Genomic DNA, 57,671 nt, shown 5'->3' with positions numbered 1-57,671 from the left:
TGGCCAGCGAAAACAAGGCGCTGTCCCATCCGCACTCGGTGGACAGCCTGCCGACGTCGGCCAACCAGGAAGACCACGTCTCGATGGCCCCGGCGGCCGGCAAGCGTCTGTGGGAAATGGCCGAGAACACCCGCGGGATTCTTGCGGTGGAGTGGCTGGCGGCGGCGCAGGGCCTGGACTTGCGTAACGGTCTGAAAACCTCGGCGAAGCTGGAACAGGCCCGGGCGATTTTGCGTAAAGAAGTGCCGTTCTATGAGAAGGATCGGTTCTTTGCGCCGGACATCAATGCCGCGACTGAGTTGTTGGCATCGCGTTGCTTGAGCGAGCTGGTTCCTGCCAGGCTTTTGCCGAGCCTGTGATGGCCTTTTCCCGAGCAAGCCCGCTCCCACAGGGAAACGCATTCCAAATGTGGGAGCGGGCGTGCTCGCGAATCGATTTTGAACAAGACGAGGACTTGGGATGAAAACCCTCTGGCAACACTGCCACGTCGCAACCATGGCGCAAGGCGTCTACTCGATCATCGAGGATGCGGCCATCGTGACGTCCGGTGCGCACATCGAGTGGATCGGCCCGCGCAATCAATTGCCATCCGGCGAATACCCGGCGGTCAATGACTTGCAAGGCGCGTGGGTCACCCCCGGCCTGATCGACTGCCACACCCACACGGTGTTCGGCGGCAACCGCAGCGGCGAGTTCGAAAAGCGCCTGCAAGGCGTTAGCTACGCCGAGATCGCCGCGGCCGGCGGTGGCATCGCCAGCACCGTACGTGCGACGCGCGAAGCGAGCGAAGACGAATTGTTCGCCAGTGCCGCCAAACGCTTGAAAAGCCTGATGCGTGACGGCGTGACCACGGTCGAGATGAAATCTGGCTACGGCCTCGATCTGGCCAATGAGCGCAAGATCCTGCGGGTGATTCGGCGTCTGGCTGCCGAACTGCCGATCAGCGTGCGCAGCACCTGTCTGGCCGCACATGCGCTACCGCCGGAATACAAGGATCGCGCTGACGATTACATCGATCTGGTCTGCACCCAGATGCTGCCAGCGTTGGTCGCCGAAGGTTTGGTTGATGCCGTGGATGCGTTTTGCGAATACCTGGCGTTTTCGCCGGAACAGGTGGAACGCGTGTTCATCGCCGCCCACAAACTGGGTCTGCCGGTGAAGCTGCACGCCGAGCAATTGTCGTCGTTGCACGGCTCCAGTCTGGCGGCGCGCTACCACGCGTTGTCGGCCGATCACCTGGAGTTCATGGACGAAGCCGACGCCATCGCCATGGCCGAATCCGACACGGTCGCGGTGCTGTTGCCGGGCGCGTTCTACTTCCTGCGTGAGACCCAACTGCCGCCGATGGAAGCCTTGCGCAAGCACAAAGTGAAGATCGCCATCGCCAGCGACCTCAACCCCGGCACTTCGCCGGCGCTGTCGTTGCGCCTGATGCTCAACATGGCGTGCACCTGTTTTCGCATGACCCCGGAAGAAGCCTTGGCCGGCGCGACGATTCATGCGGCGCAAGCGCTGGGCATGGCTGACACCCACGGTTCGCTGGAAGTCGGCAAGGTTGCGGATTTCGTCGCCTGGCACATTGATCGTCCGGCGGACCTGGCCTATTGGCTCGGTGGTGATCTGGACAAACGCGTCGTGCGTCACGGCGTCGAATCAAGTCTGTAGGAGAACGGATGTGGATAAGGTTCTGAGTTTCAAACAAGGTCGTGTGCCGCTGCTGATCAGCATGCCTCACGCGGGGCTGCGTCTGACGCCTGCGGTCGAGGCTGGCCTGATCCCTGATGCGAAAAGCCTGCCGGACACCGACTGGCATATTCCTCAGTTGTACGATTTTGCCGAAGAACTGGGCGCCAGCACTTTGGCAGCCGAATATTCGCGTTTCGTCATCGACCTGAACCGGCCGTCTGACGACACGCCGCTGTACGCCGGCGCCACCACCGGGCTGTACCCGGCGACGCTGTTCGATGGCATCCCGTTGTTCAAGGAAGGCCAGGCGCCTTCCAAAGAAGAACGCGCGACGTACCTTGAGCAAATCTGGACGCCGTACCACCGCACCCTGCAGGAAGAACTGGCGCGGTTGAAGGCCGAATTCGGTTACGCGTTGCTGTTCGACGCGCACTCGATCCGCTCGATCATCGCGCACCTGTTCGACGGCAAACTGCCAGACTTCAACCTCGGTACCTTCAATGGCGCCAGTTGTGATCGGCAACTGGCCACGCAACTGGAAGCGATCTGCGCTCGCCACGGCGAGTACAGCCACGTCCTGAACGGACGCTTCAAGGGCGGCCACATCACCCGCCATTACGGCAACCCGGCCGAGAACATCCACGCCGTGCAACTGGAACTGTGTCAGTGCACCTACATGGAGGAGTTCGAACCGTTCCGCTATCGCGCCGACCTGGCCGAGCCGACGCAAGTGGTGCTCAAGGAATTGCTGCAGGGCTATCTGGCCTGGGCAAAGTCTCACTACACCGCATAACCCACTGTGGGAGCGGGCTTGCTCGCGAAGGCGTCACATCAGTCAACATATGGGTTGAATGACACACCGCTTTCGCGCGCAAGCCCGCTCCCACTCGGTTTATCGGCAGCAGAAAAATCGCGGTAGTGCACAGGCATGCTCATTGACGTAAATCGGGTTTATGATGCCCAACGGCAGAATAATAGAAGTCCCCCCCAGGGATGACCTCGACCCCTTACGGAGCGCGCAATGCAGACTTTGTTCCCGCAGATCAAACCTCACGCCCGGCACGATCTGGCTGTCGACGACACGCATACGCTGTACGTCGACGAGAGCGGTTCACCGCAAGGCTTGCCGGTCGTGTTCATCCACGGCGGCCCTGGCGCCGGTTGCGATGCTCAGAGCCGACGCTATTTCGATCCGAACCTGTACCGCATCGTCACTTTCGACCAGCGCGGTTGCGGACGCTCCACCCCGCACGCCAGCCTGGAAAACAACACCACTTGGGATTTGGTCGCCGACCTTGAGCGCATCCGCCAGCACCTGGGCATCGAAAAATGGGTGCTGTTCGGTGGCTCGTGGGGGTCGACCCTGGCGCTGGCCTATGCACAAACTCACCCGGAGCGTGTGCATGGCTTGATCCTGCGCGGGATCTTTCTCTGCCGCCCGCAGGAAATCGAGTGGTTCTATCAGGCTGGCGCCAGCCGTCTGTTCCCCGATTACTGGCAGGACTACATCGCGCCGATCCCGCTGGACGAACGCGACGACCTGCTCAGCGCTTTCCACAAGCGCCTGACCGGCAACGACCAGATCGCCCAGATGCACGCCGCCAAAGCCTGGTCGACCTGGGAAGGGCGCACCGCGACCCTGCGGCCGAACCCGCTGGTGGTCGATCGGTTCTCCGAGCCGCAGCGCGCGCTGTCGATTGCGCGGATCGAATGCCACTACTTCACCAACAATGCCTTCCTTGAACCGAACCAACTGATTCGCGACATGGGCAAGATCGCTCACTTGCCGGGCGTGATCATTCACGGTCGTTACGATGTGATCTGCCCACTGGATAACGCCTGGGAATTGCATCAGGCGTGGCCGAACAGCGAGTTGCAGGTGATTCGCGACGCCGGTCATGCGGCGTCCGAACCGGGTATCACCGACGCGCTGGTGCGCGCCGCGGGCAACATGGCCCAGCGCCTGCTCGACCTGCCGCCCGAAGAAGCATGAAGGGCCTGTTACAGCGAGTGCGTGGCGCTCGCGTAGAGGTGGCGGGCGAAATAGTGGGTGCGGTCGATCAGGGGTTGCTGGTCCTGGTGGCGATCGAGCCCGACGACACGCGTGTCAGCGCCGACAAACTTCTGCATAAGCTGCTTAACTATCGGGTATTCAGCGACGCCGAGGGCAAGATGAATTTGTCCTTGGCGGACGTGGGAGGCGGGTTGCTGCTGGTCTCTCAGTTCACCCTGGCCGCCGACACCAAAAGCGGGTTGCGGCCGAGCTTTTCAACGGCGGCGCCACCGGCTCTGGGTGAGGAATTGTTCGACTATCTATTAAGCAAAGCGAAACAGGTGCATGGCACTGTGGCATCAGGTAGATTCGGCGCCGATATGCAGGTGCATTTGGTCAACGATGGCCCGGTTACCTTTTTGTTACAGACCTGAAAACACCGGAAACACCTTCTTTAGGAAATTTCGACTGTTTTTAGGGTGTTTTCGCGATAAATACTTTGCTAGCCCTGATGCGTTGTCACGCGGGCTACTAGATAATCGCGCGCTATGGGGATCAGCGTTCGTTGGTCCATTTTTGACTTAGGTAGAGACTTGTCTGGATCCGATTGGGGAATCATTTTGCCCCAGCGGAGTCGGAACAATGCTCGCCAACCTGGCATATAGATAGCTGGCCGTTGGTTTTTTGATCTGTTTTCGGCGAGGGTTGCTCGTGATTGTTAGTCCCTGTAATGCAGCAAAATTGTCTGCCAAACGCGTTCGAAGTGCTTTGGTAGCGGGCTCCGCGCTCCTGTGCCTGCTCAGCGCCAGTCAGCTTTGGGCGTTCAATCTTGACGATGTATCGGCCAAGGCTAAAGAGCTGGCCGGACAGAAGTTCGAAGCCCCTCGCAGCAACCTGCCGAACGAATTCCGCGACATGAAATTCGCGGACTATCAGAAAATCCGCTTCCTCACCGAAAAGGCTGAGTGGGCTGATCAGAAGACCCCGTTCAAACTGTCCTTCTATCACCAGGGTATGCACTTCGATACACCGGTGAAAATCAACGAAATCACGGCTAACACCGTCGAAGAGATCAAATACGATCCTTCGCGTTTCGATTTCGGCGATCTGAAATTCGATCCCAAGGCCACCGATAAACTCGGTTATGCCGGTTTCCGTGTGCTGTACCCGATCAACAAGGCCGACAAGCAAGACGAAATCATGACCATGCTGGGCGCGAGCTACTTCCGCGTCGTCGGCAAGGGGCACACCTATGGGCTGTCGGCGCGTGGCCTGGCCATCGACACCGCATTGCCGTCGGGCGAAGAGTTTCCGCGTTTTCGCGAGTTCTGGATTGAACAGCCCAAGCCGGCTGACAAGCATCTGGTGATCTACGCCCTGCTGGATTCGCCGCGTGCCACCGGCGCCTATCGTCTGATCCTGCGTCCGGGCAGCGACACCATTGTCGACGTCAAGGCGCAGATGTTCCTGCGTGACAAGGTCGGCAAACTGGGCATCGCCCCGTTGACCAGCATGTTCCTGTTCGGCGCCAACCAGCCGTCCAAAGTCCTCAACTACCGTCGAGAACTGCACGACTCCAGCGGTCTGTCGATCCATGCCGGCAATGGCGAGTGGATCTGGCGTCCGCTGAACAACCCTAAACACCTGGCCGTGAGCAACTTCAGCGTCGACAACCTGCGCGGTTTTGGTCTGCTGCAACGTGGCCGTGACTTCAGCCACTACGAAGACCTCGACGACCGCTACGACAAGCGCCCAAGCGCCTGGATCGAGCCGAAGGGCGACTGGGGCAAGGGCACCGTTGATCTGGTAGAGATTCCGACCGCCGACGAAACCAACGACAACATCGTTGCGTTCTGGAGCCCGGAAAAAATGCCGGAGCCGGGCCAGCCACTGGACTTCGCCTACCGCATGCACTGGACCATGGATGAAGCCGCGATTCACGCACCGGACAGCGCCTGGGTTGCGCAGACGCTGCGTTCGACCGGTGACGTCAAGCAGTCGAATCTGATCCGTCAACCCGATGGCAGCGTTGCCTACCTGGTCGACTTCGAAGGTCCATCGCTGGCGGCGCTGGCCCCGGATGCCGACGTTCGCAGCCAGGTCAGCGTCGGTGACAACGCCGAATTGGTTGAAAACAGCGTGCGCTACAACCCTGAAACCAAGGGCTGGCGCTTGACCCTGCGGATGAAAATCAAGGACGCGAGCAAGTCGACCGAAATGCGTGCCGCACTGGTTCAGCCATTGGTAACCGCTGATCTGGCCAAGTCGGCCGTGCCGACGTCCAACTCCTCCGTTGCCAAAGCCGACAAGGTGGCCGCCAAGCAACAAGCGAAAGCCGACAAGGAAGCCAAGGCAGCCGAGGCCAAACAGGCAGATGCCAAGCCAGACGCAGAGGCCAAGGACAAGGCCAATAAAGACGCCAAGCAGCCAGCCGCTGCGGACGCGGCCCCAGCCACACCGGAATCGGCACCGACTGAAGAAGTCCTGACCGAGACCTGGAGCTATCAGTTGCCTGCCGATGAGTAACTCTCAAGTACAGCCAGAGACTCTGTCCGAGTATCTGGCGCATCTGCCGATGACCGACGAGCAGCGCGCGGAACTCGCGGGTTGCCAGTCGTTCAGCGAGTTGCATGAACGCCTGTCATCCTCGACGTTCGACGCGCCGACCGAAGCCGCCCAGGCTTCGGTGGGCAAGCGCCTGACCTTGAGCACGGCCGAAGCGCTGGAAGATGCGCAAATGCTGGTGCTCGACGCCAGCGGCCGGATCAGCCTCAAGGCCACGCCGCCGATTCGTCGCACCAAAGTCGTGCCGGAGCCTTGGCGTACCAATGTTCTGGTGCGTGGCTGGCGCCGCCTGACCGGCCGCACCAACCCGCCGCAACCGCCCAAAGACGAAAACGTACTGCCGGCCGCGCGCTGGCGTACCGTCGGTTCGATCCGCCGCTACATTCTGTTGCTGCTGATGCTCGGCCAGACCATCGTTGCCGGCTGGTACATGAAAGGCATCATGCCGTACCAGGGCTGGTCTTTCGTCGACCTGGACGAAGTCCTGCACCAGCCGCTGCTGCAAACGGCCACGCAAGTGCTGCCGTATGCGCTGCAAACCAGCATCCTGATTCTGTTCGGGATTCTGTTCTGCTGGGTGTCTGCCGGTTTCTGGACCGCACTGATGGGCTTTCTCGAATTGCTCACCGGTCACGATAAATACCGCATCTCCGGCAAAAGCGCCGGCAACGAGGCGATTCCAAAAGATGCGCGCACCGCACTGGTGATGCCGATCTGCAACGAAGACGTGCCTCGGGTGTTTGCCGGTCTGCGTGCGACGTTCGAATCGGTGGCCGCCACCGGTGACCTGGATCGTTTCGACTTCTTCGTGCTCAGCGACAGTAACGACACCGACATCTGCGTGGCCGAGCAACAAGCCTGGCTGGACGTCTGCCGCGAAGCCAAAGGCTTCGGCAAGATTTTCTATCGCCGCCGACGCCGCCGTGTGAAACGCAAGAGCGGCAACCTCGACGACTTCTGCCGTCGCTGGGGCGGTGACTACAAGTACATGGTCGTGCTCGACGCCGACTCGGTCATGAGCGGCGAGTGCCTGACCAGTCTGGTGCGCTTGATGGAAGCCACGCCGGACGCCGGGATTATCCAGACCGCGCCGCGTGCGTCGGGCATGGACACTTTGTATGCGCGCATGCAGCAGTTCGCGACCCGCGTGTATGGCCCGTTGTTCACTGCCGGTCTGCACTTCTGGCAGTTGGGTGAATCCCATTACTGGGGTCACAACGCGATCATCCGCATGAAGCCGTTCATCGACCACTGCGCCCTGGCGCCGTTGCCGGGCAAAGGCGCGTTTTCCGGGGCGATCCTGTCTCACGACTTCGTGGAAGCGGCGCTGATGCGGCGTGCCGGCTGGGGCGTGTGGATTGCCTACGACCTGCCGGGCAGCTACGAAGAGTTGCCGCCCAACCTGCTCGATGAACTCAAGCGTGACCGTCGCTGGTGCCACGGCAACCTGATGAACTTCCGACTGTTCCTGGTCAAAGGCATGCACCCGGTGCACCGTGCGGTGTTCCTGACGGGCGTGATGTCGTACCTGTCGGCGCCGTTGTGGTTCTTCTTCCTGGTGCTGTCCACCGCGCTGCTGGCGGTGAACACGCTGATGGAGCCGCAATACTTCCTCGAACCGCGCCAGCTCTATCCGCTGTGGCCACAATGGCACCCGGAAAAGGCAATCGCGCTGTTCTCGACCACGATCGTGCTGCTGTTCCTGCCGAAGTTGTTGAGCATCATCCTGATCTGGGCCAAGGGCGCGAAAGAGTTCGGCGGCAAGTTCAAAGTGACGCTGTCGATGCTGCTGGAGATGCTGTTCTCCATGCTGCTGGCGCCGGTGCGGATGATTTTCCACACCCGTTTCGTACTGGCTGCGTTCCTGGGGTGGGCCGCCACCTGGAACTCGCCACAGCGTGACGACGACTCCACGCCATGGAGCGAGGCGGTCAAGCGCCACGGGCCGCAAACGCTGCTGGGCTTCTGCTGGGCGCTGTTGGTGATCTGGCTGAACCCAAGCTTCCTGTGGTGGCTGGTGCCTATCGTCGGTTCGCTGATGCTGTCGATCCCGGTGTCGGTGATTTCCAGCCGTGTGGGTCTGGGCTTGAAGTCCCGTGACGAGAGCCTGTTCCTCATCCCTGAGGAATACAATCCGCCACAGGCGCTGTTGGCCACCGATCAGTACACCCACGAAAATCGCTGGCACGCACTGAACGACGGCTTTGTCCGCGCCGTGGTCGACCCGCAGCAGAACGCTTTGGCGTGCTCGCTGGCGACGGCCCGTCACGGCCAGGCGGAGCCGATCGAGTGGCTGCGTCAGGAGCGTGTGCGTCACGCACTGAAGGTTGGCCCGGCAGCGCTGAGCAACCATGATCGCCTGCAACTGTTGAGCGATCCGGTCGCTTTGGCGCGGCTGCACGAGCAGGTCTGGGCCGAAGGTCACGCCGAGTGGCTCAACGCCTGGCGCGCATCGGTGAAAGCCGACCCACACGCGCCGCTGCTACCGCTGCGACCGGTCAGCCCGCAGGCTCAACCGGCCTGATGAAAAAAACCCGCGAAAGCGGGTTTTATGGCGCTGAGAAGTCCCGCGCCTTGGGATGAAGCTGGCTGCCAGCGATAACATCACCTCGGGCCAGAGCGAACCGAGGCAGATCCGTTAGCTCAAACCTTGAATCGACCCACCAGCATTTGCAAATGCGTCCCCAGTCGCGCCAGTTCAACGCTGGACGCTGCTGTCTCTTCACTCGCCGCCGAGGTCTGATCCGACACATCGCGCACGTTCAGCACGCTACGGTTGATCTCTTCGGCCACGGCGCTCTGCTGCTCGGCTGCTGCCGCGATCTGCTGGTTCATCGCCTGAATCGCCGAGACGGTGCGGGTGATGCTTTCCAGCGAACCGCCAGCACGACGAGTCAACTCAACGCTGCTGTCAGTCAGGCTGCGGCTGTTGTCCATGATCGTCGCCACTTGCTGGGTGCCGTTTTGCAGGCCGACGATCAGTTCTTCGATCTCTTCGGTGGACTTCTGCGTGCGCTGGGCAAGGCTGCGCACTTCGTCAGCAACCACCGCGAAGCCACGGCCGGCCTCGCCCGCACGCGCCGCTTCAATTGCCGCGTTGAGCGCCAGCAGGTTGGTTTGCTGGGCCACGGACTTGATCACGTCGAGCACGCTGCCAATCTTGTCGCTTTCGCGTTTGAGGTCGCCCATGGCTTCGGTGGAGTGGCCCACCTCAACGGCCAGACGCTCGATCTGGGTGATCGCCTCACCCACCACTTTGTCGCCTTCGCGGGCCTGCTGGTCGGCGGCAACGGCGGCTTCGGAAGCCTCTTCGGCGTTGCGCGCGACTTCCTGCACGGTGGCGGCCATTTCGTTCATGGCGGTGGCGACCTGGTCGGTCTCGATCTTCTGATTGTTGACCCCGGCGCTGGTCTGCTCGGTCACGGCCGACAGTTCTTCGGCAGCGCTGGCGATCTGGGTGACGCCTTCGCTGATGCCACCGATCAACTCGCGCAGGCCTTGGGTCATGCTCTGCATCGAGCGTTGCAATTGGCCCAGTTCATCGCGCCGCAGCGAGACCAGGTTGTGGGTCAGATCGCCGGCCGCCACGCGTTCAGCAACCTGCAGGGTCTGGTTCAACGGAATGATGATCTGCCGGGTGATCGCCCAGGCCGCCAGCAGGCCGAAAGCTACCGCCAGCAGGGTGGCGATGATCAGCATGTTCTTGGCGTGTGCGGCATCGGTGTCGCGCACGATGGTCTGGGATTCGGTGAGTTTTTTGCTCACATCGAGGAGGATGTCGCCCTGAGCCGACATGATTGCCTTGGCCTTGGCGGTGTTGATCTGGGAGTCGCGGAACTGGGCGACCGCTGCGCGATAGGCCTTGATTGAGTCAGTGGCCTGCTGCAGGTTGGCGATGTGCTGTTCCGGCAGCTTCGATGGCAGGCTCTCGAGATTCTTCAGCGCATTGTCGATGGCGTCCAGCGCCGGCTGCTCAGCATCGGCCTTGCCGCTGTAGGTGTAGCCGCGCACCTGATAGCGCGCCTGCTGCAGCAGTTTGCTCAGTTCGATCACGCTGTTGAATTGGGCGACGCTGTCGCCCTGCAGCATGGATTTTTCAACTTCCGAAATCTTCGCCACGGCGTTGTCGGCATTGGCGCCAAGCTTGCTGCGGGCGTCTTCGCGCTGAACGGTGGCCTGGGTCATGTCGGCAAAGGCGCGTTTGTATTCGGCGACGGCGGCCAGTTGCTGATCGACCATTGCCGCATCGGAGGGTTGCTCGATCAGGGTGTGAGCGGTTTGCAGGCCGCTGTCGAGTTTGCCAAGCAGTTCGTTGACGGTGCCGGGACCTTGTTCGCCACGACGGGCTTCATAGTCCAGGCGCGCCAGGCGCAGATCCTTGGTCAGCTCGTTCAGGCCGGAGATGAAACCAAGCTTGTCGCCACGGCTGATGATGCCGCTCATGCCGGTCCAGCCGGTGAAGGTGATCAACAGCGTCAGCACCAGCACCAGGCCGAAACCGATTCCCAGCTTGCGTTTGACGCTGACGTTTCCAAGACTCTCGGCTAACCAACGGTACATGCGACGACTCCCTCAGACCACTCATTGGACTTATGGGAACTGTATCGGCTGGGTGATGGCAATCTGTAACGCCATTTGTCCGCCACAGGGGATGTGGCGAATTTAGAACAGGCGGGCGAGCAGGGCGGTCACGGCGGTTTCAACCCGCAAAATGCGCTCACCCAGTTGCACCGGTTGCAATCCGGATTTGGCCAGCAGATCGATTTCGTAGGGGATCCAGCCACCTTCGGGGCCGATCGCCAGGGTCACCGGTTCGTTGAGCGCGCGTGGGCACGGCGGGTAGTTGCCGGGATGGCCGACCAGGCCGAGAGTGCCGTCGGTGATGGCTGGCAGACGGTCTTCGACAAATGGTTTGAAGCGTTTCTCGATGATGATGTGCGGCAGGACGGTATCCCGGGCCTGTTCGAGGCCGAGGATCAATTGTTCGCGGATCGCTTGCGGTTCAAGAAACGGCGTCTGCCAGAAGCTCTTTTCGACGCGGTAGCTGTTGACCAGAATCACCTTCGACACGCCCATGGTCGCCACGGTCTGGAACACCCGACGGAGCATCTTCGGGCGGGGCAGGGCCAGCACCAATGTCAGTGGCAGCTTGGCCGGTGGCGGTTGGTCGAGGGTGACGCGCAGTTCAGCTTCACCCGCTTCCAGGCGCAGCAACTCGGCCGAACCCATCAACCCGTCTACACGCCCGACCCGCAGGCTGTCACCGACTTCCGAGCGGTGAACGTCCTGCATATGGGTCAGGCGACGATCACGCAGCACCACACGGTCGGGCGCAATGAAATCGGCCTCTTCGAGCAGCAGCAGGTTCATGCCTGGGTCGCTGGCGGCGGGTCGTTGTGATCGTCGGCTGCTTCTTCCGGGCGTTCGCGCTTGCTGACCAGGCTGCCGAACAGAATGCCGATTTCAAACAGCATCCACATCGGCACGGCCAGCAGGGTCTGGGAGAAAATGTCCGGCGGGGTGAGGATCATGCCGACCACGAAGCAGCCGATGATCACGTACGGGCGGATCTTCTTCAGGTATTTGACGTCGACCACGCCGATCCACACCAGCAGCACCACGGCCACCGGGATTTCGAATGCCACGCCGAAGGCGAAGAACAGCGTCATGACGAAATCGAGATAGCTGGCGATGTCGGTCATCATTTCCACGCCGGCCGGGGTGGCGGCGGCGAAGAATTTGAAAATCAGCGGGAACACGAAGTAATAGGCGAAGGCCATGCCGGTGTAGAACAGCAGGATGCTGGAAACCAGCAGCGGCACGGCAATGCGCTTCTCATGCTTGTACAGGCCCGGCGCGATGAAGCCCCAGATCTGATGCAGAATCACCGGAATCGCGAGGAACAGCGAAACCATCATCGTCAGCTTCAGCGGCGTCAGGAACGGCGACGACACGTCGGTGGCGATCATCGTCGCGCCCACCGGCAGGTACTGGCGCAGCGGCGTCGAGACGAAGGTGTAGATCTGCTGGGTGAACGCGAACAACCCGGCGAAGATGATGAAAATCGCCGCCACGCAACGCAGCAGACGGGTGCGCAACTCGGTGAGGTGCGAAACCAGCGGCATGTGCTGGTCGTTTTCGGGGAGATCGCTCATGGGGCTCGCGGCGGCAGTGTAGGGTCGTGAGGCGCTGGTGTGGTCGGCGCGGCGGTTGGGGCTACGTGTTCAACCGAAGTATTTGCAGCAGCGGGCACTGGTTCTTTCGGCGCTGCAACAGGTGCAGGTGCAGGTGCAGCGGGCGCGGCTGGCGCATGAATCGTCTGCTCGCCGACATGCTCAACCGGGGTCGGCTCCTGCTGAACCGGATTGAAAATCTTCCGCGCCTCCTGCTCCAGCGACAGAATGTGCTCGTTGTGCAGTTGCCGACGAATCTCGTCGGCACCGATTTCACGTTCAACTTCCTGTTTGATCGCGTTGAAGCTGCGCTTCAGTCGCCCGACCCACAGGCCGGCGGTGCGTGCAGCGCCCGGCAGTCGCTCGGGGCCCAGCACCAGCAGGGCGACGAGGCCGACGAGCAGCAGTTCAGTGAAGCTGATACCAAACATTAGTCAGTGCTCACACGTCTTTGCGGATCGGCTCTTCAACTTTCTGCGCCTGCACATCGATGGTGTGCGGCGGATTGGCCTGAGCGGTGGCTTGCGGCTGCACCGGTGGCACCGGCTGCGCAGGCGTCACGGTTGGATCGGCGGCTGGCTTCTCGTCGTCGTTCATGGCTTTGCGAAAGCCCTTGATCGACTCACCCACGTCGGTGCCCAGGTTTTTCAGTTTCTTGGTGCCGAACACCAGCACCACGACTACCAGAATGACGATCCAGTGTTTCCAGTCAAAAATGCCCATGTTGCAGTTCCTCTCTCAAAGTTGTTCAGGCGGACGGACGCGAGGCTTTCTCGACGTGTCCGGACAGACCGAAGCGACGATCCAGTTCATCGAGCACAGCCTGCGGATGCTGCCCCAGTTGGGCGAGCATGACCATGCTGTGGAACCACAGGTCGGCGGTCTCGTAAATCACGTCGCTGCAATCACCGCTGATGGCGGCGTCCTTGGCGGCAATAATGGTTTCGACCGACTCTTCGCCGACTTTCTCCAGAATCTTGTTCAGACCCTTGTGATACAGACTAGCCACATACGAGCTGTCGGCAGCGGCGCCTTTGCGCTCTTCGAGCACTTCGGCCAGACGGGTCAGGGTGTCACTCATGTTTGTGTCCTGCGCAATAGATGGCGTGCGGGTCTTTGAGTACCGGGTCGACTGTTTTCCAGTCGCCGTTTTCGAAGACACGGTAAAAGCAGCTTTGACGGCCGGTATGGCAAGCGATGTCGCCGATCTGTTCAACCATCAGGATGATCACGTCGGCGTCACAGTCCAGACGCATTTCATGCAGGGTCTGTACGTGGCCGGACTCTTCGCCCTTGCGCCACAGCTTGCCACGGGAACGTGACCAGTAGATGGCACGGTTTTCCGCCGCTGTCAGTTCCAGCGCTTCGCGGTTCATCCAGGCCATCATCAGCACGCGTCCGGTCTTGTGATCCTGGGCAATCGCCGGCACCAGGCCATCAGCGTCCCACTTGATCTCGTCCAGCCAGTTTTTCATCTTCGACTCCGACAGCGAACCCGCACTTCTAATAGTCGGGTTCAGGCGTTGAAACAGTGTGCCAGCCGATCATGGAACTGGCTATCGGCGAACGACCAGATACAAGCCGACAGCCACCATGATCCCGGCAGGCCAATGCCCCAGTTCGTTCAGCGGGCCACCGGCGGCGAGGACCGTACCGCCCGCCAGATGGGCACTGCCAAGCAGGCGCAGGAACCAGTCGTCCTTGCGTTTGTGCCACGGTGGCGGTGGGTCGTTGGCATGGGGCTGGGACATGCGCTCGAGCAGGTCGCGGGCCATATTGGCCAGGTGCGGCAACTGTTCGAACTGGCTCTGCACGTTGCCGATCAAGGTTTTCGGGCTGACGCGCTCGCGCATCCAGCGTTCTAGGAACGGCTGCGCGGTGTTCCACAGATCCAGATCCGGGTACAGCTGACGGCCGAGGCCTTCGATGTTCAATAACGTCTTTTGCAGCAGCACCAACTGCGGCTGCACTTCCATGTTGAAGCGCCGCGCGGTCTGGAACAGGCGCATCAGCACCTGACCAAATGAAATATCTTTTAATGGTTTTTCGAAGATCGGTTCGCACACGGTACGGATCGCCGCTTCGAATTCGTTGAGCTTGGTTTCTGCCGGCACCCAACCCGAATCAATGTGCAGTTGCGCCACGCGGCGGTAGTCACGCTTGAAGAAGGCGAACAGGTTGCGCGCCAGGTAATCCTGATCCTCGGGGGTCAGGCTGCCGACGATGCCGCAGTCGATAGCAATGTACTGCGGACTCCACGGGTTGACCGTGCTGACGAAGATGTTGCCCGGGTGCATGTCGGCGTGGAAGAAACTGTCGCGGAATACCTGGGTGAAGAAAATCTCCACGCCGCGTTCGGCGAGCATTTTCATGTCGGTGCGCTGGTCGGCGAGGGTCGCCAGATCCGTCACCTGAATCCCGTAGATACGCTCCATCACCAGCACTTTCGGGCGGCACCAGTCCCAATGGACTTGCGGCACGTAGAGCAGCGGCGAGCCTTCGAAGTTGCGCTTCAACTGGCTGGCGTTGGCTGCCTCGCGCAGCAGATCGAGTTCGTCGTAGATGGTTTTTTCGTAATCCTGAACCACGTCAACCGGGTGCAGCAGACGGGCATCCGCCGATACTTTTTCGGCGGCGCGGGCGAGGATGAACAGCCATGCCAGATCCTGCGCGATCACCCGTTTCAGGCCCGGGCGGATGACTTTGACCACCACTTCTTCGCCGGTTTTCAGTTGCGCGGCATGCACCTGTGCAACCGAGGCCGAGGCCAGTGGTTTGACGTCGAAGCGGCTGAAGACTTCGTCGATCTTTCTGCCCAGTTGCTCTTCGATCAGCTTGATTGAAACCTGCGAATCGAACGGCGGCACGCGATCCTGCAGCAGCATCAGTTCATCGGCGATGTCTTCCGGCAGCAGGTCGCGACGGGTCGAGAGAATCTGCCCGAACTTGATGAAAATCGGCCCCAAATCCTGCAATGCCAGGCGTAAACGCGCACCCCGGCTCAGATCCAGCGGCTTGCGCGCAAACCAGCGCCACGGCAGCACAAAGCGCAGCGCCAGGAGGAACCAGGGCAGCGGCAGATCGAACAGCAGGTCATCGAGGCGGTAGCGGATCACGACGCGCTGGATGCGCAACAGACGGCGGACGGCAAGCAGCTTCATGCGTTATCGCTTGGGTCGAGGGATCGGGAAAGGCGCTCGAAACGCGCCTCGAGACGTTCCAGATCAAGTTTGATCCGGTCCAGTTCGCTGAACCGCGCTTCGGCTTCGCGCTGCCCGACGAGGGTGCGTGATTCTTCGGCGAGGTATTCGGCGAGGTTCTGGTTGAGACTGGCAAATCCTTGTTGATACCAGCGTGCGCGGCTGCGCAGATGGCCACCGACCAGATGTGTGGCGACAGGGCCGAGCCAGCGCGAGAGTTCGTACTCCCAGTCCAGCTCGAGGTCCTGCAACACGCCGGCCAGTTCCAGCAGCACGCCGCTGTCGCCATCGAGCTCGACTTGCGGGGCATGCAGCACCGCGGTCTTGTCTTTGCTCAGGGCCAGTTTCACCAGGCTTGAAGCCGGAGCGCGCAGGGTGCAATCGACGCCGGTTTCCCAGTGGGAGGCCAGCATCAGCCCTTCATCACTCGGCAGGATGAACAGTTGCAACGCCGGGCTGCGGCAATCGACGGCAATCACTTTGCCAGTCAAATGCGCCAGCCGCGCCAGCGCCGTGCTGTCGAGACGCAGCACCCGGTTCAGGCCGAGTTCGACGCTGGCCAGCAGCCCGGTGAGCAACATCAGGGCTTGATGCCGCGGTGCAGGGCAACGATGCCCGAGGTCATGTTGTGATAGGTCACGCGGTCGAAACCGGCGTCGACCATCATCGACTTCAGGGTTTCCTGATTCGGGTGCATGCGGATCGACTCGGCCAGGTAGCGATAGCTCTCCGAATCGTTGGTGATCAGCTTGCCCATCAGTGGCATGAAAGCGAACGAGTAGGCGTCGTAGGCTTTGGACATCAGCGCGTTGGTCGGCTTGGAGAATTCCAGCACCAGCAGACGGCCGCCGGGCTTGAGTACGCGCAGCATCGAGCGCAGGGCGTCTTCTTTATGCGTCACGTTGCGCAGGCCGAAGGCGATGGTCACGCAGTCGAAATGGTTGTCCGGGAACGGCAGTTTTTCAGCGTCCGCCTGAACGAATTCGACGTTGCCGGCCACACCCAGATCCAGCAGACGGTCACGGCCGACCTTGAGCATGGATTCGTTGATGTCGGCCAGTACGACCTGACCGGTCGGGCCGACCAGGTGGGAGAACTTCTTGGTCAGGTCACCGGTGCCGCCGGCGATGTCGAGCACGCGATTACCGCTGCGCACGCCCGACAATTCGATCGCGAAACGCTTCCACAGACGGTGCATGCCGCCCGACAGAAGGTCGTTCATCAGGTCGTACTTGGCGGCTACGGAGTGGAACACCTCAGCGACTTTTTCCGCTTTCTGGCTTTCCGGAACGTTTTTGAAGCCGAAGTGAGTGGTGGGTTCGGCATCGCTGCCTTTGCGCTGATCAGTCATATCGCTGTCACCAAAAGAGAATGCGCGACATTCTAATCCCCAAGCCATGCTTTGTCTTGGAATGGCTAAAGGTAAGATGGGCAACCTTCGGGACGATTTGCCGCAGATGCGGTCAAGATTTACCGACAAGCATTCATAAAGCAGGAGTCATTCAATGGCCCGTATTAGTGTTGAGCGTGCCCACAACCTGGGCAAGGAAGCGGCCCGTGAGAAGGCCGACAAGCTGGCGCAGAAACTGTCCGATCAATATGGCCTGGAGCCGCAATGGTCGGGCGACACCTTGAACCTCAAGCGTTCGGGCGTTAAAGGTGCGGTGCATGTCGCCGACGATTCGATCAGGGTCGACGTGGAGCTGGGCCTGATGATGTCGGCCATGAGCGGCATGATCAAAACCGAGATCGAGAAGGCGCTGGATAAAGCGCTGGTCTGATTTACGCCTGCAATCCAATCCCCTGTGGGAGCGGGCTTGCTCGCGACAGCGGTCTGTCAGTCAATGCATAAGGTGACTGACACGACGCCTTCGCGAGCAAGCCCGCTCCCACATTTGTTTCGTGGTGCTCCTGCTGTTTATGTCGGTTGTTAGGGTGCCGTTTCTAATTTTTCTGCCTACTTTGTGCCTGAGCCCGACACTTTCGCGGGCAGTTCCTCAAACCTTCTGCGCGTGAGGTGCACCATGGCCAAAGTAATTTTGAAGAAAAAAATCGACGCTTCGACTTCAGCCCTGAGCGACGTGAAATCCTATGCCCGCAAGATCTGGCTGGCAGGCCTGGGTGCCTACGCCAAGGTCGGCCAAGAGGGCAGCGACTACTTTCAAGAGCTGATCAAGGCCGGTCAAACGGTTGAAAAGAAAGGCAAAAAAGCCGTCACCGAAAAACTCGAAGCGGCCAACACCGAGATCGATGAAGTCAAGGGTGAGGTCAGCTCTTTCAAAGGTCGCGTCGAAGTTCAACTCGACAAGGTCGAGAAGGCCTTCGACTCCCGTGTTGCAAGCGCCTTGAATCGTATCGGCATTCCGTCTAAACATGACGTTGAGACACTCTCTGCTAAGCTCGATGAGCTGACGGCATTGCTCGAACGCGTCGCGCGTAAATCTTAAGGAGAACGGGATGGCTGGTAAAAAGAACACCGATAAAGAAGGCAGCTCGTGGATCGGGAAAGTCGAAGACTACTCCCGCAAAATCTGGCTGGCTGGTTTAGGCGTGTACTCGAAGATCGACACTGACGGCAGCAAACTCTTCGATACATTGGTCAAAGACGGTGAGAAAGCCGAGAAGCTCACCAAATCGGCCGTCGGCAAAAAAGTCGATGCCGCCAAGGACTCTGCTTCTTCGGCCAAGTCGCGCATCAGCGGCGTAAAAGATCGCGCACTGGGCAAGTGGGACGAGCTGGAAGGGGCGTTCGACAAGCGCCTGAACAGCGCGATTTCGCGCCTGGGCGTTCCGAGCCGCAATGAAGTGAAAGCGCTGCACAGCAAGGTGGAAACCTTGACCAAGCAGATCGAAAAACTTACCGGGGAGAAAGCTCGCCCGGTAGCGGCGAAAACCGCTGCAGCCAAGCCAGCAGCCAAAACGGCGGCCAAGCCACTGGCTAAAGCGGCTGCAAAACCTGCGACCAAACCGGTTGCTGCCAAAGCCGCTGCCAAGCCTGCTGCAAAAACTGCCGCAAAACCAGCAGCTAAACCTGCCGCCAAGCCAGCAGCGAAAACCGCAGCCGCCAAACCTGCTGCCAAGCCAGCGGCCAAACCGGCTGCGGCGAAGAAACCGGCAGTGAAAAAACCGGCCGCACCGAAAGCCGCTGCGCCGAAACCGGCCGCTCCAGCGGCCAAGCCTGCCACTTCGGCAACCCCGGTGAGCACGTCGAACTCCGCCGCTGCACCGACTCCGGCGGCCACCCCGACTGTTGCATCGACCCCGTCGACGCCAACCAGTCAGTCCTGATTTTTCAGGAAGCAAGAAAACGCCCGGCCTGCCAAGGTCGGGCGTTTTTGTTTGTGTAGATAATCTCAAGCCGACTGCGAACCCCTGTGGGAGCGGGCTTGCTCGCGAAGGCGGCATTCCGGTCACACAAGATGTCGCGGATGTACTGGCCTCTTCGCGAGCGAGCCCACTCCCGCAGGGTTCCTGGTATTTTCGATTAGTCGTGATCTTCCAGGTATTGCAGCGCCATCCGCTCCGTCGCCACCTTCACCGGCGGCAGCAAGTGCGGCGCCACCAGCATCATGATCTGGTAAACCACCAATCTGACTTCCCCCTCCCGATCAAGAATCCGCTGATAGTCCAGTGAAAACAGCAGCGTCAGGGTGATCTGCTCCACCAATTGCCCCAGCGCCTGCGTATCGCTGACCAACTGTCCTGCCGCCTTCAACCGCGCCAGCAACGATGCCAGTGTGCGTTTCAAGGCATTGAGCAAATGACGAATCCCCTTCGCCAGTTTCGGCAGGCGTCCGGCCAGGTTCGACAGGTCCTGAAACAGGAACCGATACTGCGCCAGTCGCTCGACGATCAGATGCAAGAACAGCCAGTAATCTTCCGGCGCCAACTCCACCTCCGGCGGCGGATCCAGCAGCGGCGCCAACTCATTCTGGAAACGTTCGAACAGTCCGAGTATCAGTGGCTCCTTGCCGTGGAAGTGGTAATAGAGGTTGCCGGGGCTGATCCCCATTTCATTGGCAACTTCCATGGTGGAAACGTTCGGCTCGCCCTTTTCGTTGAACAGTTGCAGAGCACATTCGAGAATCCGGTCGCGGGTTTTCATCCAGTCTTCTTAGAAAAATTCGGTTAAGCGTCAGCGCACATGCACGTAAGTGCCGGGTGCTGCCTCCATCGGTGGATAGTTCGGGTTGCCGAGGGTCATCTGGGTTTCGTGCTGGGCGCCGGAGCGTTGCTGAATCCATTCCAGCCACTGTGGCCACCAACTGCCGTCGACGTGTTTGCCGTCGTAGTACCAGGCGCGCGGATCGCTGCTCATCTTGCCGTTATCGATGTAGGCGGCTTTCGGGTTGGTCGGTGGGTTGAGAATGCTCTGTACATGGCCGCTGTTGGACAGCACAAAACGTCGATCACCCCCCAACAGCAAGGTTGAGCGATACACCGCATCCCATGGAGTGATGTGGTCGTTCATGCCGGCGACGCTGAAACTGTCGACAGTGACTTTCTGCAGATCGATCGGCGTACCGCAGACCTCAAGACCACCGGGGTGGGTCAGCGGGTTGTGCTTGAAGAAGTCCAGCAGGTCGCCGTGAAACGCGGCGGGCAGGCGAGTGTTGTCGTTGTTCCAGTAAAGAATGTCGAAGGCTGGCGGCTCTTTGCCCAACAGGTAGTTGTTGACGAAGTAGCTCCAGATCAAATCGTTGGGGCGCATCCAGGCGAAAACCTTGGACATGTCGCGACCGTCCAGCACGCCCTTCTGATAGGAACGGCGTTTGGCGGCTTCAAGGGTTTGCTCGTCGGCAAATAGCGTGGCCGGGGTTTCGATCTGGCTGTCGAGCAGGCTGACCAGATAGGTCGCGCTGGAGACCCGCCGCAGTTGCCGTTTGGCCTGCAAATGCCCTTGCAGAGCGGCGATGGTCAGCCCGCCGGCGCAGGCGCCCATCAGGTTGACCTCGCGGGCGCCGGTGATCGCCCGGCACACGTTCATCGCTTCTTCCACCGCTTCAACGTAAGTCGAAAGGCCCCATTCGCGGTGGCGCACATCGGGGTTGCGCCAACTGATCATGAAGGTCTGCAAGCCGTTTTTCAGGGCGTATTGGACGAAGCTGTTTTGCGGACTGAGGTCAAAAATGTAGTACTTGTTGATTTGCGGCGGTACTACCAGCAGTGGCTTGGCGTACTGTTTTTCGCTCATCGGTCGATACTGGATCAGCTCCAGCATCTCGTTGCGAAACACCACTGAACCGGTAGTGGTAGCGACGCTTTTGCCGACTTCGAATGCTTGCTTGGTGACCTGTCGAGGCAGGCCGTCGTTGTGCAGCAAATCATCAAACAGATGACTGAGGCCGCGCACCAGACTGTGGCCGCCGGAGTTGAACAACTCCTTGATCGCCAGCGGGTTGAGCAACGTATTGGACGGCGCTACGGCGTCGTTGAGCAGGGTGAAGGCAAACTGCGCGCGCGCGCGATCGTCCGGGCTCATGTTGCTCTCGTCGATCCAGCTTTTGACCTGTTTCTGCCAGGCCAGATACGCCTGCAGACTGCGCCGGTAAAACGGATTCAGGCTCCATGCCGGGTCGGCGAAGCGGCTGTCCTGTGGATTGGTCGGGTGCAGGGTTTCGCCCAGCAGCACGCGGCCCAATTGGCCGCCGAGTTTCAACGCGTGCTTCGCGCTGTGGATCGGGTTGCGCAAGCCATGGACGGCCACGCTGCGCAGGGTCGAGATCAGGTCTCGGCCACGCAGCCCGGCGATCGCACTTTGTGCATTGATGAACACGGCGGAGCTGGGTACAACGCCCTTTGCTGGTTTTTCGCGCATGTATCAACACTCCTTCGTCTTCAGGCCAAAAACAAACTCACCGAACCAGAACACCATAGTCGCTGTTGCGGGTTGTTGCCTGCGGGGCGTCCTGCCACGCATTCTGAAAAGGCACTGCATAAAGCCTGCCGTAGCGGTTAGCCGCCCAGCGGTGTCGGGTGCGGGTGCATCACCGCGCGCTGACGTTCCTCCTCGAGGAATTTCATGATGATCGGCGCCACGGCTTCGGCGCGGGTAATCAGGAACAGGTGACCGTCATCGATGATGTGCAACTGCGCGTTGGGAATGCGCCAGGCGAGCATGCGCATGTTGACCAACGGGATCAGTGGATCGTCATCGCCGGCCAGCACCAGCGTCGGCTGGTGGATCTTGTGCAGCCAGTGAATGCTGGTCCAGCCCAGACCGGCGAACAGTTGCCAGTAGTAACCGAGCTTGCCCGCCGAACGCACTTTTGCTGCGTGGCTGGCGGCCAGGGTCGGGTCACGGCGGAACGAACCGCCGTAGATCAACGGTGCGATACGGATGACATGGGACGGCTGAATGTAGCGCCGGGGGCTGGCCATCATCCACAGCACTTTCGGTTTGCCCGGCACCATCACCGCACCGGCAGCGGTCGCCGCCAGCACCAGTTTCTTGCAGCGCTCGGGGTAGTCGTAGGCGAACTGCTGCGCGAGCGCGCCGCCCCACGACACACCGATCACGTTGACCTGACCATAGTCGAGGTAATCGAGCATCCGTGACGTCAGCTTGGCCAGGCCGGGAAAGCGATACGGTCGGTTCGGCGTCGAGGAACCACCGACACCGGGCACGTCGAAGGCGATCACTTCCAGATCCGGGTCCAGCGCCGCGACAAACGGAAACACCAGCTCCAGGTTGGCGCCGATGCCGTTGAAAATCAGCAAGGGCGTCAAGTGAGGCTTGCCGGGGCGTACCGCCGTGCGAATGGTCTGGCCATCCAGATCGACGGTACGGAATATGAACGGTTGCGGCATGCTTCAGGCCCTGTGGGTCGATCTCAATATCACCCTTAACCCTTGTGGGAGCGGGCTTGCCTGCGAAGGCGTCATGTCAGTCAATATCGATACTGGCTGAACGATCGCTTTCGCGAGCAGGCTCGCCCCCACATTGGGGATGAGGTGTGTCAATTACCGCTCATGTACATAAGTGCCCGGCGATGCTTCGCCTGCCGGATGCGCCTTGTTGCCCAGTTTCATTGGAGCCTTTTTCAGATTGCCCGAGCGCTCGGCCTGCCACGCCTGCCAGTACAGCCACCAGGAATCCGTGTGCTTGGTCGAGTTCTCTTGCCAGTCATCGGCGTTGGCGGCCATCCCTTCGCTGGTCATGTAGCGCGATTTCGGATTACCCGGCGGGTTCAGAATGCTCTGGATGTGGCCGCTGCTCGACAATACGAATTCAACCTTGCCACCAAACAACTGCGCCGACTTGTAGCAGGACTTCCACGGGGTAATGTGGTCGTTGGTGCCGGCCAGCGAAAAGATATCGGCGGTGACTTGCTTGAGGTCGATCGGCGTGCCGCACACTTCCAGTGCATTGGGGCGGATCAGTGGATTGTTTTTGAACATCTCGATCAGGTCGCCGTGGAACGCGGCCGGCAACCTTGTGGTGTCGTTGTTCCAGAACAGAATGTCGAACACCGGCGGCTCATTGCCAAGCAGGTAGTTGTTGACCCAGTAGTTCCAGATCAGGTCGTTGGGGCGCATCCACGCGAAAACCTTGGCCATGTCTTTGCCTTCGAGCACGCCGGCCTGATACGAGTGGCGCTTGGCGGTCTCCAGGGTCTGCTCGTCGACGAACAGGGCAACGTCGCTGTCCAGGGTGGTATCGAGCACGCTGACCAGCAGGGTCAGGGCGTTGACCTTATTCTGGCCAAGGGCTGCGTAGTGGCCGAGCAGGGCGGTGCAGGTGATGCCACCGGAGCAGGCGCCGAGCATGTTGATGTCTTTGCTGCCGGTGATCGCGGTCACCACATCGACCGCTTCTTTCAGCGCATCGATGTAGGTCGACAGGCCCCACTCACGCTGGGCCTTGGTCGGGTTGCGCCAGCTGACGATGAACGTCTGCACGTTATTGCGCAGGCAGAAACGCGCCAGGCTCTTGTCCGGGCTCAGGTCGAATACGTAGAACTTGTTGATTTGCGGCGGCACGACGAGCAACGGACGCTCGTGGACTTGCTCGGTGATCGGCTTGTACTGGATCAGCTCCAGCACGTCGTTGCGAAACACCACCGCGCCTTCGGTCACGCCCAGGCTCTTGCCGACCTCGAATGCGCCCATGTTGACCTGGCTCGGCATGCCGCCGTTGTGCACCAGATCCTTGGCCAGATGCGAGAGGCCATCGAGCAGGCTTTTGCCGCCGGTCTCGAAGAAGCGTTTGACCGCCGCCGGGTTGGCTGCCGTGTTGGTCGGCGCCATCGCTTCGGTCATCAGATTGATCACGAAATGGCCGCGAGCAACGTCTTTGGGTGACAGGCTGCTGTCGTCGATCCAGGCGTGGAGTTCCTTGCGCCACGCCAGGTAAGTTTGCAGGTAGCGTTTGTAGAGCGGGTTCTGGCTCCACGCAGGATCGGCGAAACGACGGTCATCGCCTGCCGGTTGCAGTTCGGATTTGCCGAACAACACGTTCTTCAGTTCGAGACCGAAATGGGTGACGTGCTTGACGCTATGGATCGGTTGTCTGATGGCCTGTTTCAGCACCATACGAGCAGAGGCCAGCAGATCCTTTCCGCGCAGCCCAACGACGGGATTAAGCCCCAGAGTGTTTTCCGAGGCTTGATACTTCAGGTCATCGTTATTCTTGTTACTCATCTACGACGCTCCATTGTCCTGAGACGAATACCCGGTTTTCTGCTGTGCAGTTCCACAGCCAATGCCAGGTACTACTGCTCGGGTGACCGTTAATTCTGCATAGCTGCTTTACAGTCGTAGAGCACTGCAGGGAACTTGCCAGCTCCATTGGTTACCCGAGTTTAATTTTTTTCGCAAGCGGGCCGATCCTCGACGCCGCAGCAGAGCATTCAAACAGATGAATTTAGAAAATGCCCTCTAAAGAGCAAGACGCTGGGACTAGAGCATCAGCTTGACGATCGACTGATCCGGATCGCGGGTTTTTCCGGCTGCTTTGAGCTCAGCCAGATAATCGGCCCAGAGTGCGTCATGACGTCGCCCCAGCTCATAGAGATATTCCCAAGTGAACAGGCCGCTGTCGTGACCGTCGTCGAAGGTCAGTTTCAGTGCGTAGTGACCGGCCGGTTCCAGCTTGCTCAAGCCAACGTTGAGCTTGCCGAATTGCAGGATGGGTTTGCCGTGGCCCTGGACCTCGGCGGAGGGGGAATGCACACGCAGGAATTCGGCGGGCAGGGTGAACTCCTCGCCGGACGCGTAGGTGAGCGTCAGGGTTTTCGAGGCTTTGTGCAGTTTGATGTCGGTGGGAATTGAGGTCATGGTCTGGCGTCCGTTGTGTGGGCGACCCTGATTCAAATGTGGGAGCGGGCTTGCTCGCGAAAGCGGTGTGTCAGTCAACATGGATGTCGACTGGCACGGCCTCTTCGCGAGCAAGCCCGCTCCCACAGGGTCCGCTACCGCTGTAAGTATGGCTTACAGGATATAACGGGACAGGTCTTCGTTCTGCGCCAATTCGCCCAAGTGGCTGTTGACGTATTCGGCGTCGATCAGGATCGGCTTTTCATCATGGGTGCTGGCCATATCGCCGGCACTGAACGACACCTCTTCGAGCAGACGCTCAAGCAGCGTGTGCAGGCGACGGGCACCGATGTTTTCGGTTTTCTCGTTGACCTGCCAGGCGATCTCGGCGATGCGCTTGATGCCTTCGGGCTGGAACTCGATGTTCAGGCCTTCGGTTTTCAGCAGCGCGCAGTATTGCTCGGTGAGCGAGGCATGCGGTTCGCTGAGGATGCGCTCGAAATCTTCCGGGCTCAGGGCCTTGAGTTCGACGCGGATCGGCAGACGACCTTGCAGCTCGGGCACCAGATCGCTCGGTTTGCTCAGGTGGAATGCACCGGAGGCGATGAACAGGATGTGATCGGTCTTGACCATGCCCAGCTTGGTGTTGACGGTGCAGCCTTCGATCAGCGGCAGCAGGTCGCGCTGCACACCTTCACGGGAGACATCGGCGCCGCCGACATTGCCGCGCTTGGCGACCTTATCGATCTCGTCGATGAACACGATGCCGTGCTGCTCAACGGCTTCCAGGGCCTTGGCCTTCAACTCTTCTTCGTTGACCAGGCGCCCGGCTTCTTCGTCGCGCACCAGTTTCAGCGCTTCTTTGACCTTGAGCTTGCGGGACTTCTTCTTGCCCTTGCCCATGTTGGCGAACAGGGACTGCAACTGGTTGGTCATTTCTTCCATGCCTGGCGGCGTGGCGATCTCGATGCCGGCCACTTCGGCGACTTCGATTTCGATTTCCTTGTCATCCAGTTGGCCTTCGCGCAGACGCTTGCGGAACAGCTGACGGGTGTTGGAATCGGAGCTTGGCGCTTCTTCGTTGCTGAGGCCCATGCGGGCCGGTGGCAACAACGCATCGAGGATGCGGTCCTCGGCAGCGTCTTCAGCGCGGTGGCGCACGCGGGTCATTTCCTGCTCGCGCAGCATCTTGATCGCCGCGTCGGCCAGATCACGGATGATCGATTCGACGTCACGGCCGACATAGCCAACTTCGGTGAATTTGGTCGCTTCGACCTTGATGAACGGCGCGTTGGCCAGTTTCGCCAGGCGACGGGCGATCTCGGTTTTACCGACGCCGGTCGGGCCGATCATCAGGATGTTCTTCGGGGTCACTTCAACACGCAGCTCTTCAGGCAACTGCATCCGGCGCCAGCGGTTGCGCAGGGCAATCGCGACGGCGCGCTTGGCATCGTCCTGGCCGATGATGTGGCGGTTGAGTTCGTGGACGATTTCGCGGGGAGTCATGGACATAATAATTGGCGGTCCTCAAGCAAAAAAAGCCGTGGCACAGGGGCCGTATCAGGCTTCTTCAGCGAGATCCTGCTCCTCAATGGTCTGAGTGTGGTTGGTGAATACACAGATGTCGGCGGCGATACCCAAAGCGGTTTCGACGATTTCACGGGCCGACAGGTCGGTCTTTTTCAGCAGCGCGCTGGCCGCAGCCTGGGCGTAACCGCCACCGGAACCCATGGCGATGAGACCATTCTCAGGTTCGACCACGTCACCGTTGCCGGTGATGATCAACGAGGCATCTTTGTTGGCGACCGCGAGCATGGCTTCGAGGCGGCTGAGGGAGCGGTCGGTGCGCCATTCTTTGGCGAGTTCGACGGCGGCGCGGATCAGGTGGCCCTGATGTTTCTCAAGCTGGCCTTCGAAGCGTTCGAAGAGGGTAAAGGCGTCAGCGGTGGCACCGGCAAAACCGGCGATGACCTGGCCGTGGTAAAGGCGACGGACTTTCTTCGCGTTGCCTTTCATCACGGTGTTGCCGAGAGAAACCTGGCCGTCGCCGCCCATGACGACTTTGCCGTGGCGGCGGACTGAAACGATGGTGGTCAAGGGAAGAGTCTCCACACTGCGGGGCGAAAATGCCTTATGCCCATTCATATGGGGGTGGTGAAGCGGATTTCAACCGGGGAGGGCGCAGGGGGACGAACGGCGAGGGTGTGTCAGGATGACGGGGTGTCAGCCATGACGCCTTCGCGAGCAAGCCCGCTCCCACAGGGTTAGCGCAGATCCTGTGGAAGCGGGCTTGCTCGCGAAGAGTGATGACGCGGTACCGCTGATGGGATCAGCGATTCTGGCGTTGTTGTAACAACAGGTTGCTAAAACCAGCGCCAGCCAGTTGTTTCTGGGCCGTGGTCAGTTGTTCGCGGTTGCTGAACGGACCGACCAATACGCGGTACCAGGTTTCATCCTTCACCGTGCCGGACTCAACGGCCACCGACTGACCCAGCAGAATGATCTGCGCGCGCACCTTGTCCGCATCGGTCTCTTTACGGAACGAACCGGCCTGCAGGAAGAACTTGGTCACCGGCGCCGCTTTCGCCACCGGTGGCGCGGGCGGCGGGGTAATGCCCGACAGCGCAGCTTGAGCCCGTGCCGTGTCGATTTTCGCCGCTTCCGCCGGGGTGACCGGCGTGGTCGGCACTTGTGGCGTCGGCAGGGTTTTCTCCGGCACGGCGTCCGGCGGTACGATCACTTCCGATTCCGGCAGCAGGGTGTAGAAGTCGTACTTCGGCTTCACGGGCTGCGTCGGGCTCGGCGGGGTCTTGTTGGCCTCGGCGATTTTCGACGCTCTCTGCTGCTGTTGTTCGACCTTCTCACGCTTGACCGTGTCGCTGCCCTTGCCCGGTTCCAGTTTCATCAGGAACACGATGAACGCACCGACCGTCAGGCCGATGGCCATCCACAGCCAACCCGGAATCGGTTGCTTCGCAGGAGCTTGGTAACGGCTGGCGCCACGCTTGGGTGCAGGTTTTTTCTTGGCAGCCAACTTACATACGCTCCAGAGTTTCCAGACCCAACAGCTCCAGGCCTTGCTTGAGGGTGCGACCGGTCAGCGCGGCCAGACGCAGACGGCTCTGCATCTGTGCTGGCGTCTCGGCGGCGAGGATCGGGCAGTTCTCGTAGAAGCTGGAGAACAGACCGGCAACGTCGTACAGATAAGTGCAGAGGATGTGCGGCGTGCCTTTGTCGGACACGTTATTCAGCACTTCGCCGAACTGCGCCAGTTTCGCCGCCAGCTCAAGTTCGTGCTCGGCTTCGAGAACGATCTGACCGTCGACTTCGCTGAAGTCCTTGCCCAGTTTGCGGAACACACCGGCCACGCGGGTGTAGGCGTACAGCAGGTATGGCGCGGTATTGCCTTCGAAGTTGAGCATCAGGTCGAAGTTGAAGCTGTAGTCGCTGGTGCGGTGCTTGGACAGGTCGGCGTATTTCACCGCGCCGATGCCAACGACTTTGGCGATATTGCGCAACTCGTCTTCGGCCAGCGTCGGGTTCTTCTCTTTCACCAGGCTGTAGGCACGTTCCTGCGCTTCGGTGAGCAAGTCGATCAGCTTCACGGTGCCGCCGTCACGGGTCTTGAACGGACGGCCGTCGGCGCCGTTCATGGTGCCGAAGCCCATGTGCTCCATTTCCATCGGATGGGTCACGAAACCGGCCTTGCGCGCCACGGCGAACACTTGCTGGAAGTGCAGGGCCTGACGCTGGTCGACGAAGTACAGCGCGCGATCAGCCTTCAATTTGCCACTGCGGTAGCGCACGGCTGCCAGGTCAGTGGTGGCGTACAGGTAACCGCCGTCAGCCTTGACGATGATCACCGGCAGCGGGTCGCCGTCGGCGTTCTTGAACTCGTCGAGGAATACGCACTGGGCGCCGTTACTCTCGACCAGCATGCCGGCGGCTTTCAGGTCGTTTACAACGTTGATCAGGTCGTCGTTGTAGGCGCTTTCGCCCATCACGTCGGCCATGGTCAGCTTGACGTTGAGCAGTTCGTAGATCTTCTGGCAGTGCGACAGCGAGATGTCCTTGAACCTGGTCCACAGCGCCAGGCACTCGGCATCGCCGGCCTGCAGCTTGACCACCAGGCCACGGGCACGGTCGGCGAACGCTTCGGACTCGTCGAAACGCTGCTTGGCGGCGCGGTAGAAGTTTTCCAGATCCGACAGCTCATCGCTGGTGATCGGGTTTTCCTGCAGATACGCCATCAGCATGCCGAACTGGGTGCCCCAGTCGCCGACGTGGTTCTGGCGGATCACTTCGTCGCCGAGGAATTCCAGTACACGGGCCACGCCGTCACCGATGATGGTCGAGCGCAAGTGGCCGACGTGCATCTCTTTGGCCAGATTCGGTGCCGACAGGTCGACCACGGTGCGCTGCGCCGGGCCGGCCTTGCGCACGCCAACATGGGCGTCAGCCAGGGCAGCGTCGAGGCGGTTGGCCAGGGCCTGAGTGTTCTGGAAGAAGTTGATGAAGCCGGGGCCGGCGATTTCCGCTTTGGTGACGTTCTCGTCGGCCGGCAGTGCGGCAATGATTTTTTCCGCCAGATCGCGCGGCTTCATACCCGCAGGCTTGGCCAGCATCATGGCGATGTTGCTGGCGAAGTCGCCGTGGGTCTTGTCGCGGGCGTTCTCCACCTGGATCGCCGGCGTCAGGCCTTCAGGCAACACACCTTCGTTGACGAGTTGGGTGAGGGCTTGTTGGATCAGCTGGCGAATGGTGTCTTTCATGGTCTTCTCTTTCGACCGCAAGCGCGGCGGCGCATCGATGCGCGGGTGGAAAAACTGGGCATTATCCGTTGCGAAGACGGGCTTGCCAACCTTAGCAGGCAGCTTATGGATATGTGGTGACAATTCGGGCCTTTTCGCGAGCAAGCCCGCTCCCGCAAGGGATCGGTGCCAGACACATAATGTATGAACGCCGCAGGTCCAATGTGGGAGCCTGCTCGCGAAGGCGATCTTCAGGTCAATACAGATCCACGGGATCGACATCCAGCGACCAGCGCACCGCCCGCCCACTCGGCATCTGTTCCAGCACCAGCAACCAAGTGGCGAGCAACCGATGCAGTGGCCCCCGTGCTGTCGCCTGTAAAAGCAGTTGCGCACGGTAGCGCCCCGCCCGCCGTTCCATCGGTGCCGGCACCGGCCCGAGCAATTCGATCCCGCTCAGATTCTGCTCAGCCAACAAACGTTCGGCCTCGCTGCATGCCTCATCGAGAAAGCCTTCGGCCTGCCCCGGCTTGTGCGCTTCGGCGCGCAACAGCGCCAGATGTGAAAACGGCGGTAGGCCGGCGGCGCGGCGCTCGCTCAACGCCTGTTCGGCGAACGCGAAGTAACCCTGCTCGGTCAGTTGCACTAATAAAGGATGGTCGGCCAAGTGCGTCTGAATGATCACTTTGCCCGGCTCTTCCGCTCGTCCGGCACGCCCGGCAACCTGAACGATCAACTGCGCCATTCGCTCGCTGGCGCGGAAGTCGCCGGAGAACAGCCCGCCGTCGGCATCGAGGATCGACACCAGCGTTACTCGCGGAAAGTGGTGCCCCTTGGCCAGCATCTGCGTGCCGACCAGAATGCACGGCTGGCCCTTCTGAATCGTCGCGAACAACTGATTCATCGCGTCCTTGCGCGAAGTGCTGTCGCGGTCAACGCGCAGCACCGGGTAATCGGGGAACAGAATCGCCAGCCGTTCTTCGGCACGCTCGGTACCGGCGCCGACCGGGCGCAGATCAACCTTGTTGCACTTGGGGCACTGGCGCGGCACGCGTTCGACGTAACCGCAATGGTGGCAGCGCAGTTCGCCGTGACGCTGGTGCACGGTCATCCGCGCGTCGCAGCGCGAACACTCGGACATCCAGCCGCAATCGTGACAGAGCAGCGTCGGCGCAAAACCTCGACGGTTGAGGAACACCAATACCTGTTGGCCGTTGGCGAGCGTCTGGCCGATGGCTTGCTGCATCGGGCCGGAAATGCCGCTGTCCAGCGGACGACTTTTTACATCCAGGCGCAGGAAGCGTGGTTGCTTGGCACCGCCGGCGCGCTCATTCAGTCGCAGGAGGCCGTACCGACCGGTGTAGGCGTTGTGCAGACTTTCCAGCGAAGGCGTGGCCGAACCCAGGACGATCGGAATGTTTTCCTGCCGCGCGCGCACCAGTGCCAGGTCGCGGGCGTGATAGCGCAGGCCTTCCTGCTGTTTATAAGAACCGTCATGCTCCTCGTCGATGATGATCAGGCCCGGGTTTTTCATCGGGGTGAACAGCGCCGAACGGGTGCCGATAATAATGTCGGCCTCGCCATCGCGGGCGGCAAGCCAGGCGTCGAGGCGCTCGCGGTCATTGACCGCCGAGTGCAGCAGGGCGATGCGCGCATTGAAGCGCTGCTCGAACCGCGCCAGGGTCTGCGGGCCGAGGTTGATCTCCGGGATCAGCACCAGCGCCTGCTTGCCGGCCTCGAGGGTCTCGCGGATCAGTTGCAAATAGACTTCGGTCTTGCCGCTGCCGGTGACACCGGCCAGCAGAAACGCGTGATAACTGTCAAAGCCTGCGCGAATCGCTTCATATGCGGCGCGTTGCTCAGTGTTGAGCGGTAATTCCGGCTGCGCGAGCCAGTGCTCGTGGCGTGCACCGGGTGCATGCCGGCGGATGTCGACTTGCACCAGATTCTTGGCCAGCAACAAATCGAGGCTGTCCTTGCTCAGCATCAGCTTGCTCAGCAACTGATGGGCAACGCCGTGCGGGTGTTGGGCCAGGGTGGCCAGTGCCTCACGTTGGCGCGGGGCGCGTGCGACACGCGGATCATCGAGGCTGGCGCCGGGGGTGATCGACCAGAAGCGTTCCTGTCGCGCTTCGGCCAGTTCGCCCTGACGCAACAGCACCGGCAACGCCCAGCTCAGAGTGTCGCCAAGGCTGTGCTGATAATACTGCGACGTCCACAGGCACAGCTTGAACAGCGCCGGTGGCAGTGGCGGCGTGGTATCGAGCAGGGCCAGTGCCGGTTTGAGCTTTTCCACCGGCACTTCGCTGGTGTCAGTGACCTCGACCAGAATCCCGATCATCTCCCGCCGGCCGAACGGCACCCGCAGACGCATGCCTGGTTGTAACTGGGCGCGCAGCACGCCGGCCGGGGCTCGATAGTCGAACAGGCGGCGCAAGGGTGAAGGCAGGGCGAGGCGCAGAATGGCGTCGGGCACGCGGGGGTCTCTATCAACACAAAAGAAGGGCGAGCGCAGATCAATTGTGGCAGCGGGCGTGCTCGCGAATGCGGTGTGTCAGGCACCGTAATGTTGGGTGAGACGCCGCATTCGCGAGCAAGCCCGCTCCCACAGGAGAATGTGTTCGAGGCCGGGAGCCTAGCAGACGGTCGGTCTAAGGGACAGCTTGCACGATTGACATTGTCTGGTAGAATCCGCGGCCTAATTACGTGCGGTATTCAACAATAGTGTTGGATGGCGGCACGCTAGCTGAGGAAGACACCATGAAAGCTGATATCCACCCGAACTACCCAGAAATCGCTGTTACCTGCAGCTGCGGCAACAAATTCGAAACTCGTTCGACCTTCGGCAAAGCCCTGGCGATCGACGTTTGCAACGAATGCCACCCGTTCTACACCGGTAAGCAAAAGACTCTGGACACTGGCGGCCGCGTTCAGCGCTTCGCCGACCGTTTCGGTGCTTTCGGCAAGAAACCTGCTGCTGCAGAGTAAGGTTGAAGAGCCCGGTGGGCTGTTCCTCACTGCTGAAAAAGGCGTCCCTCGCGGGCGCCTTTTTTGTGTCCGCGATTTGGCTGTCCGCAGCGCAAGCCTTCTGTCCTGTGCCCTCGGGGCTGACTACCGTGGCAGTGCAGCGCGTGGTCGATGGCGACACCTTGCGCCTGAGCGACGGGCGCAGCGTACGCATGATTGGTCTCAACACGCCTGAACTGGGCAGGCAGGGTCGCAGCGACGAACCGTTAGCCGTGGCGGCACGCAAACGCCTCGAAGCGTTGGTGGCTGCCAGTGGCGGACGTGTCGGTTTGCTCCCCGGTAAGCAAGCGAAAGACCATTACGGTCGTACGCTCGCCCACCTCTATAGCGTCAGCGGCGCCAATCTTGAAGCGCAAATGCTCGCCGACGGCCTCGGTTTTCAGGTCGCCGTAGCACCGAATGTCGATTTGGTGGCCTGTCAGCAAGCCGCCGAGCGCAGCGCGCGACAGGCTGGGCGAGGTCTCTGGCGGCAATCACCTGTACTGAAAGCGGAGCAGATCCAGCGCTCGGGTTTCGCGGTGGTCAGTGGTCGTGTGAGCAAGGTGCAACGCAATCGAGGTGGAATCTGGATCGAGTTGCAGGGCGCACTTGTATTGCGCGTTGCACCCAATCTGGTCGGACAATTTGACAACGCTCGCCTGCAAGCGCTGAAGGGCAAGCAAATCGAGGCTCGTGGCTGGGTGGTTGATCGTTCGCGTCGCGGTGGGTTGCAACCGGGTCAGCCGCGTTGGCTACTGCCACTGACCGATCCGTCGATGTTTCAACGCGCTCGCTGAGTAAACTTGTAGACATTTTTCCTGTTGATTGTGAACAGTCAAGCCCTTGCCCGCCGTGGCTCTTGGCCCAAAGTCGTAGGGCTGGGCGCTTGACAGGGGTGACTGCTCAGTCTTGTGGGGACTTTGCGAGGCGCGTATCCTCGCTGACCAGTCTGTCCAACAGTAAAAAAGCGGAATGCCAAAATGTCTGATCTGAAAACTGCCGCTCTCGAATATCATGCCAATCCTCGTCCGGGGAAGCTGAGTGTCGAGCTCACCAAGGCCACTGCTACCGCCCGCGACCTGTCGCTGGCCTACAGCCCCGGCGTAGCTGAACCAGTGCGTGAGATCGCTCGCGATCCTGAACTGGCCTACAAGTACACCGGCAAGGGCAACCTGGTTGCAGTCATTTCCGATGGCACCGCGATTCTCGGCCTGGGCAACCTCGGCCCATTGGCTTCCAAGCCTGTAATGGAAGGTAAAGGCGTACTGTTCAAGCGCTTCGCTGGCATCGACGTTTTCGACATCGAAGTCGACTCCGAAAGCCCGCAAGCCTTCATCGACACCGTCAAGCGCATTTCCATCACCTTCGGTGGCATCAACCTGGAAGACATCAAGGCACCCGAGTGCTTTGAGATCGAACGCGCTCTGATCGAGCAGTGCGACATTCCAGTGTTCCACGATGACCAGCACGGCACTGCAATCGTGACCGCTGCAGGCATGATCAACGCCCTGGAAATCGCTGGCAAAACCCTGGCTGACGCCAAGATCGTCTGCCTGGGCGCTGGTGCTGCTGCCATCTCCTGCATGAAGTTGCTGGTGAGCATGGGCGCAAGCATCGAAAACATCTTCATGGTTGACCGTACTGGCGTGATTCACTCCGGCCGTGACGACCTGAACCAGTACAAAGCCGTGTTCGCCCACGCCACCGAGAAGCGCACCCTGGCTGACGCTCTGAAAGGCGCTGATGTGTTCGTTGGTCTGTCCGGCCCGAACCTGCTGAGCGCGGAAGGCCTGCTGTCGATGGCGGCCAACCCGATCGTGTTCGCGTGCTCGAACCCGGATCCGGAAATCTCCCCGGAACTGGCGCACGCCACCCGTAACGACGTGATCATGGCCACCGGCCGTTCGGACTACCCGAACCAGGTCAACAACGTACTGGGTTTCCCGTTCATCTTCCGTGGTGCCCTGGACGTTCGCGCCAAGCGCATCAACGAAGAAATGAAAGTGGCTGCTGCCAACGCCCTGCGTGAACTGGCCAAACTGCCAGTCCCTCAGGACGTGTGCGATGCCTACGGTGGTGCCCCGCTGGAATTCGGTCGTGAGTACATCATTCCGAAGCCAATGGACCAGCGCCTGATCACCCTGATCTCCGATGCCGTGGCCAAAGCCGCCATCGAGACCGGTGTGGCAACCCTGCCGTATCCGAAGAACTACCCGCTGAAAAGTGTCGATGATGTGTTCAACGGCTAAGTCGTTGTAGCGCTTCAAGCGAAAGCCCCGACTCGCAAGAGTCGGGGCTTTTTTGTTTCTGATGTCTCCTCGCGCGCAAGCCCGCTGCCGCAGGGGGGGCTCGCATAGTGGGTGCGCGAGCGGTTTTACCTGTGAAGAAGGCGGTTCATCCACTGCAAATCCTGAAGGCACAAAAAAGCCCCGCACTTCTCTCGAAGGCGGGGCTTGTCGGCGGTTCAGGATCAGAACAAATCGATTGGCGCCTGTTCATCCGCTGGCAACGGACTGCCCGGTGCGGTGCCGTTACCCAGTTCATTCACCGATGGCGGCGTGTCTTCGGCCTTGAACAGCTCGAAGTAGGCGCCCGGCGTGCTCGGTGTTGCCGCACGGCCGCTGACCGGATCAACCCGCAGGCTTAGGATGCCTTCCGGCTCAGGCTGCACGTGTGGCGGCTTGTCCTTCAGCGCAGCCGACATGTAGTTCATCCAGATCGGTAGCGCCACCGTGCCGCCGAATTCACGGCGGCCTAGGCTTTCCGGCTGATCGAAGCCTGTCCAGACCGTGGTCACGTAATCGGCGTTGTAGCCAGAGAACCAGGCATCTTTCGATTCGTTGGTCGTACCGGTTTTACCGGCGATGTCGCTGCGACCCATGGCCAGTGCGCGACGGCCGGTGCCGAGCTTGATCACGTCCTGCAACATGCTGTTGAGGATGTAAGTAGTGCGACCATCGACGATCCGCTCGGCCACTGCCGGCACTTGTGGTGCTGCTGTGTTGTCTGCGGATTCGCCCGGAACCGGCGCCGTGTCGACGGTGAGCGGTTGAGTGGCTGGCGCCGCGATGCCGTCCGTGGCCGAGCCGCCCTGCGGCACGGTTGGCGGGTTGGCGACGAACAGCGTGTCGCCATTGCGGCTTTCAATCTTGTCGATGAGATACGGAGTGATCTTGTAGCCGCCGTTGGCGAACGTGCTCCAACCGGTAGCGATCTCCATTGGCGTCAGGGTCGCGGTGCCCAGCGCCAGAGACAGGTTGGGCGGCAGATCCTGCTTGTTGAAGCCGAAGCGGGTGATGTAGTCGATGGTCTTGCCGACGCCCATCGCCTGCAGCAAACGGATCGACACGAGGTTGCGTGACTTGTACAGCCCCTCGCGCAGACGGATCGGACCCAGGAACGTGTTGTTGTCGTTCTTTGGTCGCCAGACCTTGTCCATGTATTCGTCGACGAAAACGATCGGTGCGTCGTTCACCAGGCTGGCGGCGGTGTAGCCGTTATCCAGCGCAGCACTGTAGACGAACGGCTTGAAGCTCGACCCCGGCTGACGCTTGGCCTGCATGGCGCGGTTGTAGTTGCTCTGCTCAAAGGCAAAACCGCCGACCAGGGAGCGAATCGCACCGTTCTGAGGATCCAGCGACACCAGCGCACCTTGCGCTTGCGGAATCTGGCTGAATTTCAGCGAATTGTCCTTCTGGCGCTGTACTCGCACCAGGTCGCCGACCTGCGCGACATCCGACGGCTGACGCGGGGTGGCGCCCATGCTGTTGGTGTTGAGGAACGGCCGCGCCCATTTCATGGTGTCCCAGGCGACATGTTCTTCACCGGTACGGGTCAGCACTTGCAGGCCGTTCTTGTCGACCTGGGTGACGATCGCCGGTTCCAGGCTGCTGATGGTGCGCTGTTTGGTCAATTCGTTGGCCCAGGCTTCGCGGGTTTTGCCCGGCAAGCGCGATTCAGGGCCGCGATAGCCGTGACGCTGGTCGTAGGTCATCAAACCTTCGTGCAGCGCAGTGTTGGCCATTTCCTGCAGGTTGCTTGGCACCGTGGTGGTGACGCGGAAGCCTTCGGTGTAGGCGTCGCTCCCATAGCGACCGACCATTTCGGCGCGGGCCATTTCGGCGATGTACGGCGCGTTCACTTCTGGCGTCGGTACGTGATAGCTGGCGTTCAGCGGTTCGTTGACCGCGGCGGTGTAGTCCGCCTCGCTGATCTTGCCGAGTTTGTACATGCGCCCCAGGATCCAGTCGCGGCGTTCTTTGCTGCGCACCGGGTTCGCCAGCGGGTTGAAGCGCGACGGGGCTTTTGGCAGGCCGGCGATCATTGCCATTTGCGCCAGGCTGATGTCGCGGATCGACTTGCCGTAATACACCTGCGCCGCCGCCTCGATGCCGTAGGCGCGGTTGCCCAGATAGATCTTGTTCACATACAGCTCAAGAATCTCGTCCTTGGTCAGCTGTCGTTCGATTTGCAGGGCCAGCAAGATCTCGGTGGTTTTGCGCGAGAAGCTGCGTTCGCTGCTCAGGAAGAAGTTCTTCGCCACCTGCATGGTGATGGTGCTGCCGCCGGACTGAATGTGGCCGCTTTTGACCAATTGCGTCGCGGCGCGCATCAGGCTGCTCGGATCGACACCGTAGTGATTGGCGAAATTGTCGTCTTCAGCACTTAGTAATGCATTAATGAAATTGGGGGGAATGTCGGCGAAACGGATCGGAGTCCGGCGCATTTCGCCAAATTCTGCGATCAACTTGTTGTCGCTGCTGTAGACCCGCAGTGGAATCTGCAACTGAATGCTTCTCAGCGCCTCCACAGATGGCAAACCCGGACTAAGGTAAAGATACGCGCCGCTGAGACCTAATAGCAGTCCGCAGAAAACGGCGACGATGGACCAACCGAAAAATTTCAGCAGACGAATCAAGGCTTTTGGACATCCAGGGCAAAGAATGAATTTGGCGACGGGGTTCCGGCTATACACAGAACGGCCCGCGCTGGCAGTAAAAAGCGGAAAAAATCGCTGGGCATTATAAGCACTTTTCTGCCGGAGGCGTCATTGGCGCTTCTGTCAAGACGGGGCGAAGGAACGCAATGCGTATTACAGAGTCCGTAACTCACGGAAAGTCATAGGGAATTGGTAGTGCTGGGACTCTTCAATAAAAAGGCCAATACGTTACTGGGGATCGACATCAGTTCCACGTCGGTGAAGCTGCTGGAGTTGAGCCGTCAGGGTGACCGCTACCGGGTCGAGGCATACGCGGTGGAGCCGTTGCCAGCTAACGCTGTGGTCGAGAAAAACATCGCCGAGCTCGAAGGTGTCGGCCAGGCGCTGAGCCGGGTGCTGGTCAAGGCGCGCACCAGCAACAGGAGCGTGGCGGTGGCGGTGGCCGGTTCCGCGGTCATCACCAAAATCATCGAAATGGACGCCGGACTGTCAGACGACGAGCTGGAAAACCAGCTCAAGATCGAAGCTGACCAATACATACCCTATCCGCTGGACGAGGTTGCTATCGACTTTGAAGTCCAGGGCGTGTCGCCGCGCAACCCCGAGCGAGTCAACGTGTTGCTCGCTGCCTGCCGAAAGGAGAACGTCGAAGTCCGTGAAGCAGCCCTCGCGCTCGCCGGGCTGACGGCTCGCGTGGTGGACGTCGAGGCGTATGCGCTGGAACGCTCGTTCGGCCTGCTCGCGACGCAACTGGCGGCCTCCCAGGAGCGCCTGACCGTGGCGGTGGTCGACATCGGCGCAACCATGACCACCCTCAGCGTTCTGTACAACGGCAAGATCATCTACACCCGAGAGCAACTGTTCGGCGGTCGTCAACTGACCGAAGAAATCCAGCGTCGCTATGGCCTGACCGTCGAGCAGGCGGGGCTGGCGAAGAAACAGGGTGGCCTTCCCGACGACTATGTCAGCGAGGTGTTGCAGCCATTTCGTGAAGCGCTGGTGCAGCAGGTTTCGCGTTCGTTGCAGTTCTTCTTCGCCTCAGGGCAGTACAACGCGGTCGATCACATTCTGCTGGCCGGCGGCACCGCATCGGTGTCGGGTCTGGATAGATTGATCGAGCAGCGCCTCGATACGCCGACTCAGGTGGCCAATTCTTTTTCCGACATGGCCTTGAGCAGCAAGGTCAACGCCGGGGCCCTGGCCAGTGACGCGCCGGCCCTGATGATTGCCTGCGGGCTCGCGCTCAGGAGTTTCGACTGATGGCGCGGATCAACCTTTTACCCTGGCGTGAGGAGCGCCGCGAAGCACAGCGCAAACGCTTCCTGCTGGTGCTGACGGGCGTGTTGGTCGGCTCTGTGGGCGCAGTGTTTATCGCCGATCAGATCATCAATACGGCCATCGCCCGGCAAGCGGCCCGTAACGACTACATTGGCAAACAGATTGCTGTAGTCGACGAGCGGATCAAACAAATCAGCGAGCTTAAGGCTCATCGCCAACAATTGCTCGAGCGCATGAACATTATCCAGGACCTGCAGGGCAACCGGCAGGTCATCGGGCGGATTTTCGATCAACTGGCGCGCACTTTGCCCGATGGCGTGTATTTCACTGACGTGAAAATGGCTGGTAAAACCCTGTCGATCAGTGGGGCGGCGGAGTCGAACAATCGTGTTTCCGAGTTGATGCGCAATCTGGAGGCGTCCGACTGGTTCGAAGCGCCGAGTCTGAACGAAGTGAAGGCCGCTTCAGCCGACCAGGTGGAGCAGGCCAACGTCTTTCAATTGACTGTTCGTCAGACCCAGCCCATGACGCTGGAGGACGAGCAATGAAGCCGTCCGAATGGCTGGAGAGTCTGCGCAACGTCGATTTCAACGATCTGGACACCAGCAACATCGGTTCCTGGCCGGCCGCGGTGAAGGCCATCGCCGGCGCGCTGGTGATGGTTCTGGTATTGGCGTTTGGCTATAACTTTTTCATCAGCGACATGGAAAACCAACTCGAGGCCAGGCGCCTGGAGGAGGCCGCGCTCAAGGAGCAGTTCGCCAGCAAGGCGCACCTGTCGGCCAATCTCGAGTTGTACACCCAGCAGATGAAGGAAATGGAAAACTCCTTCGGCGTGTTGTTGCGGCAATTGCCGAGCGACACTGAGGTGCCGGGTTTACTGGAAGACATCACCCGCACGGGATTGGGTAGCGGCCTGGAGTTCGAGGAGATCAAACTGCTGCCGGAAGTGACTCAGCCGTTCTACATCGAACTGCCGATCCAGATTACCGTCACCGGCTCCTATCACGATCTTGCCACTTTCGTCAGCGGAGTGGCCGGGTTGCCGCGCATTGTCACGCTGCATGATTTCGAACTGGCACCGGCCAATAAGGAAGGCGGGCCGAAGCTGCGCATGAGCATTCTCGCCAAGACTTACCGCTATAACGACAAGGGGCTGCAGAAATGACCCTGACTCGTTATCTCGCGCTGTCGGCGGCGCTGCTGGCATTGAGCGGGTGTGGCGGCAGCGAAGGTTTCAGTGACCTCGACGCCTATATGAATGAAGTGCGTCTGCGCCCGGCGGGCAAGATTGAACCCACGCCGACATTCCACACTTACCCGAAATTCACGTATAGCGCCGCCAATCTGCGTAGTCCGTTCTCACGTCAGGTGCGTGTCGATCTGGCCGGGCAGAAGCACGGTTCGCGCAACGTCAAACCTGACCCGAACCGGGTCAGGCAATACCTCGAAGGCTTCAACATCGAGCAGTTTGAAATGGTCGGCACGATTTCCAATGCCAACCGCTCCTTTGCGCTATTGCGCGGGGCGGGCGGGGTGCATCGGTTGAAGGTCGGCGACTACCTGGGGCGCAACGACGGGCGCATCGTTGCCATCAGCGCCACTCAGGTCGATGTCATTGAAATCGTGCCCGACGGCGAAGGCGCCTGGCTGGAGCGTCCACGCACCATTCCTTTGAAAGAGCACTCTTAGTGGAAGTCGAATAATGAACAGGATTTTCTCCACCCTCGGTTTTTCGCTATGGATAGCGCTGATGTCGCCGATGGTAATCGCGGCCAATCTGAAGACGCTGGACGTGGCGGCATTGCCGGGTGATCGCGTCGAACTGAAGCTGTCGTTCGACGGCCCTCCACCGCAACCCAAGGGCTACACCACCGAATCCCCGGCGCGGATTGCCCTGGATTTGCCCGGTGTAGCCAGTCATTTGGCCAAAAAGAATCTCGATCTGGGCCGCGGCAATGCGCGCACGGCCACGGTGGTTGAAGCCAAGGATCGCACCCGCCTGATCGTCAGCCTGACGCAGCTTGCGCCTTACAGCACGCGGGTCGAGGGTAAGAATCTGTTCGTGGTGGTAGGTCAGGGGGCTCCAGCGGCCACGCCGCGTTCCGCCGCTGTTGCAGCGCCGCGCGTGACCACGGCGGCGCCTCCCGCCACGGCGTTCGTCGCCAAGGCCCGAGCCATTCGCGGCGTTGATTTTCAGCGCGGTACCGCAGGCGAGGGCAACGTGGTCATCGACCTGTCTGACCCGACCATCGCCCCGGATATCCAGGAACATGATGGCAAAGTCATCCTCAGCTTCGCGCGCACCCAGTTGCCCGACAAGTTGCGGGTGCGCCTCGACGTCAAGGATTTCGCCACGCCTGTGCAGTTCGTCAATGCTGCCGCGACCGGCAATCGTGCAATCATCACCATCGAGCCCAGCGGCACTTTCGATTACTCCACATTCCAGACCGACAACAAGCTGACCGTCAGCATTCGTCCGATGACGATGGACGACCTGCAAAAACGCAACGCTGACCGTCAGGCCTACACCGGCGAAAAACTCTCGCTGAATTTTCAGGACATCGATGTACGTTCGGTGCTGCAACTGATCGCTGATTTCACCAACCTCAACCTCGTGGCCAGCGATACGGTGCAGGGCGGCATCACCTTGCGCCTGCAAAATGTGCCGTGGGACCAGGCACTGGATCTGGTGTTGAAAACCAAAGGGCTGGATAAACGCAAGATCGGCAATGTGCTGCTGGTGGCGCCGGCCGATGAGATCGCCGCCCGTGAGCGCCAGGAGCTGGAATCGCAGAGGCAGATCGCTGAATTGGCACCGTTGCGCCGTGAACTGCTGCAGGTGAATTACGCCAAGGCCGCGGACATCGCCAAGCTGTTCCAGTCGGTGACCAGCGCCGAGGCGAAAATCGACGAGCGCGGTTCGATCACCGTCGATGAACGCACCAATAACATCATTGCCTACCAGACTCAGGATCGTCTTGATGAGCTGCGGCGGATCGTGGCGCAATTGGATATTCCGGTGCGCCAAGTGATGATCGAGGCGCGAATCGTTGAGGCCAACGTCGATTACGACAAAAGCCTGGGCGTGCGCTGGGGCGGCTCCATCCAGAACAAGGGCAACTGGAACACGTCTGGTGTGAGCAACGGTTCTTCCACCACCATCGGAACGCCGGGCAGCACCAGCACCAACTCGCCGTTCGTCGACATGGGCACCGTCAACAACACGTCCGGGATTGGTATCGCTTTTATCACTGACAACGTGTTGCTCGATCTCGAGCTGACGGCCATGGAAAAAACCGGCAACGGCGAAATCGTCTCGCAACCGAAAGTCGTCACCTCCGACAAGGAAACCGCCAAGATCCTCAAAGGCACCGAGATTCCCTACCAGGAAGCCAGCTCCAGCGGCGCCACCTCGGTGTCGTTCAAGGAGGCTTCGCTGTCGCTGGAGGTGACGCCACAGATCACGCCAGACAACCGCATCATCATGGAGGTCAAGGTCACCAAGGACGAACCGGACTACCTGAACAAAGTGCAGGATGTCCCGCCGATCAAAAAGAACGAGGTCAACGCCAAGGTGCTGGTCAATGACGGCGAAACCATCGTGATTGGGGGCGTTTTCTCAAATACTCAAAGCAAGGTCGTAGATAAGGTGCCATTTCTTGGCGATGTGCCGTATCTTGGCCGCCTTTTCCGGCGTGATGTGGTTTCGGAGAAAAAATCCGAGCTGCTGGTATTTCTCACTCCGCGTATCATGAATAACCAGGCGATTGCTGTGAGTCGTTGATTCTGTGCGAAATTTGATTCTTGTAGGACCGATGGGCGCTGGAAAAAGCACCATCGGCCGGTTGCTGGCCAAAGAGCTGCGCCTGCCGTTCAAAGATTCCGACAAGGAAATTGAACTGCGCACGGGCGCCAATATCCCGTGGATCTTCGACAAGGAAGGCGAGCCGGGCTTTCGCGACCGTGAGCAGGCGATGATCGCCGAACTGTGCGGATTCGATGGCGTGGTGTTGGCGACCGGCGGTGGCGCAGTCATGCGCGATGCCAACCGCAAGGCCCTCCATGACGGCGGGCGTGTGGTGTATTTGCACGCCTCTGTCGAACAGCAGGTTGGCCGCACCTCCCGCGATCGCAATCGGCCGTTGCTGCGCACCGCTGATCCGGCGAAAACCCTGCGAGACCTGCTCGCGATCCGTGATCCTCTTTATCGGGAAATCGCCGATCTGGTGGTGGAAACCGACGAACGGCCGCCACGCATGGTGGTGCTCGACATTCTCGATCGCCTGGCGCAGCTTCCACCCCGTTAAAGCATCGCCCGAAATGCGCTATCCTCGGCGTCCTGTCACAGCCCGTCGAGGTTGTGGCGGATGGCGTGCGAGCGGCGTCATACCCGCTATAGGCCGCAGACAACCAATAATTCAGGGCAGGACGCCTGCTTCCATCTTCACTGTGGGGACACATGCAGACACTCAAGGTCGATCTAGGCGAGCGCAGCTACCCGATTCATATTGGCGAAGGTTTGTTGGATCAGCCGCAACTGCTGGCTCCGCATATTCACGGGCGGCAGGTGGCAATCATCTCCAATGAGACCGTTGCGCCGCTCTATCTCGAACGTCTGACCCGCAGCCTGGCGCAGTTCTCGGTGATTTCCGTGGTGTTGCCCGACGGCGAAGCCTTCAAGAACTGGGAAACCCTGCAACTGATCTTCGACGGTCTGCTGACCGCCCGTCATGACCGCCGCACGACCGTTATTGCCCTGGGTGGCGGTGTGATCGGCGATATGGCCGGTTTCGCCGCGGCCTGTTACCAGCGTGGCGTCGATTTCATCCAGATTCCCACCACTTTGCTGTCCCAGGTCGATTCGTCGGTGGGCGGCAAGACCGGTATCAATCATCCGCTGGGCAAGAACATGGTTGGCGCGTTCTATCAGCCGAACGTGGTGCTGATCGATACCGCTTCCCTGAAGACGCTGCCCGAGCGCGAGTTGTCGGCGGGGCTGGCGGAAGTCATCAAGTACGGCCTGATATGCGACGAGCCGTTCCTGACCTGGCTCGAAGACAATGTAGACGCCTTGCGCGCACTGGATCAAAAGGCCCTGACGTACGCCATCGAGCGCTCCTGCGCAGCCAAAGCTGCGGTGGTCGGCGCTGATGAGAAGGAAACCGGCGTACGCGCCACGCTCAACCTCGGTCACACCTTCGGCCACGCCATCGAGACCCACATGGGCTATGGTGTCTGGCTGCATGGTGAGGCGGTGGCGGCTGGCACCGTGATGGCGCTGGAGATGTCCGCGCGTCTGGGCTGGATCAGCGAGCAGGAGCGTGATCGCGGTATTCGCCTGTTCCAGCGTGCAGGTCTGCCGGTGATCCCGCCTGCCGAAATGACCGAAGCCGATTTTCTTCAACACATGGCAATCGACAAAAAAGTGATCGACGGTCGCCTGCGCCTGGTGCTGCTGCGCCGGATGGGCGAAGCGGTAGTGACCGACGATTATCCGAAAGAGGTTCTACAGGCCACGCTGGGAGCGGATTACCGCGCCTTGGCACAGCTTAAAGGTTAATAAGATTCCGATGACTAGTTTGCATGCCGACGAGGCGTTCCTCGGCCATTTTCAGTTAAGTCACGATCCCTTCGCGCCGCGGGTGCCGGGCTTCAAGTTCTTTCCGGCCCAGCGCAAACCGGTGCTGGGACAATTGCATCATCTGGCGCGTTACAGCCAGTTGCTGCTGGTGGTCACCGGCCCGGAAGGCAGCGGCAAGACCCTGCTGCGTCAGGCGCTGGTCGCCAGCACCAACAAACAATCTGTGCAGAGCGTGGTGGTTTCCGCCCGCGGTGCTGGTGATGCGGCTGGCGTGCTGCGCCAGGTGGCGCAGGCGCTGAACGTCGCTCAGGCCGATGTCGCTGCGATTCTGGATCAGGTGGTGCAACTGGCGCTGACCGGCCAGGAAGTCTATCTGCTGGTGGACGATGCCGAGCAACTCGACGAATCGGCCCTCGATGCGCTGATGGCACTGGGTGCCGGCGCGCCGGAAGGTCGCCCGCATGTATTCCTGTTCGGTGAATCGTCGCTGATCGCTCAACTCGAGGCTTTGCAGCTCGAGGAAGAACGCTTCCACGTCATCGAGTTGCAGCCTTACACCGAAGAAGAGACCCGCGAGTATCTCGACCAACGGCTCGAAGGTGCAGGCCGGGGTGTCGAACTTTTCACCGCGGATCAGATCTCTGATATTCACGAAAGCGCCGAGGGTTGGCCGGGTAACATCAACCAGGTCGCTCGCGATGCTCTGATCGAAGTCATGATTGCCAGCCGCTCTGCGGTCAAGCGTCCAAGTATGGGGTTTAACATGCCGAAGAAACACGTATTGGCGATTTCTGCCGTCGTTGTGGTCGCGGTTGCCGCCGCCTGGTTGATGCCGGGTCGCAGCAAGGCACCCACCACCGGCGCGCCGGCCAATGAGCAGGCTCAACTGCCATTGGGTCAGGGCGCAGCGAATGGCGGTGCTCCAGCGGTCGAATTCGCCGGTAATACACAGCCGATGCCGTTGCCGCTGGTCGGCAACTCGCAACCCGTCATGCGCGGCCCATTGGCCGAAGCGGCTGGCGGTATCACTGAAGGCGACGACGGCGTGCCATTGGAAGGCTCCAGCGATACGCCGCCAACCGTGACCACTTCGGCGCCACCGGCGGGTGTTCCGGCCGGTCCTGCACCGACGCCGGCACCGACGCAAATCGCCACTGCAAAGCCTGCTCCGGCAGCGCCAGCAGCCAAACCGGCTCCAGCGCCTGCCAAGCCAGTGGCAGCCGCTAAACCGGTCGAGAAGCCGGTTACTGTCGCCAAAGCCGCCGGTGGCAGCTGGTACGCCGGGCAACCGACGGGCAACTACGTGGTGCAGATCCTCGGCACCAGCTCCGAGACGAGCGCACAAAACTTCGTCAAAGAGCAGGGCGGCGAGTACCGTTATTTCAAGAAAATGCTCAACGGCAAGCCTCTCTACGTGATCACCTACGGCAACTTCGCCAATCGTGACGCGGCTGTTTCTGCCATCAAGGCCTTGCCAGCGAAGGTTCAGGCTGGTAAACCTTGGCCTCGCACTGTCGCCAGCGTCCAACAGGAACTGGCAACAACTCGCTGAAGATTCGGCGGCCTTACCCAGGCCGCCTCTCCAAGCACCTCAAAATTTCTACGAGTGCGCGCGTCCTTCCAGGTCGCGTGCCTTGTGGTGTCTGCGTCACAGTAGTCTTTGAGTCGTTGCGGTCAAAATTAAAAAAGTTTTGACTAGCACAGCAGATCGCTTTAAACCTTTCACAAATGCGACATGAATTTGCGACATTTCGTCGTCAAATTTGTGAGCCTCTGTGTCGCTGTGTACAATGACCACCCTTTTGCCCCCGCTAAGCCGGCGTACGTTCGGCGCGGAACGCAAGTGGTTGAATTGAAAAGAAATTTGCCTCGAAAAGAGGCAGCCTGGTGAGAAAGTGTCTATGAAAGCAGGTCTGTACCAACCAGATGAATTCAAGGATAACTGCGGTTTCGGCCTGATAGCCCATATGCAGGGCGAGCCCAGTCATACCCTTTTGCAAACGGCCATTGAGGCCCTGACCTGCATGACCCACCGCGGTGGGATTAATGCCGACGGCAAGACCGGTGACGGTTGCGGTCTGCTGATTCAAAAGCCCGATGCGTTCCTGCGTGCGATTGCCCAGGAAGCCTTCAGCGTCGAACTGCCCAAGCAATATGCCGTGGGCATGGTCTTCTTCAATCAGGATCCGGCCAAGGCCGAAGCCGCTCGCGAGAACATGAACCGCGAGATCCTCGCTGAAGGCCTGCAACTGATCGGCTGGCGCAAAGTGCCAATCGACACCAGCGTCCTTGGTCGCCTGGCCCTTGAGCGCCTGCCGCAGATCGAGCAGGTCTACATCGGCGGCGAAGGCCTGAGCGATCAGGACATGGCGGTCAAGTTGTTCAGCGCCCGCCGTCGTTCGTCGGTGGCCAATGCCGTCGACTCCGACCACTACATCTGCAGCTTTTCGCACAAGACCATCATTTATAAAGGCCTGATGATGCCGGCCGACCTGGCCGCGTTCTATCCAGACCTGAGCGACGAGCGCCTGCAAACCGCGATCTGCGTGTTCCACCAGCGTTTCTCCACCAACACCCTGCCGAAATGGCCGCTGGCTCAGCCATTCCGCTTCCTCGCCCACAACGGCGAGATCAACACGATCACCGGTAACCGTAACTGGGCGCAGGCCCGTCGGACCAAGTTCACCAACGATCTGATGGATCTGGAAGAACTCGGCCCGCTGGTCAACCGTGTCGGTTCCGACTCCTCGAGCATGGACAACATGCTCGAACTGATGGTCACCGGCGGCATCGACCTGTTCCGTGGCGTGCGGATGATCATTCCGCCTGCGTGGCAGAACGTTGAAACCATGGACCCGGATCTGCGTGCGTTCTACGAGTACAACTCGATGCACATGGAGCCTTGGGACGGCCCGGCCGGCGTGGTCATGACCGATGGTCGCTACGCGGTGTGCCTGCTTGACCGTAACGGTTTGCGCCCGGCGCGCTGGGTCACCACCACCAACGGTTTCATCACCGTTGCTTCGGAAATCGGCGTCTGGAACTACCAGCCAGAAGACGTGATCGCCAAGGGCCGTGTCGGTCCGGGGCAGATCCTCGCCGTGGACACTGAAACCGGGCAGATCCTCGACACCGATGCGATCGACAACCGCTTGAAATCCCGTCATCCGTACAAGCAATGGCTGCGCAAGAATGCCCTGCGCATTCAGGCGACCATGGAAGACAACGATCACGGTTCGGCTTTCTACGACGTCGATCAGCTCAAGCAATACATGAAGATGTATCAGGTCACGTTCGAGGAGCGCGATCAGGTCCTGCGTCCGCTTGGCGAACAAGGCTACGAAGCCGTGGGCTCGATGGGCGACGATACGCCGATGGCCGTGCTGTCCCAGCGCGTGCGCACGCCGTACGACTATTTCCGCCAGCAGTTCGCGCAGGTCACCAACCCGCCGATCGACCCGCTGCGTGAAGCCATCGTGATGTCGCTGGAAATCTGCCTCGGTGCCGAGCGCAACATCTTCCAGGAGTCGCCGGAACACGCCTCGCGTGTGATCCTCAGCTCGCCGGTGATTTCCCCGGCCAAGTGGCGCTCGTTGATGAATCTCGACCGCCCGGGCTTTGAGCGGCAGATCATCGACCTCAACTACGACGAAAGCGTTGGCCTCGAAGCGGCCATCCGCAATGTGGCCGATCAGGCTGAAGAAGCCGCGCGCGCCGGTCGTACCCAGATCGTCCTGAGCGACCGCCATATCGCGCCGGGCAAACTGCCGATTCACGCCTCGCTGGCCACCGGTGCGGTACACCACCGCCTGACCGAAAAAGGCCTGCGCTGCGACTCCAACATCCTGGTTGAAACCGCCACTGCACGCGATCCGCATCACTTCGCCGTGCTGATCGGCTTCGGCGCTTCGGCGGTCTATCCGTTCCTTGCCTACGAAGTGCTGGGCGACCTGATCCGCACCGGTGAAGTACTGGGCGACCTCTACGAGGTGTTCAAGAACTACCGCAAAGGCATCACCAAAGGTCTGCTCAAGATCCTGTCGAAGATGGGCATCTCGACCATCGCTTCGTACCGCGGTGCGCAGTTGTTCGAAGCCATCGGCCTGGCCGAAGAAGTGTGCGAGCTGAGCTTCCGTGGCGTGCCGAGCCGCATCAAGGGCGCACGTTTCGTCGACATCGAAGCCGAGCAAAAGGCACTGGCCACCGAAGCCTGGAGCCCGCGCAAGCCGATCCAGCAGGGCGGCCTGCTGAAGTTCGTCCACGGTGGCGAATATCACGCCTACAACCCGGACGTGGTCAACACCCTGCAAGCCGCCGTGCAGCAGGGCGACTACGCCAAGTTCAAGGAATACACCTCGCTGGTGGACAACCGTCCGGTGTCGATGATTCGCGACCTGTTCAAGGTCAAGACCCTCGACACGCCGCTGGACATCAGTGAAATCGAACCGCTGGAATCGGTGCTCAAGCGCTTCGACTCCGCCGGTATCTCGCTGGGCGCCCTGTCGCCGGAAGCTCACGAAGCCCTGGCCGAAGCCATGAACCGCCTCGGTGCGCGTTCCAACTCCGGCGAAGGTGGTGAAGACCCGGCGCGTTACGGCACCATCAAGAGTTCGAAAATCAAGCAGGTCGCCACTGGCCGTTTCGGCGTGACGCCGGAATACCTGGTCAACGCCGAAGTGCTGCAGATCAAGGTCGCCCAAGGCGCCAAGCCGGGCGAGGGCGGGCAACTGCCGGGCGGTAAAGTGAACGGGCTGATCGCCAAGCTGCGCTATGCAGTGCCGGGTGTAACGCTGATTTCGCCACCGCCGCACCACGACATTTATTCGATCGAAGACTTGTCGCAGCTGATTTTTGACCTCAAGCAGGTCAACCCGAAGGCGCTGGTTTCGGTGAAACTCGTCGCCGAAGCGGGCGTCGGCACCATCGCTGCCGGTGTGGCCAAGGCCTACGCGGACTTGATCACCATCTCCGGCTACGACGGTGGCACCGGTGCTTCGCCGCTGACCTCGATCAAATACGCTGGCGCACCGTGGGAACTCGGCCTGGCTGAAACCCACCAGACCCTGCGCGGCAACGACCTGCGCGGCAAAGTCCGGGTGCAGACCGACGGTGGCCTGAAAACCGGCCTCGACGTCATCAAGGCTGCCATCCTCGGCGCCGAAAGCTTCGGCTTCGGTACTGCGCCGATGATCGCGCTGGGCTGCAAATACCTGCGCATCTGCCACCTGAACAACTGCGCCACCGGCGTCGCGACGCAGAACGAGAAGCTGCGCAAGGATCACTACATCGGCACCGTCGACATGGTGGTGAATTTCTTCACCTACGTCGCCGAAGAAACCCGTGAGTGGCTGGCCAAGCTCGGCGTGCGTTCCCTCGAAGAGCTGATCGGCCGCACCGATCTGCTGGAAATCCTTGAAGGCCAGACCGCCAAGCAAAACCACCTGGATCTGACCCCGCTGCTGGGCAGCGATCACATCCCGGCGGACAAACCTCAGTTCTGCGGCGTTGAGCGCAACCCGCCATTCGACCAAGGCCTGCTGGCCGAGAAAATGGTCGAGATGGCGTCGTCGGCGATCAATGACATGAGCGGCGCCGAATTCGACCTGGACATCTGCAACTGCGACCGTTCGATCGGCGCGCGGATCTCCGGTGAAATCGCGCGCAAGCACGGCAACCAGGGCATGGCCAAGGCGCCGATCACCTTCCGTTTCAAAGGGACGGCGGGTCAGAGCTTCGGCGTGTGGAACGCCGGCGGTCTGAACATGTACCTGCAAGGCGATGCCAACGACTACGTCGGCAAAGGCATGACCGGCGGCAAACTGGTCATCGTGCCGCCGAAGGGCAGCGTCTATCAGACTCAGAACAGCGCCATCATCGGCAACACCTGCCTGTACGGCGCCACGGGCGGCAAGCTGTTCGCCGCTGGCACCGCAGGTGAGCGTTTCGCCGTGCGTAACTCAGGTGCCCACACGGTTGTGGAAGGCACTGGCGATCACTGCTGCGAGTACATGACCGGTGGTTTCGTCTGCGTCTTGGGCAAAACCGGTTACAACTTCGGTTCTGGCATGACCGGTGGTTTCGCCTACGTGCTTGATCAGGACAACTCTTTCGTTGACCGGGTCAACCACGAACTGGTGGAAATCCAGCGGATCAGCGGCGAGGCGATGGAGGCCTATCGCAGCCATCTGCAAAACGTGCTGAACGAGTACGTCGCCGAAACCGACAGCGAGTGGGGGCGTGAACTCGCCGAGAACCTCGATGACTACTTGCGCCGTTTCTGGCTGGTCAAGCCGAAGGCCGCCAACCTGAAATCGTTGCTTTCCAGCACTCGTGCCAACCCGCAGTGATATGCGCCTGAAGAGTTTGATGAGGTTTTAACAATGGCTGAACGTCTGAATAACGACTTCCAGTTCATCGATGTCGGGCGCAAAGATCCGAAGAAGAAACTGTTGCGTCAACGCAAGAAAGAGTTCGTCGAGATCTACGAACCGTTCAAACCCCAGCAGTCGGCCGATCAGGCCCACCGCTGCCTGGGTTGCGGCAACCCGTATTGCGAATGGAAGTGCCCGGTGCACAACTTCATTCCCAACTGGCTCAAATTGGTGGCCGAAGGCAACATCCTTCAGGCCGCCGAGCTGTCGCACCAGACCAACACCCTGCCGGAAGTGTGCGGCCGGGTGTGCCCGCAGGATCGTCTGTGCGAGGGTGCCTGCACCCTCAACGACGGTTTTGGCGCGGTGACCATCGGTTCGGTCGAGAAGTACATCACCGACACCGCGTTCGCCATGGGCTGGCGCCCGGACATGTCCAAGGTCAAACCGACCGGCAAGCGTGTCGCGATCATCGGCGCAGGCCCGGCAGGTCTGGGCTGTGCCGACGTGCTGGTGCGTGGCGGTGTGACCCCGGTGGTGTTCGACAAGAACCCGGAAATCGGTGGTCTGCTGACCTTCGGTATCCCCGAGTTCAAGCTGGAAAAGACCGTGCTGAGCAATCGTCGCGAAGTCTTCACCGGCATGGGCATCGAGTTCCGCCTCAACACCGAGGTCGGCAAAGACGTGACCATGGAACAACTGCTCGCCGAATACGATGCCGTGTTCATGGGCATGGGCACCTACACCTACATGAAGGGCGGTTTTGCCGGTGAGGATCTGCCGGGCGTCTACGACGCGCTGGACTTCCTGATCGCCAACATCAACCGCAACCTGGGCTTTGAAAAGTCGCCGGAAGATTTCGTCGACATGAAAGGCAAGAAGGTCGTGGTACTCGGCGGCGGCGACACGGCGATGGACTGCAACCGCACGTCGATTCGTCAGGGCGCCAAGTCGGTGACCTGCGCCTATCGTCGTGACGAAGCGAACATGCCCGGCTCGCGCAAAGAGGTGAAGAACGCCAAGGAAGAGGGCGTGAAATTCCTCTATAACCGCCAGCCGATCGCCATCGTCGGTGAAGACAAGGTCGAAGGCGTGAAGGTGGTCGAGACCCGTCTCGGCGAACCGGACGCCCGTGGCCGCCGCAGCCCCGAGCCGATCCCGGGCTCCGAAGAGATCATCCCGGCCGACGCCGTGGTCATCGCCTTCGGTTTCCGTCCGAGCCCGGCGCCGTGGTTCGAACAGTTCGAAATCCAGACGGACAGCCAGGGCCGCGTAGTTGCGCCCGAGCAAGGTCAGTACAAGCACCAGACCAGCAACCCGAAGATCTTTGCGGGTGGCGACATGGTGCGCGGTTCGGATCTGGTGGTGACGGCGATCTTCGAAGGCCGTAATGCCGCCGAAGGTATCCTCGATTACCTTGGTGTTTAACCAGACTTGAAATGCGATTAAATGTGGGAGCGGGCTTGCTCGCGAAAGCGGTCTGTCAGTCAACATCTCTGTTGAGTGTGCCGGCCTCTTCGCGAGCAAGCCCGCTCCCACAGTTGTTTCGTGGTGTTGCAAAAAGCCGGTTTCAACCGCGACAAATTGACCCGATAGACAAAAGGCTGACCTGCATCCGTGCCTTTTGCGTCGCGCTCTGAGAAAATGCCCGCACTTTTTTTCCGGATGCCGACATGACTGCCCTGAAGAACGACCGTTTCCTGCGCGCCCTGCTCAAGCAACCCGTTGACGTCACCCCGGTGTGGATGATGCGTCAGGCCGGTCGCTACCTGCCGGAATACCGCGCCAGCCGTGCCCACGCCGGTGACTTCATGAGCCTGTGCATGAATCCGGAATTCGCTTGCGAAGTCACGATGCAACCGCTCGACCGCTACCCGCAACTGGACGCGGCGATCCTGTTTTCCGACATCCTCACCATCCCCGATGCCATGGGCCAGGGCCTGTATTTCGAGACCGGTGAAGGCCCGCGCTTCAAGAAAGTCGTCAGCACCCTGGCCGACATTGAAGCTTTGCCTATCCCTGATCCGCACAAAGACCTTGGTTACGTGATGGATGCGGTCAGCACCATCCGTCGCGAGCTCAACGGTCGCGTTCCGCTGATCGGCTTCTCCGGCAGCCCTTGGACGCTGGCCACATACATGGTCGAAGGCGGCTCGTCGAAAGACTTCCGCAAGACCAAAGCGATGCTCTACGACAATCCGCAAGCCATGCACCTGCTGCTGGATAAACTCGCGCAGTCGGTGACCTCCTACCTCAACGGCCAGATCATGGCCGGTGCGCAAGCGGTGCAGATCTTCGATACCTGGGGCGGCAACCTGTCGGCGGCGGCGTATCAGGAGTTCTCGCTGGCCTACATGAAGAAAATCGTCAGCGGCCTGATCCGCGAGCACGACGGTCGCAAAGTGCCGGTGATCCTGTTCACCAAGAACGGCGGCCTGTGGCTGGAAAGCATCGCTGACGCTGGCGCCGACGCACTGGGCCTGGACTGGACCTGCGACATCGGCAACGCCCGCGCCCGTGTCGGCGACAAAGTCGCGCTGCAAGGCAACATGGACCCGACCGTGCTTTATGCAAAACCGCAAGCGATCCGCACCGAAGTCGGGCGCATCCTGGCCAGCTACGGCAAGGGCAGCGGCCACGTGTTCAACCTCGGCCACGGCATCACCCCTGAGGTCGATCCGGAGCACGCGGGCGCCTTCCTGCGCGCGGTGCACGAGTTGTCAGCGCAGTATCACGAGTGATCGACGCCCAGCTCTAAGTTCAGCAAAGCAAAACGCCCGGCAAATGCCGGGCGTTTTTGTTTTCACGATCTGGAGCCGAAAACAGACCAACTGTGGGAGAGGATTTTTGTCAGGCGTTGACGCCGCCCAACGGCGGCAACTTCGCCAGCTTCAACGCCACCAACAGCGCCACCAGCAACAGCGCGCCGATAAACAAACCAATCCCGTTCCACCCGCCCAAGTGCCAGAACACCCCGCCTGCCGTGCCGGCAATGCTTGATCCGGCGTAATAGCTAAACAGGTAAAGCGAAGACGCCTGTCCTTTGGCTCTGGTCGCCCGCCGCCCGATCCAGCTACTCGCCACCGAGTGCGCCCCAAAGAAGCCAAAGGTGAAGATCAGCATGCCGATGATGATCAGCGGCACAGGGGGGAACATCGTCAGCGCCAAACCTGCAAACATTAGCGCAATCGTCGCCCACAACACTTTGCGTCGGCCCAGTTTGTCCGCCAGTGAACCGATCTTCGCCGAGCTGTAGATACCCGACAGGTACACCACCGACAGCAAGCCGACAAACACCTGATCAAGATTGTACGGCGCAGCCAGCAAGCGATAGCCGATGTAGTTGAACAGCGTGACGAACGCGCCCATCAGCAAAAAGGCTTCAAGGAACAGCAGCGGCAAACCGGCGTCGCGAAAATGCATGGTGAAGCCGTCGAGCAGGCTGCGCGGGTGTAGCGAGCGCGAACGAAAGTTGCGCGACTCCGGCAGGATTTTCCAGAACACCGCTGCCGCGACCAGCGCCAGGCCGCCAATCACCAGCATCGCCGTGTGCCAACTGACGAAGTCGATCAGCACCCCGGTGATCAACCGTCCGCTCATCCCGCCAATTGCGTTGCCGCCGATGTACAAACCCATGGCAAGGCCGATGTGCTGCGGATGAATTTCTTCACTCAGATAGGTCATCGCCACCGCCGCCAGACCGCTCAATGACAACCCGATCAGTGCGCGCATGATCAGCACCCCCTGCCAACTCGGCATCATTGAACTGGCGATGGTGCACAACGCCGCCGCGAACAGCGCGGTGACCATCACCGGTTTACGCCCGACCCGATCGGAAATCGGCCCGGTAATCAGCAGGCCGATGGCGAGCATACCCGTGGACACTGACAGAATCAGGCTGCTCTGCGCCGCGTTGATCCCGTATTCGTGGGACAGCAGCGGCATCATCGGCTGTACGCAATACAGCAGGGCGAAGGTCGCGAAGCCGCCGCTGAACAGCGCGAGCACCGTGCGCATGAACATCTGCGTGCCTTTTTCGATGTAGATCTCTTGCAGCTCGGCGACGACATCGTCCGCCGCTGTGGGCGGGACTTCATGAGCAAGAGGGGCAGCGGCGGTTTTCACATCAGACCTCGAAGGGCACGGCCAGGCAGGCAATGAAAAAATCATATAGCTGGCTAATGTTTCTATCCAATATATTGTTCGACCTGTTTGATAGCTTTAACGACCTATTGAGGTTTCCATGGAACTGCGCCACTTGCGCTACTTCATTGCCGTCGCCGAAGAACTGCACTTCGGCCGTGCCGCACAGGCGTTGGGCATCTCCCAGCCGCCGCTGAGCCAGCAGATTCAGGCGCTGGAGCAAGAGGTCGGCGCGCGACTGTTCGAGCGTACCAATCGTCGGGTCGAGCTGAGCGAGGCCGGCAGATTGTTTTTGGAGGAAGCGCGGCTGGTGTTGGCCCAGGTCGATAAAGCGGCGGACGTCGCCCGACGTGCGCAACTCGGTGAATTGGGCGAGTTGAAGATTGGTTTCACCTCGTCGGCGCCGTTCAACTCGACTATTCCGCAGGCGATCTTTTCCTTTCGCCAGCGTTTTCCGGCGGTGCACCTGAACCTGCGGGAGATGAGCAGTACCCAAGTGGCTGAGGCGCTGGTCGATGAGTCGATCGAGGTCGGCATCATGCGCCCGCTGGGGTTGCCGGATTCGTTGAGCGTAGTCGAGTTGATGCGCGAACCGCTGGTGGCGGTGCTCAGTGCCAAGCATCCACTGGCCCAGGGATCGGAGGAGGGCTTGTTCCTCTCGGCGCTGGCGCTGGAGCCGTTCGTGTTCTTTCCGCGCAGCTATGGCAGCGGTCTCTACGCACAACTGCTCAGCCTGGCCCGCGATGCCGGGTTCAGCCCACACTTTGCCCAAGAGGCCGGCGAGGCGATGACCATTATCGGACTGGTCGCGGCGGGGTTGGGCGTCTCGGTATTGCCTGCGTCCTACCAGCGGATGCGCATCGACGGCGTGGTCTACCGGCCGCTGCTGGATCCTGAAGCGGTTTCAGCGGTGTGGCTGGTGCAGCGCAAGGATCAGAAATCGCCGATGGCCAAGGCGTTTGTCGACCTGCTCACGCGCAAGGTCGAGCCTTCAATTGGGTGATGGCTGCGGGCCTTTTCGCGAGCAAGCCCGCTCCCACAGTGGGCCGGGGCTTGTTCGCGAAGGCCTACGCACCAGCGCCACCTGTTTTATGGCAACCGCACCAGATCCCCCTTCAACGCTACCCGCGTGACAAAAATCCCCGCCCGGCACTCATACGTATTCAAATCCTTGCGCACATGCCGGTCGTAATAACTGACGATATTGACCACCGCATTCGCCCCGACCCGTTTGGCATCGGCCTGCAGCTTGATCAGATTCGACTGCAACACCCACTCGCAGGAATCGTGATCACTCTTGTTGAATCCGTTGGTCTTCAAATCACTGACTACTCCGCTGCGCAACAACTGCTGAGTCCCCTGCGGCCCATTGCCGAGCAGATAGAACTTCACGCTGCCATCCAGCCGTCCGGCGCGAACCGCGTCCGACAGCACGGTTTCGAAGGGCATGTACATCAGATTGGTGGCGTGGCTGGCGCTGGGCAGTAGCGCGAAAAGCGCAGCGGCGATCAGGGCTTTCACTTGCATGGTCATCTCCTTGACGGTGAAAGAGAACCGCGAGTGCTCGACAAATTGGACTCGCCATTCCGGCAGGCTGTTTGGGGCTACCTGCTTGAGCAAGTGTAGTTGGCTGGCAGGCAATGTTGTTTAGGCGTTCAAGGAAATACGAGCAGCCTTATGGAAAGGAGGCGCGCAGGTGAGCGCTACCAAAAAGCTAAAACAGTGTGGTGTAAAGCCGAAGCAGGAAGCGGGAGCGTCGCGATCTAATAAAGGAGAGCGATATGTTGTCAGTATGGGGTTAATGTTGTCACAGGTCAGGTATTCGCTCGGGTTTTACTTTGGTTAAGTTTGAGGCTGAATAATAACTTCTGCGAGGAATTCACGTCTGAAGTCACCGGTATTCCATTACAGAGATAAACCGGTGACTTTTTGCATGCCAGATCAGTAACCGGGCTCTTTATAGGCAGGATGAGCTGCCTCAATAATTATCTTGCAATACATTGTTTTTCCTTTTAAAGTTTCTTTAACTTTGTTTTCGTATTTGCCACCCTCGTAGAAATTTATTTCATTGTGAAGGTTATCAACGAAATCATTGAGGGACATTGTGGTTGATGATCCCTCGGCAATTACGTTTATCGTCAGAAACGCACTAACTTCTTCAGTGTACTCAACTTTTTCGGTCCAGGTTTTTTCAGCGCTTTTAGCATCTTCGGTTGCAGCGGACATCATGTCTAAAAGTTTTTCTTCAAGTTCGTCTCTTGAGTTTATCCATTGATAGTCAGACATTGTTTGTTTCCTTTTGATAGTTGTTGGTTTTTAAATGCCACAAGTAAAAAACGCCTTTTTGAAGGTTTTTTTTGCTTAATCAATTTATAAGGATTTACTTTTCGTGCCACCTGTCATAAGTGACAGGTTAATAGAGAGTTTTGGAATGGATGGTCCTAGGTTCAGAGCTTTTTGTTCTACGTCAATTGGTTGTGAAATGGCTCCCGGTAAAACAAAAGGGCGCCAATTCAGACTGTGTGAAAACCTAGCAATCTGTGCGGCACTCAAAGAAAATGCTCCGTATCGAAAGATACGGAGCATTTTTCGTTATGGCCTACATCCAAGGAGAGTCCCGCAGCCAGACCAGCGTGTTCCCGGCCTCGCTGGAGGAACTGATCCCCGAGGATCACCTCGTTCGTGTGATCGACCTCTACGTCGCCAAGCTGGATCTGGTGCAAC

At 60.1% G+C, this 57,671-nt stretch carries 49 protein-coding genes and 1 pseudogene (1 of these 50 running past the window's edge); 25 read left to right on the top strand and 25 right to left on the bottom strand.

The window, feature by feature from the left end; all coding sequences use genetic code 11:
• The 7 genes from hutH to mdoH form a co-directional block, all read left to right on the top strand.
• Positions 1–359: the end of a histidine ammonia-lyase gene (hutH, locus tag AACY02_RS17210; RefSeq protein ID WP_339432978.1), read on the top strand. Its footprint begins 1,174 nt before the window's first position; 359 of the gene's 1,533 nt are visible here — the last part of the coding sequence; the start codon falls outside the window, past its left edge; the stop codon is at positions 357–359.
• 100 nt (positions 360–459) lie between these two features.
• Positions 460–1,665: an imidazolonepropionase gene (gene hutI, locus AACY02_RS17205; RefSeq protein ID WP_339432977.1), complete on the top strand. Its 1,206-nt coding sequence runs from the start codon at positions 460–462 to the stop codon at positions 1,663–1,665.
• A gap of 10 nt (positions 1,666–1,675) precedes the next feature.
• The gene (hutG, locus tag AACY02_RS17200) at positions 1,676–2,479 is read left to right on the top strand and encodes an N-formylglutamate deformylase (protein ID WP_339432976.1); all 804 of its coding nucleotides are present in this window, start codon (positions 1,676–1,678) and stop codon (positions 2,477–2,479) included.
• A gap of 228 nt (positions 2,480–2,707) precedes the next feature.
• Positions 2,708–3,679: a prolyl aminopeptidase gene (gene pip, locus AACY02_RS17195; RefSeq protein WP_339432975.1), complete on the top strand. Its 972-nt coding sequence runs from the start codon at positions 2,708–2,710 to the stop codon at positions 3,677–3,679.
• A complete protein-coding gene (gene dtd, locus AACY02_RS17190) occupies positions 3,676–4,113 on the top strand; it encodes a D-aminoacyl-tRNA deacylase (RefSeq protein WP_339432974.1) in 438 nt (145 codons plus the stop codon). The genes pip and dtd overlap by 4 nt, the downstream gene beginning before the upstream one ends.
• A gap of 277 nt (positions 4,114–4,390) precedes the next feature.
• A complete protein-coding gene (locus AACY02_RS17185; protein WP_339432973.1) occupies positions 4,391–6,205 on the top strand; it encodes a glucan biosynthesis protein G in 1,815 nt (604 codons plus the stop codon).
• Positions 6,198–8,768, top strand: a complete 2,571-nt coding sequence (mdoH, locus tag AACY02_RS17180) for a glucans biosynthesis glucosyltransferase MdoH (protein WP_339432972.1) — start codon at positions 6,198–6,200, stop codon at positions 8,766–8,768. The genes AACY02_RS17185 and mdoH overlap by 8 nt, the downstream gene beginning before the upstream one ends.
• Positions 8,769–8,887: 119 nt before the next feature.
• On the opposite strand, the gene AACY02_RS26060 is transcribed toward mdoH, so the two are convergent.
• The 11 genes and pseudogenes from AACY02_RS26060 to ubiE form a co-directional block, all read right to left on the bottom strand.
• Positions 8,888–9,601, bottom strand: a complete 714-nt coding sequence (locus tag AACY02_RS26060) for a methyl-accepting chemotaxis protein (RefSeq protein WP_401159731.1) — start codon at positions 9,599–9,601, stop codon at positions 8,888–8,890.
• Between the two features lie 141 nt (positions 9,602–9,742).
• Positions 9,743–10,687 (bottom strand): annotated as a pseudogene (locus AACY02_RS26055) (methyl-accepting chemotaxis protein); the annotation flags it as partial.
• A 219-nt stretch (positions 10,688–10,906) separates the two neighbouring features.
• Positions 10,907–11,614: a 16S rRNA (uracil(1498)-N(3))-methyltransferase gene (locus AACY02_RS17170; protein ID WP_339432970.1), complete on the bottom strand. Its 708-nt coding sequence runs from the start codon at positions 11,612–11,614 to the stop codon at positions 10,907–10,909.
• Positions 11,611–12,399 carry a twin-arginine translocase subunit TatC gene (gene tatC / locus AACY02_RS17165; RefSeq protein ID WP_260455779.1) on the bottom strand — a complete coding sequence of 263 codons (789 nt, stop codon included), beginning with the start codon at positions 12,397–12,399 and terminating at the stop codon, positions 11,611–11,613. The genes AACY02_RS17170 and tatC overlap by 4 nt, the downstream gene beginning before the upstream one ends.
• On the bottom strand, positions 12,396–12,848 hold the full coding sequence (gene tatB / locus AACY02_RS17160) for a Sec-independent protein translocase protein TatB (RefSeq protein WP_339432969.1): 453 nt from the start codon (positions 12,846–12,848) through the stop codon (positions 12,396–12,398). Before tatB ends, tatC begins: the two co-directional genes overlap by 4 nt.
• Before the next feature lie 10 nt (positions 12,849–12,858).
• Positions 12,859–13,140 (bottom strand): twin-arginine translocase TatA/TatE family subunit, encoded by a 282-nt coding sequence (locus tag AACY02_RS17155; RefSeq protein WP_003220847.1) that lies wholly within the window; start codon positions 13,138–13,140, stop codon positions 12,859–12,861.
• A 25-nt stretch (positions 13,141–13,165) separates the two neighbouring features.
• The gene (locus AACY02_RS17150) at positions 13,166–13,498 is read right to left on the bottom strand and encodes a phosphoribosyl-ATP diphosphatase (protein WP_007909355.1); all 333 of its coding nucleotides are present in this window, start codon (positions 13,496–13,498) and stop codon (positions 13,166–13,168) included.
• Positions 13,491–13,892, bottom strand: coding sequence for a phosphoribosyl-AMP cyclohydrolase (hisI, locus tag AACY02_RS17145; protein WP_123470722.1), 402 nt, complete (start codon positions 13,890–13,892; stop codon positions 13,491–13,493). The genes AACY02_RS17150 and hisI overlap by 8 nt, the downstream gene beginning before the upstream one ends.
• Positions 13,893–13,973: 81 nt before the next feature.
• Positions 13,974–15,578: a ubiquinone biosynthesis regulatory protein kinase UbiB gene (ubiB, locus tag AACY02_RS17140; RefSeq protein WP_339432968.1), complete on the bottom strand. Its 1,605-nt coding sequence runs from the start codon at positions 15,576–15,578 to the stop codon at positions 13,974–13,976.
• Entirely contained in the window at positions 15,575–16,198 is a 624-nt protein-coding gene (locus AACY02_RS17135; protein WP_339432967.1) for a ubiquinone biosynthesis accessory factor UbiJ, read from the bottom strand. The genes ubiB and AACY02_RS17135 overlap by 4 nt, the downstream gene beginning before the upstream one ends.
• Complete coding sequence (gene ubiE, locus AACY02_RS17130) at positions 16,198–16,968, bottom strand: bifunctional demethylmenaquinone methyltransferase/2-methoxy-6-polyprenyl-1,4-benzoquinol methylase UbiE (protein WP_221731323.1); 771 nt, start codon at positions 16,966–16,968, stop codon at positions 16,198–16,200. The genes AACY02_RS17135 and ubiE overlap by 1 nt, the downstream gene beginning before the upstream one ends.
• Positions 16,969–17,122: 154 nt before the next feature.
• Here ubiE and AACY02_RS17125 point away from each other — a divergent pair, with 154 nt between their 5' ends.
• From AACY02_RS17125 to AACY02_RS17115, 3 genes are all read left to right on the top strand, one after another.
• Entirely contained in the window at positions 17,123–17,398 is a 276-nt protein-coding gene (locus AACY02_RS17125) for a polyhydroxyalkanoic acid system family protein (RefSeq protein ID WP_339432966.1), read from the top strand.
• A gap of 243 nt (positions 17,399–17,641) precedes the next feature.
• The gene (locus AACY02_RS17120; RefSeq protein WP_221731321.1) at positions 17,642–18,064 is read left to right on the top strand and encodes a phasin family protein; all 423 of its coding nucleotides are present in this window, start codon (positions 17,642–17,644) and stop codon (positions 18,062–18,064) included.
• Between the two features lie 10 nt (positions 18,065–18,074).
• Positions 18,075–18,905: a phasin family protein gene (locus AACY02_RS17115; protein WP_339432965.1), complete on the top strand. Its 831-nt coding sequence runs from the start codon at positions 18,075–18,077 to the stop codon at positions 18,903–18,905.
• A 196-nt stretch (positions 18,906–19,101) separates the two neighbouring features.
• On the opposite strand, the gene AACY02_RS17110 is transcribed toward AACY02_RS17115, so the two are convergent.
• From AACY02_RS17110 to AACY02_RS17065, 10 genes are all read right to left on the bottom strand, one after another.
• Positions 19,102–19,722 (bottom strand): TetR/AcrR family transcriptional regulator, encoded by a 621-nt coding sequence (locus AACY02_RS17110; RefSeq protein ID WP_339432964.1) that lies wholly within the window; start codon positions 19,720–19,722, stop codon positions 19,102–19,104.
• Positions 19,723–19,752: 30 nt separating this feature from the next.
• A complete protein-coding gene (phaC, locus tag AACY02_RS17105; RefSeq protein WP_339432963.1) occupies positions 19,753–21,435 on the bottom strand; it encodes a class II poly(R)-hydroxyalkanoic acid synthase in 1,683 nt (560 codons plus the stop codon).
• A 137-nt stretch (positions 21,436–21,572) separates the two neighbouring features.
• Positions 21,573–22,427: a poly(3-hydroxyalkanoate) depolymerase gene (phaZ, locus tag AACY02_RS17100; protein WP_221731317.1), complete on the bottom strand. Its 855-nt coding sequence runs from the start codon at positions 22,425–22,427 to the stop codon at positions 21,573–21,575.
• Positions 22,428–22,580: 153 nt separating this feature from the next.
• Entirely contained in the window at positions 22,581–24,260 is a 1,680-nt protein-coding gene (gene phaC, locus AACY02_RS17095; protein WP_339432962.1) for a class II poly(R)-hydroxyalkanoic acid synthase, read from the bottom strand.
• A gap of 258 nt (positions 24,261–24,518) precedes the next feature.
• Positions 24,519–24,896, bottom strand: a complete 378-nt coding sequence (locus AACY02_RS17090; protein WP_221731315.1) for a gamma-butyrobetaine hydroxylase-like domain-containing protein — start codon at positions 24,894–24,896, stop codon at positions 24,519–24,521.
• Positions 24,897–25,049: 153 nt separating this feature from the next.
• The gene (gene hslU, locus AACY02_RS17085) at positions 25,050–26,387 is read right to left on the bottom strand and encodes an ATP-dependent protease ATPase subunit HslU (protein ID WP_339432961.1); all 1,338 of its coding nucleotides are present in this window, start codon (positions 26,385–26,387) and stop codon (positions 25,050–25,052) included.
• Positions 26,388–26,435: 48 nt separating this feature from the next.
• A complete protein-coding gene (hslV, locus tag AACY02_RS17080; RefSeq protein ID WP_003220875.1) occupies positions 26,436–26,972 on the bottom strand; it encodes an ATP-dependent protease subunit HslV in 537 nt (178 codons plus the stop codon).
• A gap of 232 nt (positions 26,973–27,204) precedes the next feature.
• Positions 27,205–27,909 (bottom strand): SPOR domain-containing protein, encoded by a 705-nt coding sequence (locus AACY02_RS17075; protein WP_339432960.1) that lies wholly within the window; start codon positions 27,907–27,909, stop codon positions 27,205–27,207.
• A 1-nt stretch (position 27,910) separates the two neighbouring features.
• Complete coding sequence (gene argS, locus AACY02_RS17070; RefSeq protein ID WP_339432959.1) at positions 27,911–29,647, bottom strand: arginine--tRNA ligase; 1,737 nt, start codon at positions 29,645–29,647, stop codon at positions 27,911–27,913.
• A gap of 235 nt (positions 29,648–29,882) precedes the next feature.
• Positions 29,883–32,102: a primosomal protein N' gene (locus AACY02_RS17065; RefSeq protein WP_339432958.1), complete on the bottom strand. Its 2,220-nt coding sequence runs from the start codon at positions 32,100–32,102 to the stop codon at positions 29,883–29,885.
• A 284-nt stretch (positions 32,103–32,386) separates the two neighbouring features.
• Between AACY02_RS17065 and rpmE the strand changes: the two genes are divergently transcribed.
• From rpmE to AACY02_RS17050, 3 genes are all read left to right on the top strand, one after another.
• Positions 32,387–32,614: a 50S ribosomal protein L31 gene (gene rpmE, locus AACY02_RS17060; RefSeq protein WP_339432957.1), complete on the top strand. Its 228-nt coding sequence runs from the start codon at positions 32,387–32,389 to the stop codon at positions 32,612–32,614.
• 14 nt (positions 32,615–32,628) lie between these two features.
• A complete protein-coding gene (locus AACY02_RS17055; protein ID WP_339432956.1) occupies positions 32,629–33,429 on the top strand; it encodes a thermonuclease family protein in 801 nt (266 codons plus the stop codon).
• A gap of 183 nt (positions 33,430–33,612) precedes the next feature.
• Positions 33,613–34,881: a malic enzyme-like NAD(P)-binding protein gene (locus AACY02_RS17050; RefSeq protein ID WP_339432955.1), complete on the top strand. Its 1,269-nt coding sequence runs from the start codon at positions 33,613–33,615 to the stop codon at positions 34,879–34,881.
• 221 nt (positions 34,882–35,102) lie between these two features.
• On the opposite strand, the gene AACY02_RS17045 is transcribed toward AACY02_RS17050, so the two are convergent.
• The gene (locus AACY02_RS17045) at positions 35,103–37,547 is read right to left on the bottom strand and encodes a penicillin-binding protein 1A (protein WP_401159729.1); all 2,445 of its coding nucleotides are present in this window, start codon (positions 37,545–37,547) and stop codon (positions 35,103–35,105) included.
• Between the two features lie 219 nt (positions 37,548–37,766).
• Between AACY02_RS17045 and AACY02_RS17040 the strand changes: the two genes are divergently transcribed.
• From AACY02_RS17040 to hemE, 11 genes are all read left to right on the top strand, one after another.
• A complete protein-coding gene (locus AACY02_RS17040) occupies positions 37,767–38,831 on the top strand; it encodes a pilus assembly protein PilM (RefSeq protein WP_339432953.1) in 1,065 nt (354 codons plus the stop codon).
• Positions 38,831–39,397, top strand: coding sequence for a PilN domain-containing protein (locus AACY02_RS17035; protein WP_339432952.1), 567 nt, complete (start codon positions 38,831–38,833; stop codon positions 39,395–39,397). The genes AACY02_RS17040 and AACY02_RS17035 overlap by 1 nt, the downstream gene beginning before the upstream one ends.
• The gene (gene pilO / locus AACY02_RS17030) at positions 39,394–40,017 is read left to right on the top strand and encodes a type 4a pilus biogenesis protein PilO (protein ID WP_339432951.1); all 624 of its coding nucleotides are present in this window, start codon (positions 39,394–39,396) and stop codon (positions 40,015–40,017) included. The genes AACY02_RS17035 and pilO overlap by 4 nt, the downstream gene beginning before the upstream one ends.
• A complete protein-coding gene (locus AACY02_RS17025) occupies positions 40,014–40,541 on the top strand; it encodes a pilus assembly protein PilP (protein WP_339432950.1) in 528 nt (175 codons plus the stop codon). The genes pilO and AACY02_RS17025 overlap by 4 nt, the downstream gene beginning before the upstream one ends.
• 13 nt (positions 40,542–40,554) lie before the next feature.
• Complete coding sequence (gene pilQ, locus AACY02_RS17020; protein WP_339432949.1) at positions 40,555–42,636, top strand: type IV pilus secretin PilQ; 2,082 nt, start codon at positions 40,555–40,557, stop codon at positions 42,634–42,636.
• Between the two features lie 4 nt (positions 42,637–42,640).
• Entirely contained in the window at positions 42,641–43,159 is a 519-nt protein-coding gene (gene aroK, locus AACY02_RS17015) for a shikimate kinase AroK (RefSeq protein WP_221731302.1), read from the top strand.
• Positions 43,160–43,311: 152 nt separating this feature from the next.
• Complete coding sequence (gene aroB / locus AACY02_RS17010) at positions 43,312–44,412, top strand: 3-dehydroquinate synthase (RefSeq protein WP_339432948.1); 1,101 nt, start codon at positions 43,312–43,314, stop codon at positions 44,410–44,412.
• 10 nt (positions 44,413–44,422) lie between these two features.
• Entirely contained in the window at positions 44,423–45,985 is a 1,563-nt protein-coding gene (locus tag AACY02_RS17005) for an AAA family ATPase (protein WP_339432947.1), read from the top strand.
• A gap of 349 nt (positions 45,986–46,334) precedes the next feature.
• On the top strand, positions 46,335–50,780 hold the full coding sequence (gene gltB / locus AACY02_RS17000) for a glutamate synthase large subunit (RefSeq protein ID WP_339432946.1): 4,446 nt from the start codon (positions 46,335–46,337) through the stop codon (positions 50,778–50,780).
• Positions 50,781–50,813: 33 nt separating this feature from the next.
• Positions 50,814–52,232 (top strand): FAD-dependent oxidoreductase, encoded by a 1,419-nt coding sequence (locus tag AACY02_RS16995; RefSeq protein ID WP_339432945.1) that lies wholly within the window; start codon positions 50,814–50,816, stop codon positions 52,230–52,232.
• 245 nt (positions 52,233–52,477) lie between these two features.
• Positions 52,478–53,545 carry a uroporphyrinogen decarboxylase gene (hemE, locus tag AACY02_RS16990; protein ID WP_339432944.1) on the top strand — a complete coding sequence of 356 codons (1,068 nt, stop codon included), beginning with the start codon at positions 52,478–52,480 and terminating at the stop codon, positions 53,543–53,545.
• A 109-nt stretch (positions 53,546–53,654) separates the two neighbouring features.
• On the opposite strand, the gene AACY02_RS16985 is transcribed toward hemE, so the two are convergent.
• The gene (locus AACY02_RS16985; RefSeq protein ID WP_339432943.1) at positions 53,655–54,929 is read right to left on the bottom strand and encodes an MFS transporter; all 1,275 of its coding nucleotides are present in this window, start codon (positions 54,927–54,929) and stop codon (positions 53,655–53,657) included.
• A gap of 118 nt (positions 54,930–55,047) precedes the next feature.
• Here AACY02_RS16985 and AACY02_RS16980 point away from each other — a divergent pair, with 118 nt between their 5' ends.
• Positions 55,048–55,950 carry a LysR family transcriptional regulator gene (locus AACY02_RS16980; RefSeq protein ID WP_339432942.1) on the top strand — a complete coding sequence of 301 codons (903 nt, stop codon included), beginning with the start codon at positions 55,048–55,050 and terminating at the stop codon, positions 55,948–55,950.
• A gap of 86 nt (positions 55,951–56,036) precedes the next feature.
• On the opposite strand, the gene AACY02_RS16975 is transcribed toward AACY02_RS16980, so the two are convergent.
• Both AACY02_RS16975 and AACY02_RS16970 read right to left on the bottom strand, forming a co-directional pair.
• Positions 56,037–56,474 (bottom strand): excinuclease, encoded by a 438-nt coding sequence (locus tag AACY02_RS16975; protein ID WP_339432941.1) that lies wholly within the window; start codon positions 56,472–56,474, stop codon positions 56,037–56,039.
• A 414-nt stretch (positions 56,475–56,888) separates the two neighbouring features.
• Entirely contained in the window at positions 56,889–57,233 is a 345-nt protein-coding gene (locus AACY02_RS16970) for a hypothetical protein (protein ID WP_339432940.1), read from the bottom strand.
• Between the last annotated feature and the right edge of the window lie 438 nt (positions 57,234–57,671).

The sequence above is a fragment of the Pseudomonas sp. EA_65y_Pfl2_P78 genome (genome assembly GCF_963970495.1).
Classification (GTDB): domain Bacteria; phylum Pseudomonadota; class Gammaproteobacteria; order Pseudomonadales; family Pseudomonadaceae; genus Aquipseudomonas; species Aquipseudomonas baetica_A.
This window is presented reverse-complemented; position numbering and strand designations above follow the sequence as displayed.

What these genes read in the sequence shown, in the direction of transcription:
- tatB (WP_339432969.1), bottom strand. Translation starts at nt 12,848, where the DNA reads ATGTTTGGTATCAGCTTCACTGAACTGCTGCTCGTCGGCCTCGTCGCC.
- ubiE (WP_221731323.1), bottom strand. Translation starts at nt 16,968, where the DNA reads ATGACTGATCAGCGCAAAGGCAGCGATGCCGAACCCACCACTCACTTC.
- AACY02_RS17005 (WP_339432947.1), top strand. Translation starts at nt 44,423, where the DNA reads ATGACTAGTTTGCATGCCGACGAGGCGTTCCTCGGCCATTTTCAGTTA.
- AACY02_RS17090 (WP_221731315.1), bottom strand. Translation starts at nt 24,896, where the DNA reads ATGACCTCAATTCCCACCGACATCAAACTGCACAAAGCCTCGAAAACC.
- pilO (WP_339432951.1), top strand. Translation starts at nt 39,394, where the DNA reads ATGAAGCCGTCCGAATGGCTGGAGAGTCTGCGCAACGTCGATTTCAAC.
- AACY02_RS17135 (WP_339432967.1), bottom strand. Translation starts at nt 16,198, where the DNA reads ATGTTGCTCACCGGGCTGCTGGCCAGCGTCGAACTCGGCCTGAACCGG.
- gltB (WP_339432946.1), top strand. Translation starts at nt 46,335, where the DNA reads ATGAAAGCAGGTCTGTACCAACCAGATGAATTCAAGGATAACTGCGGT.
- AACY02_RS16975 (WP_339432941.1), bottom strand. Translation starts at nt 56,474, where the DNA reads ATGCAAGTGAAAGCCCTGATCGCCGCTGCGCTTTTCGCGCTACTGCCC.
- AACY02_RS16995 (WP_339432945.1), top strand. Translation starts at nt 50,814, where the DNA reads ATGGCTGAACGTCTGAATAACGACTTCCAGTTCATCGATGTCGGGCGC.
- hslU (WP_339432961.1), bottom strand. Translation starts at nt 26,387, where the DNA reads ATGTCCATGACTCCCCGCGAAATCGTCCACGAACTCAACCGCCACATC.
- phaC (WP_339432963.1), bottom strand. Translation starts at nt 21,435, where the DNA reads ATGCGCGAAAAACCAGCAAAGGGCGTTGTACCCAGCTCCGCCGTGTTC.
- dtd (WP_339432974.1), top strand. Translation starts at nt 3,676, where the DNA reads ATGAAGGGCCTGTTACAGCGAGTGCGTGGCGCTCGCGTAGAGGTGGCG.
- argS (WP_339432959.1), bottom strand. Translation starts at nt 29,647, where the DNA reads ATGAAAGACACCATTCGCCAGCTGATCCAACAAGCCCTCACCCAACTC.
- pilQ (WP_339432949.1), top strand. Translation starts at nt 40,555, where the DNA reads ATGAACAGGATTTTCTCCACCCTCGGTTTTTCGCTATGGATAGCGCTG.
- aroB (WP_339432948.1), top strand. Translation starts at nt 43,312, where the DNA reads ATGCAGACACTCAAGGTCGATCTAGGCGAGCGCAGCTACCCGATTCAT.
- mdoH (WP_339432972.1), top strand. Translation starts at nt 6,198, where the DNA reads ATGAGTAACTCTCAAGTACAGCCAGAGACTCTGTCCGAGTATCTGGCG.
- AACY02_RS16980 (WP_339432942.1), top strand. Translation starts at nt 55,048, where the DNA reads ATGGAACTGCGCCACTTGCGCTACTTCATTGCCGTCGCCGAAGAACTG.
- AACY02_RS17125 (WP_339432966.1), top strand. Translation starts at nt 17,123, where the DNA reads ATGGCCCGTATTAGTGTTGAGCGTGCCCACAACCTGGGCAAGGAAGCG.
- hemE (WP_339432944.1), top strand. Translation starts at nt 52,478, where the DNA reads ATGACTGCCCTGAAGAACGACCGTTTCCTGCGCGCCCTGCTCAAGCAA.
- AACY02_RS17050 (WP_339432955.1), top strand. Translation starts at nt 33,613, where the DNA reads ATGTCTGATCTGAAAACTGCCGCTCTCGAATATCATGCCAATCCTCGT.
- AACY02_RS17110 (WP_339432964.1), bottom strand. Translation starts at nt 19,722, where the DNA reads ATGAAAACCCGCGACCGGATTCTCGAATGTGCTCTGCAACTGTTCAAC.
- tatC (WP_260455779.1), bottom strand. Translation starts at nt 12,399, where the DNA reads ATGAGCGATCTCCCCGAAAACGACCAGCACATGCCGCTGGTTTCGCAC.
- AACY02_RS17035 (WP_339432952.1), top strand. Translation starts at nt 38,831, where the DNA reads ATGGCGCGGATCAACCTTTTACCCTGGCGTGAGGAGCGCCGCGAAGCA.
- hisI (WP_123470722.1), bottom strand. Translation starts at nt 13,892, where the DNA reads ATGAAAAACTGGCTGGACGAGATCAAGTGGGACGCTGATGGCCTGGTG.
- AACY02_RS17025 (WP_339432950.1), top strand. Translation starts at nt 40,014, where the DNA reads ATGACCCTGACTCGTTATCTCGCGCTGTCGGCGGCGCTGCTGGCATTG.
- pip (WP_339432975.1), top strand. Translation starts at nt 2,708, where the DNA reads ATGCAGACTTTGTTCCCGCAGATCAAACCTCACGCCCGGCACGATCTG.
- AACY02_RS17170 (WP_339432970.1), bottom strand. Translation starts at nt 11,614, where the DNA reads ATGAACCTGCTGCTGCTCGAAGAGGCCGATTTCATTGCGCCCGACCGT.
- AACY02_RS17155 (WP_003220847.1), bottom strand. Translation starts at nt 13,140, where the DNA reads ATGGGCATTTTTGACTGGAAACACTGGATCGTCATTCTGGTAGTCGTG.
- AACY02_RS26060 (WP_401159731.1), bottom strand. Translation starts at nt 9,601, where the DNA reads ATGAACGAAATGGCCGCCACCGTGCAGGAAGTCGCGCGCAACGCCGAA.
- AACY02_RS16970 (WP_339432940.1), bottom strand. Translation starts at nt 57,233, where the DNA reads ATGTCTGACTATCAATGGATAAACTCAAGAGACGAACTTGAAGAAAAA.
- phaC (WP_339432962.1), bottom strand. Translation starts at nt 24,260, where the DNA reads ATGAGTAACAAGAATAACGATGACCTGAAGTATCAAGCCTCGGAAAAC.
- rpmE (WP_339432957.1), top strand. Translation starts at nt 32,387, where the DNA reads ATGAAAGCTGATATCCACCCGAACTACCCAGAAATCGCTGTTACCTGC.
- AACY02_RS17115 (WP_339432965.1), top strand. Translation starts at nt 18,075, where the DNA reads ATGGCTGGTAAAAAGAACACCGATAAAGAAGGCAGCTCGTGGATCGGG.
- phaZ (WP_221731317.1), bottom strand. Translation starts at nt 22,427, where the DNA reads ATGCCGCAACCGTTCATATTCCGTACCGTCGATCTGGATGGCCAGACC.
- AACY02_RS17150 (WP_007909355.1), bottom strand. Translation starts at nt 13,498, where the DNA reads ATGAGTGACACCCTGACCCGTCTGGCCGAAGTGCTCGAAGAGCGCAAA.
- hutI (WP_339432977.1), top strand. Translation starts at nt 460, where the DNA reads ATGAAAACCCTCTGGCAACACTGCCACGTCGCAACCATGGCGCAAGGC.
- AACY02_RS17120 (WP_221731321.1), top strand. Translation starts at nt 17,642, where the DNA reads ATGGCCAAAGTAATTTTGAAGAAAAAAATCGACGCTTCGACTTCAGCC.
- ubiB (WP_339432968.1), bottom strand. Translation starts at nt 15,578, where the DNA reads ATGAAGCTGCTTGCCGTCCGCCGTCTGTTGCGCATCCAGCGCGTCGTG.